General features: G+C 71.7%; 42 protein-coding genes, 1 tRNA gene and 1 pseudogene (1 of these 44 running past the window's edge). 19 read left to right on the top strand and 25 right to left on the bottom strand.

Annotated features, from left to right (window positions below):
- Positions 1-1,416 carry a chromosomal replication initiator protein DnaA gene (dnaA, locus tag WMF29_RS00005; protein WP_012232635.1) on the top strand — a complete coding sequence of 472 codons (1,416 nt, stop codon included), beginning with the start codon at positions 1-3 and terminating at the stop codon, positions 1,414-1,416.
- Positions 1,417-1,543: 127 nt separating this feature from the next.
- Here dnaA and WMF29_RS00010 read toward each other — a convergent pair whose 3' ends face one another.
- The 3 genes from WMF29_RS00010 to grpE all read right to left on the bottom strand — a co-directional run bounded on the left by WMF29_RS00010 (position 1,544) and on the right by grpE (position 8,216).
- Positions 1,544-5,461, bottom strand: a complete 3,918-nt coding sequence (locus WMF29_RS00010; RefSeq protein ID WP_437326865.1) for a serine/threonine-protein kinase — start codon at positions 5,459-5,461, stop codon at positions 1,544-1,546.
- A 120-nt stretch (positions 5,462-5,581) separates the two neighbouring features.
- Positions 5,582-7,444, bottom strand: a complete 1,863-nt coding sequence (gene dnaK, locus WMF29_RS00015; RefSeq protein WP_437326866.1) for a molecular chaperone DnaK — start codon at positions 7,442-7,444, stop codon at positions 5,582-5,584.
- A 187-nt stretch (positions 7,445-7,631) separates the two neighbouring features.
- Positions 7,632-8,216, bottom strand: a complete 585-nt coding sequence (gene grpE, locus WMF29_RS00020; RefSeq protein ID WP_437326867.1) for a nucleotide exchange factor GrpE — start codon at positions 8,214-8,216, stop codon at positions 7,632-7,634.
- A 260-nt stretch (positions 8,217-8,476) separates the two neighbouring features.
- Here grpE and WMF29_RS00025 point away from each other — a divergent pair, with 260 nt between their 5' ends.
- Entirely contained in the window at positions 8,477-9,739 is a 1,263-nt protein-coding gene (locus WMF29_RS00025) for an aspartate aminotransferase family protein (RefSeq protein WP_437326868.1), read from the top strand.
- Between the two features lies 1 nt (position 9,740).
- On the top strand, positions 9,741-12,179 hold the full coding sequence (locus WMF29_RS00030; protein WP_437326869.1) for an HAD family hydrolase: 2,439 nt from the start codon (positions 9,741-9,743) through the stop codon (positions 12,177-12,179).
- Between the two features lie 49 nt (positions 12,180-12,228).
- Here the strand turns inward: WMF29_RS00030 and WMF29_RS00035 are convergent, their stop codons facing one another.
- The 3 genes from WMF29_RS00035 to WMF29_RS00045 form a co-directional block, all read right to left on the bottom strand.
- The gene (locus WMF29_RS00035; protein ID WP_437326870.1) at positions 12,229-12,741 is read right to left on the bottom strand and encodes a Fur family transcriptional regulator; all 513 of its coding nucleotides are present in this window, start codon (positions 12,739-12,741) and stop codon (positions 12,229-12,231) included.
- A 98-nt stretch (positions 12,742-12,839) separates the two neighbouring features.
- A complete protein-coding gene (locus tag WMF29_RS00040; RefSeq protein WP_437326871.1) occupies positions 12,840-13,901 on the bottom strand; it encodes a hypothetical protein in 1,062 nt (353 codons plus the stop codon).
- A 77-nt stretch (positions 13,902-13,978) separates the two neighbouring features.
- Entirely contained in the window at positions 13,979-14,773 is a 795-nt protein-coding gene (locus WMF29_RS00045) for a hypothetical protein (RefSeq protein ID WP_437326872.1), read from the bottom strand.
- A gap of 332 nt (positions 14,774-15,105) precedes the next feature.
- Between WMF29_RS00045 and hrcA the strand changes: the two genes are divergently transcribed.
- Positions 15,106-16,149 (top strand): heat-inducible transcriptional repressor HrcA, encoded by a 1,044-nt coding sequence (hrcA, locus tag WMF29_RS00050; RefSeq protein ID WP_272097054.1) that lies wholly within the window; start codon positions 15,106-15,108, stop codon positions 16,147-16,149.
- Here the strand turns inward: hrcA and WMF29_RS00055 are convergent.
- Positions 16,142-17,101, bottom strand: a complete 960-nt coding sequence (locus WMF29_RS00055) for an RluA family pseudouridine synthase (protein ID WP_437326873.1) — start codon at positions 17,099-17,101, stop codon at positions 16,142-16,144. The two genes, hrcA and WMF29_RS00055, sit on opposite strands and share 8 nt — an antisense overlap.
- A gap of 42 nt (positions 17,102-17,143) precedes the next feature.
- On the opposite strand from WMF29_RS00055, the gene WMF29_RS00060 reads away from it, so the two are divergent.
- Both WMF29_RS00060 and WMF29_RS00065 read left to right on the top strand, forming a co-directional pair.
- Entirely contained in the window at positions 17,144-18,280 is a 1,137-nt protein-coding gene (locus tag WMF29_RS00060) for a response regulator transcription factor (protein ID WP_437326874.1), read from the top strand.
- 260 nt (positions 18,281-18,540) lie between these two features.
- Positions 18,541-21,363: an ArnT family glycosyltransferase gene (locus WMF29_RS00065; RefSeq protein WP_437326875.1), complete on the top strand. Its 2,823-nt coding sequence runs from the start codon at positions 18,541-18,543 to the stop codon at positions 21,361-21,363.
- Positions 21,364-21,694: 331 nt separating this feature from the next.
- Here the strand turns inward: WMF29_RS00065 and cobA are convergent, their stop codons facing one another.
- Positions 21,695-23,359, bottom strand: coding sequence for a uroporphyrinogen-III C-methyltransferase (gene cobA / locus WMF29_RS00070; protein WP_437326876.1), 1,665 nt, complete (start codon positions 23,357-23,359; stop codon positions 21,695-21,697).
- Positions 23,360-23,502: 143 nt separating this feature from the next.
- Between cobA and WMF29_RS00075 the strand changes: the two genes are divergently transcribed.
- The 3 genes from WMF29_RS00075 to WMF29_RS00085 all read left to right on the top strand — a co-directional run bounded on the left by WMF29_RS00075 (position 23,503) and on the right by WMF29_RS00085 (position 25,659).
- Entirely contained in the window at positions 23,503-23,880 is a 378-nt protein-coding gene (locus tag WMF29_RS00075; RefSeq protein ID WP_437326877.1) for a DUF4339 domain-containing protein, read from the top strand.
- Between the two features lie 216 nt (positions 23,881-24,096).
- Complete coding sequence (hemB, locus tag WMF29_RS00080; RefSeq protein ID WP_437326878.1) at positions 24,097-25,080, top strand: porphobilinogen synthase; 984 nt, start codon at positions 24,097-24,099, stop codon at positions 25,078-25,080.
- Positions 25,081-25,083: 3 nt separating this feature from the next.
- The gene (locus WMF29_RS00085; protein ID WP_437326879.1) at positions 25,084-25,659 is read left to right on the top strand and encodes a hypothetical protein; all 576 of its coding nucleotides are present in this window, start codon (positions 25,084-25,086) and stop codon (positions 25,657-25,659) included.
- Between the two features lie 11 nt (positions 25,660-25,670).
- On the opposite strand, the gene WMF29_RS00090 is transcribed toward WMF29_RS00085, so the two are convergent.
- The 3 genes from WMF29_RS00090 to WMF29_RS00100 are packed head-to-tail and all read right to left on the bottom strand — an operon-like array spanning position 25,671 to position 30,871.
- Positions 25,671-27,596, bottom strand: a complete 1,926-nt coding sequence (locus tag WMF29_RS00090) for an ABC transporter ATP-binding protein (RefSeq protein ID WP_437326880.1) — start codon at positions 27,594-27,596, stop codon at positions 25,671-25,673.
- A gap of 29 nt (positions 27,597-27,625) precedes the next feature.
- On the bottom strand, positions 27,626-29,422 hold the full coding sequence (locus WMF29_RS00095; RefSeq protein ID WP_437326881.1) for an ABC transporter ATP-binding protein: 1,797 nt from the start codon (positions 29,420-29,422) through the stop codon (positions 27,626-27,628).
- Between the two features lie 27 nt (positions 29,423-29,449).
- The gene (locus WMF29_RS00100; RefSeq protein ID WP_437326882.1) at positions 29,450-30,871 is read right to left on the bottom strand and encodes a hypothetical protein; all 1,422 of its coding nucleotides are present in this window, start codon (positions 30,869-30,871) and stop codon (positions 29,450-29,452) included.
- 367 nt (positions 30,872-31,238) lie between these two features.
- Between WMF29_RS00100 and WMF29_RS00105 the strand changes: the two are divergent.
- Positions 31,239-31,379, top strand: a pseudogene (locus WMF29_RS00105) (zinc-ribbon domain containing protein); the annotation flags it as partial.
- 138 nt (positions 31,380-31,517) lie between these two features.
- Positions 31,518-31,841: a CxxC-x17-CxxC domain-containing protein gene (locus WMF29_RS00110; protein ID WP_272097947.1), complete on the top strand. Its 324-nt coding sequence runs from the start codon at positions 31,518-31,520 to the stop codon at positions 31,839-31,841.
- A 245-nt stretch (positions 31,842-32,086) separates the two neighbouring features.
- On the opposite strand, the gene WMF29_RS00115 is transcribed toward WMF29_RS00110, so the two are convergent.
- The 3 genes from WMF29_RS00115 to WMF29_RS00125 form a co-directional block, all read right to left on the bottom strand.
- Positions 32,087-33,973, bottom strand: a complete 1,887-nt coding sequence (locus tag WMF29_RS00115) for a serine/threonine-protein kinase (RefSeq protein ID WP_437326883.1) — start codon at positions 33,971-33,973, stop codon at positions 32,087-32,089.
- 182 nt (positions 33,974-34,155) lie between these two features.
- Complete coding sequence (locus WMF29_RS00120; RefSeq protein ID WP_437326884.1) at positions 34,156-35,010, bottom strand: HAD family hydrolase; 855 nt, start codon at positions 35,008-35,010, stop codon at positions 34,156-34,158.
- 10 nt (positions 35,011-35,020) lie between these two features.
- Positions 35,021-36,220: a class I SAM-dependent rRNA methyltransferase gene (locus tag WMF29_RS00125; RefSeq protein ID WP_272097067.1), complete on the bottom strand. Its 1,200-nt coding sequence runs from the start codon at positions 36,218-36,220 to the stop codon at positions 35,021-35,023.
- 236 nt (positions 36,221-36,456) lie between these two features.
- On the opposite strand from WMF29_RS00125, the gene WMF29_RS00130 reads away from it, so the two are divergent.
- Positions 36,457-37,368: an outer membrane beta-barrel protein gene (locus WMF29_RS00130; RefSeq protein ID WP_437326885.1), complete on the top strand. Its 912-nt coding sequence runs from the start codon at positions 36,457-36,459 to the stop codon at positions 37,366-37,368.
- Between the two features lie 120 nt (positions 37,369-37,488).
- Entirely contained in the window at positions 37,489-39,264 is a 1,776-nt protein-coding gene (gene lnt / locus WMF29_RS00135) for an apolipoprotein N-acyltransferase (protein WP_437326886.1), read from the top strand.
- Here lnt and WMF29_RS00140 read toward each other — a convergent pair.
- The 5 genes from WMF29_RS00140 to WMF29_RS00160 all read right to left on the bottom strand — a co-directional run bounded on the left by WMF29_RS00140 (position 39,251) and on the right by WMF29_RS00160 (position 44,492).
- Entirely contained in the window at positions 39,251-39,559 is a 309-nt protein-coding gene (locus WMF29_RS00140) for an HU family DNA-binding protein (RefSeq protein WP_272097071.1), read from the bottom strand. The genes lnt and WMF29_RS00140 overlap by 14 nt on opposite strands.
- A 64-nt stretch (positions 39,560-39,623) precedes the next feature.
- Entirely contained in the window at positions 39,624-40,280 is a 657-nt protein-coding gene (gene ybeY / locus WMF29_RS00145) for an rRNA maturation RNase YbeY (protein ID WP_437326887.1), read from the bottom strand.
- The gene (fsa, locus tag WMF29_RS00150; RefSeq protein WP_437326888.1) at positions 40,252-40,902 is read right to left on the bottom strand and encodes a fructose-6-phosphate aldolase; all 651 of its coding nucleotides are present in this window, start codon (positions 40,900-40,902) and stop codon (positions 40,252-40,254) included. The genes ybeY and fsa overlap by 29 nt, the downstream gene beginning before the upstream one ends.
- A 137-nt stretch (positions 40,903-41,039) precedes the next feature.
- Positions 41,040-44,075 carry a preprotein translocase subunit SecA gene (gene secA, locus WMF29_RS00155; RefSeq protein ID WP_437326889.1) on the bottom strand — a complete coding sequence of 1,012 codons (3,036 nt, stop codon included), beginning with the start codon at positions 44,073-44,075 and terminating at the stop codon, positions 41,040-41,042.
- Positions 44,076-44,410: 335 nt separating this feature from the next.
- Positions 44,411-44,492 (bottom strand) — tRNA-Leu (locus WMF29_RS00160).
- A 457-nt stretch (positions 44,493-44,949) separates the two neighbouring features.
- On the opposite strand from WMF29_RS00160, the gene WMF29_RS00165 reads away from it, so the two are divergent.
- Positions 44,950-45,657 (top strand): response regulator, encoded by a 708-nt coding sequence (locus WMF29_RS00165; RefSeq protein ID WP_437326890.1) that lies wholly within the window; start codon positions 44,950-44,952, stop codon positions 45,655-45,657.
- Here WMF29_RS00165 and WMF29_RS00170 read toward each other — a convergent pair.
- A complete protein-coding gene (locus WMF29_RS00170) occupies positions 45,611-46,369 on the bottom strand; it encodes a Crp/Fnr family transcriptional regulator (protein ID WP_437326891.1) in 759 nt (252 codons plus the stop codon). The genes WMF29_RS00165 and WMF29_RS00170 overlap by 47 nt on opposite strands.
- A 343-nt stretch (positions 46,370-46,712) precedes the next feature.
- On the opposite strand from WMF29_RS00170, the gene rpoN reads away from it, so the two are divergent.
- From rpoN to WMF29_RS00185, 3 genes are all read left to right on the top strand, one after another.
- Positions 46,713-48,233 carry an RNA polymerase factor sigma-54 gene (rpoN, locus tag WMF29_RS00175; RefSeq protein WP_437326892.1) on the top strand — a complete coding sequence of 507 codons (1,521 nt, stop codon included), beginning with the start codon at positions 46,713-46,715 and terminating at the stop codon, positions 48,231-48,233.
- A 61-nt stretch (positions 48,234-48,294) separates the two neighbouring features.
- The gene (locus tag WMF29_RS00180; protein ID WP_437326893.1) at positions 48,295-49,269 is read left to right on the top strand and encodes a hypothetical protein; all 975 of its coding nucleotides are present in this window, start codon (positions 48,295-48,297) and stop codon (positions 49,267-49,269) included.
- Between the two features lie 40 nt (positions 49,270-49,309).
- The gene (locus WMF29_RS00185; protein ID WP_437326894.1) at positions 49,310-50,308 is read left to right on the top strand and encodes a hypothetical protein; all 999 of its coding nucleotides are present in this window, start codon (positions 49,310-49,312) and stop codon (positions 50,306-50,308) included.
- Positions 50,309-50,366: 58 nt separating this feature from the next.
- Here WMF29_RS00185 and WMF29_RS00190 read toward each other — a convergent pair whose 3' ends face one another.
- On the bottom strand, positions 50,367-51,629 hold the full coding sequence (locus WMF29_RS00190; protein WP_272097082.1) for a bifunctional nucleoside/nucleotide kinase/histidine phosphatase family protein: 1,263 nt from the start codon (positions 51,627-51,629) through the stop codon (positions 50,367-50,369).
- Between the two features lie 9 nt (positions 51,630-51,638).
- Positions 51,639-52,451 carry a peptidoglycan editing factor PgeF gene (gene pgeF, locus WMF29_RS00195; protein WP_437326895.1) on the bottom strand — a complete coding sequence of 271 codons (813 nt, stop codon included), beginning with the start codon at positions 52,449-52,451 and terminating at the stop codon, positions 51,639-51,641.
- 86 nt (positions 52,452-52,537) lie between these two features.
- On the opposite strand from pgeF, the gene WMF29_RS00200 reads away from it, so the two are divergent.
- Positions 52,538-53,740, top strand: a complete 1,203-nt coding sequence (locus WMF29_RS00200; RefSeq protein ID WP_437326896.1) for a serine/threonine-protein kinase — start codon at positions 52,538-52,540, stop codon at positions 53,738-53,740.
- A gap of 169 nt (positions 53,741-53,909) precedes the next feature.
- Here the strand turns inward: WMF29_RS00200 and WMF29_RS00205 are convergent, their stop codons facing one another.
- Complete coding sequence (locus tag WMF29_RS00205; RefSeq protein WP_437326897.1) at positions 53,910-54,149, bottom strand: hypothetical protein; 240 nt, start codon at positions 54,147-54,149, stop codon at positions 53,910-53,912.
- 23 nt (positions 54,150-54,172) lie between these two features.
- Between WMF29_RS00205 and WMF29_RS00210 the strand changes: the two genes are divergently transcribed.
- Positions 54,173-56,830: a PBP1A family penicillin-binding protein gene (locus tag WMF29_RS00210; RefSeq protein ID WP_437326898.1), complete on the top strand. Its 2,658-nt coding sequence runs from the start codon at positions 54,173-54,175 to the stop codon at positions 56,828-56,830.
- Between the two features lie 64 nt (positions 56,831-56,894).
- Here WMF29_RS00210 and WMF29_RS00215 read toward each other — a convergent pair whose 3' ends face one another.
- On the bottom strand, positions 56,895-57,182 hold the full coding sequence (locus WMF29_RS00215; protein ID WP_437326899.1) for an alkaline phosphatase PhoX: 288 nt from the start codon (positions 57,180-57,182) through the stop codon (positions 56,895-56,897).
- Positions 57,183-57,197: 15 nt separating this feature from the next.
- On the bottom strand, positions 57,198-57,671 hold the 3' portion of the coding sequence (locus tag WMF29_RS00220) for a hypothetical protein (protein ID WP_437326900.1). The gene runs 234 nt beyond the window's last position; only the last 474 of its 708 coding nucleotides appear in the window; its start codon lies beyond the right edge, outside the window; it ends in the stop codon at positions 57,198-57,200.

A 57,671-nucleotide genomic window follows, 5' to 3' on the forward strand; every position in this document is an offset into this window, starting at 1 on the left:
ATGACGATTCCGAAACACGAGCCGCGCGAGGTCTTCGATCGGGCGATCGAGCATACGCGGGCGCTTTCCCCGGCCACTTTCGATCAGTGGTTCGGGGGAGTTCAGTTCGATGATCTGACCGACGGCGTGCTGACGCTGCGTGTCCAGAACGAGTTCGTCCTCGAGTGGGTCAGGGACAATTTCCTGCCGGCGCTCACGGACAAGATCCGAGAGCTCACCGGCTGGTCGGTCCAGGTCGCGTGGACGGTGGATCAGAACCTCGACGCGCCCATTGCGCAGCGCGTGGAGCTCACCCCGGTGCGTCCGCGGGCGCTCGTGGTGCGGCCGACCAGCGCGGCGCCGGCGCCGGCGCCCCGCCCCGAGCCGGCGCTCCGGCGCGTCCCGTCGATGCCGGACGACCTCAACCCGAAGCACACCTTCGCGAGCTTCGTCGTGGGCCCCTCGAACCAGCTGGCGCACGCGGCCGCGATCGCGGCCGCGGGCGGCGGGGGACGCCGCTACAACCCGCTCTTCATCTGCGGCGGCACGGGGCTCGGCAAGACCCACCTCATGCACGCGATCGCGCACCGCGTCTTCGAGGGCAGGCCGGACGCGCGGATCATCTACGTCTCGGCCGAGAAGTTCACGAACGACTTCATCACGGCCATCCAGCACCACCGGATGGACGAGTTCCGCACGCGGTACAGGTCGAGCTGCGACGTGCTGCTCGTCGACGACATCCAGTTCCTGGCCGGACGCGAGCAGACGCAGGAGGAGTTCTTCCACACCTTCAACGCGCTCCACACGCTCGACCGGCAGATCGTCGTGACGAGCGACAAGTACCCCCAGAACCTCGAGCGCATGGAAGAGCGGCTCGTCTCGCGGTTCTCCTGGGGGCTCGTCGCCGACATCCAGGTGCCGGAGCTCGAGACGCGCGTCGCGATCGTGCGGAACAAGGCGGCGCTCGAGGGCATCGCGCTCACGGACGACGTGGCGCTCTACCTCGCGCAGATGGTCCGCTCCAACGTCCGCGAGCTCGAGGGGACGCTGATCCGGCTGGCGGCCAAGAGCTCGCTCACGGGGCGCCCCGTCGACCTCCCGTTCGCGCGCGCCGAGATCACGGCCACGTCGCCGCCGCGCGCGCAGATGATGAGCGTCGAGGACATCCAGCGCGCGGTGTGCCACCACTTCCACCTGCGCTCGATCGACCTCACCTCGAAGGACCGCCACAAGAGCGTGGCCTTCGCGCGCCACGTCGCGATGTACCTCTGCAAGCAGCGGCTGAAGTGCAGCTTCCCGGAGATCGGGCGGGCCTTCGGCAACCGCGATCACACGACGGTGATGAGCGCCGTGCGCAAGATCGAGGCGCAGCGGGACTCGGATCCGCAGGTCCGCGCCCACCTCGAGGCGCTCGAGAAGAAGCTCGCCGACGAGTGACCCCCCGCGCGCGCGACGCGGAAGGCGCGCGCGGCACGAGAGCGACCTGCCGGCTGACGGGCCCTCTGTCCGCCGGCGGGCCGCTCGTCGCGTGGATCGCCGCGCGACGAGCGACGAGCGCGAGGGATCAGAGCTCGGACAGCGCCGAGCGCGCGTCGTCCGCGACGAGCTTGTTGCCGTACGCGGACGCGAGATCGAGCACCTCGGCGAGCTCGCGCCGCGCCTCCTTGACCAGGCCCCGCTGCTTCAGGAGCGCGCCGAGCAGGTACCGGCTCTCGAGGGCGTCGGTGCGGTAGGAGCGCGCGTCGGCGTAGCGCGCGAGCTCGCGCAGGAGCTCGCCGGCGCCGGCCGCGCCGCTCAGCCCGTCCAGGTAGGCGAGGTGCGCGCGGTTGATGGAGGCGAGGCGCTCGTGGCCGCTCTCCTCGGCGAGCTCCTTCGACTCGGTGAGCGACGCGTAGGCGCGCGGCAGATCGCCGAGCCGCCGGCTCGCGTCGCCGAGGTTGTGCAGCGCGGCGGCGGTCTCGAAGCGCAGGCCCGCGGACCGGGCGAGGTCGACGGCGCGGGCGGAGCTCTTCACCGCCGCGTCGAAGTCGCGCAGGAACACGTGCACGAGGACGCGCTGCTTCTCGCGCTCGCTCGCCGCCGCGAGGTCGCCCGGATCGCCGAGCGCCTCCGCCCGATCGAGGGCGCGGAGCGCCGCCGCGATGTCGCCCGTCGCCGCGCGCGTCTGGGAGATCGCGAGCAAGAGCCTCGGATCGTCGATCGCGCCCGTCGCCTCGAGCTGCTCGACGGCGCGCTCCGCGCGCGCGAAGTCGCCCGTCCGGACGCCGATCTCCGTCTCGCACGCGAGCGCCTTGCGGCGGAGGTCCTCCCGATCGCCGGCCAGGGCGTAGGCCTCCTCGAGCCTCGCGTACGCGTCCGCGAAGAGGTCCACCGCGCCGAGGGCGCGCGCCAGGTCGACGCGGGCCGAGAGCTTCTGCTCCGGCGTGCCGGCCTCGTCGATGCGCCTCAGCGCGCGGGCGGCGACGTCGGCGAGATCGGGCGCGGAGCGCACGCGCACGACGACGTCCGCGAGCGCGCCGAGCCACGCGGCGAGCTCCGCCGGCGAGCGGTGGGCGTGGTCGCCGAGATCGAGCGCCTGGAAGATGAGCCGGAGCGCCGGATCGAGCTGGCTCGCGCGGATCTTGTGGAGCGCCGCCCGCGCGTAGAACGTGGCGGCGCGGTCGCGATCGCCGGCCTGGTAGAAGTGCTGCCCGATGCGCTCGGCGTGCTCGGCGCCGTCCTCGCCGACGACCGCGACGTACGCCGCCGCGGCCGCGGCGTGCAGCTCCCGGCGGAGCTCCGGCGGGATCGCGTCGAGGACGATCTCCCCGTGCATGGGCGACGCGAAGCTCGCCTGCGCGGGGCCCTTGAGCCGCAGCAGATCGCGGGTCGCGAGCCCGGAGATCGCGCGGTTCACCACCGGGAGCTTCTGCTGGAGGAGCGCCGCGAGGACCTCGGTCGGCACCGGATCGCCGAGGATGGCCGCCGCCTGGAGCACGGCGCGGTCGCTCGGGTCGAGCCGCCGCACCCGGGTCGCGATGAGCGTGCGCAGCGAGCGGGGCACCGCCGACGCGCCGTCGAGCCGCGCCTTCACGACGCCGCTGGCGACGCTGAGCGCGCCGGAGTCGCTCAGCTCCTTGATGAGCTCCTCGAGGAAGAGCGGGTGGCCGCCGGCGCGCTCGCGGCAGAAGGCGACGACGTCGGGCGGCAGGAAGGTCGCGCCGATGCGCGCCGACATGAGGCGCGCGCTGTCGCTGTCCGAGAGCTCCCCGACCTTGAGCCGGTAGAAGTGGGGGTGCGCCTCGAGCAGCGACGGCGGGTCGCTGCGCGTCGCCAGCATCAGCACGGCGCGGAGCCCGCCGGCGCGGCCCGCGGTGGCGAGCAGGGTCTCGGCGGTGAGCTGGTCCATCGCCTGCGCGTCGTCCCACGCGAAGCAGTGGAGGCGATCCTCGCAGAGGCTCTGCACCATGCGCGGGAACGCCGTGCGCAGGATCGCGGTCGTCCCCTGCGGCGCCCGCCTCTCGGCGAGCGCCGCGCCGAGCTGACCGAGCACGGCCGCGGACTCGTCCTCGCGCAGGCCGAGCGCCCGCAGCCGCGGCAGCACCGCGCGGATGCGCTCCTCGTCGTCGCCCTCCTGGATGCCGCAGAGCACCTGGAGCATCGCGGTGAGGCCGCTCCACGGGACGTCGGCGCCGTTGTGCGGGCACGAGGCGACGTAGACACCGACGTTGTAGTCGCCCTTGGAGAGCCGCCGCTCCATCTCGGCGAGCAGCCGCGTCTTGCCGATGCCGCGCTCGCCCTGGATGACGACGATCTGCGCGCGCTTCCTCGTGGCGGCGGCCAGGATGTCGCCGAGCTGCTTGAGCTCGTCGCGGCGGCCGATGAAGCGGCCGTACGCGCCGTCCGGGGGCTGCGCGGAGGTGACGACGCGCCCCCCCTCGGGCGCTGTCCGGCCCGCGCCGGGCAGCTCCTCGGTCGTGAACGCGTTGCGGAGGACGCGCCCGGTGAGGTTCGACACGGCGACCTGGGACTCGGTCGCGCGGGCGAGCGCCTGGGCGGAGGCGATGAGCGAGGTGAGCCGCTCGTCGCGGATCGGGGCGCCGGCGCTGTCGACGAGGATGCGGGCGAGGTGGATGCCGGCGGAGACGGCGGCGCCCCCGCCGCGCGAGCGCAGGATCACGAGAGCGGCGCGCACCGCGGCCTCCGTGTCGCGGCCGTCGGCGTCGCCGAGCCCGAAGACGGCGACGAGCTGCGACGCCTCCTGCTCGAGCAGCAGCGCACCGTAGCGCGCCAGCACATCGCGGGCCCGCGCCATGCGCCTCGCCGCGTCGTCCTCGGATCCCGTGAAGATGAGCACGAGCGCCGTGACCTCGCGCCGCTCGCCGAGCCCGCGCGCGGCCGGGCCGCTGTCGGCCTTCTCGAGCAGCTGGAGGAGCCCCGACGCCGAGCGGCTGCGCGTGCTCGTCGTGTGCGGCACCTCGACGGGCGTGCGCTCGTTGGCCCCGTTCGGCTCCTCCTGGAGCACGGCGCCCGCCTGGATCTCGGCGCTCTTCTCCTCGTGGAACGGCTCCAGGAACTCGGCCAGGTCGTTCGCTCCGAACCGCTCGGCCGTCGCGTAGAAGAAGCCGAGGAGCGCCTCGTGCAGGCGCCCGGCGTCGGGGAACCGATCCTCGGGGTTCTTCGCGAGCATCGTGCTCACGACGTCGACGAGCGACCGGGGCACGTCGGGGCGCACGAGCGCGAGCGGCGGGTACTCGCTCGCCTGCAGCCGCCGCATGATCTCGAACGCCGTCGGCGCCGCGAACGGGTTCGACCCGGCGAGCATCTCGTAGAGCACCGTGCCGAGCGAGAAGAGATCGCTCCTGCCGTCGATCGCGCCGGCGCGCGACTGCTCCGGGCTCATGTAGGCGAGCTTCCCGCGGATCCTCCCTGCGCGGTTCTCGCCGACCTCCTCGTCGGTCATCGATTGCGTCGCCTTCGCGATGCCGAAGTCGGTGACCTTCACCTCGCCTTCCCAGGAGAGCAGGATGTTCTGCGGAGAGATGTCGCGGTGGACGATGCCGAGGGGGCGCGACTGCTCGTCGCGCCGCCGGTGCGCGTGATCGAGCGCCTTCGCGATCTCGGCCGTCATGAAGACGGCCATGGCGAGGGGGATCGGCCTCTTCGCCCTCCGGCAGCGGGCCAGGAGCGTCGCCAGGTCGAGCCCTGGGACGTACTCCATCGCGATGAAGTAGCTGGTCGGATCGCCGTTCGGATGGTCGACGCGGCCGAGGTCGAACACCTGCACGATGTTCGCGTGCGAGAGGCGCACGGCGAGCTTGGCCTCGTGCACGAACATGTCCACGAAGCGCCCCTGCTCGGCCAGCTTGGGGAGGATGCGCTTGATGACGAGGACCTTCTCGAACCCCTCGACGCCGAAGCTCTTCGCCTTGAAGACCTCGGCCATGCCGCCTTCGCCGAGGCGCTCGAGCAAGCGATACCGCCCGAAGGTCTCGCTCAGCATCGGCCTGCCTGCGCGCCACGCACCCTTGCGCCTGGAGCGCGCGCGGCGCTCCGGAGGGGACGGCCCGCGATCGGCGCGCGAGCCGGCGCCGCCGCCCCGGCCGCGTCGCCTAGCCGCGCGTCATGTCTCGACGGCCTTGTTCGCGCCGGCGTCATCGTCCCCTCCATACATCGACTCCGCGATCCGGAACGCCGCCCCCTCGAGGCGCGCGTACGCGTCCCGGAGCGCGTCGAGGTCGCCGCCGGCTTCGAGCAGCTTCCGCAGCGCAGCGCACTCGGCGTGGACCTCGCCGAGGAGCTCGGCGTCGAGCAGATCGCCGTAGCCTTCGAGGGCTTGCTCGGTCGTGTAGACGAGGGTCTCGGCCTGGTTGCGGAGCTCGGCGAGATCGCGCCGGAGCGCGTCGGTCTCCTTGAACCGCTCGCCCTCCGAGACGAGCCGATCGACCTCGTCCGGCGTGAGGCCGCTCGTGGGGGTCACCCGGATCTCCTGCACCCGCCCCGTCCCGAGATCCCGCGCCTCGACGCGGACGATCCCGTTCTCGTCGATGCGGAAGGTGACCTGGATCTTGGGCAGCCCGCGCGGGGCGGGAGGGATGCCGGTGAGCTCGAACCGGGCGAGGCTCCGGCAGTCCGCGGCCATCTCGCGCTCGCCTTGGAGCACGTGCACGGGGACGAAGCTCTGGTTGTCGACGCTCGTCGTGAAGATCTCGCTCCGCTCGGTGGGGATGGTCGTGTTCCGCGGGATGAGCTTGAAGCTCACGCCGCCGCCGGTCTCGACGCCGAGCGACAGCGGCGTCACGTCGAGGAGCAGCACCTCGTCCACCTGTCCGGACAGCGCGGCGCCCTGCAGCGCGGCCCCGACCGCGACGACCTCGTCGGGGTTCACGCCCTTGTTCGGCTCCCGGCCGAAGAACTCGCGCACCGCCGCCTGCACGGCGGGCATCCGGGTCATGCCGCCGACGAGGACCACCGTGTTGACGGCGGAGACGGGGAGCTTGGCGTCCCCGAGCGTCGCGCGACAGACGTCGATGGTCCGCTGGATGAGGCCCTCGCAGAGCATCTCGAGCTCGTTGCGCCGCATCGTCCGCTCGAGGTGGAGCGGCCCGCCGCCCGGGCCGACGGCGATGAAGGGGATGTTGATCTCGGTCTCGAGCGACGACGAGAGCTCGTGCTTCGCCTTCTCGGCCGCCTCCTTGAGCCGCTGCAGCGCCATGCGGTCCCGGCGCAGATCGATGCGGCTCTTCCCCTCGAACTCGTCGGCGAGCAGGTCGATGATCCGCTGGTCGAAGTCCTCGCCGCCGAGGTGCGTGTCGCCGCCGGTCGCCTTGACGCTGAAGACCCCGCTCGCGATCTCGAGGATCGAGATATCGAACGTGCCTCCGCCGAGGTCGTAGACCGCGATCGTCTCGGCCTTCACCTTGTCGAGGCCGTAGGCGAGCGCCGCGGCGGTCGGCTCGTTGATGATCCGGCGCACGTCCAGCCCGGCGATCCGCCCTGCGTCCTTCGTCGCCTGCCGCTGCGCGTCGTCGAAGTAGGCGGGGACGGTGACCACCGCCTCCGTCACGGGCTCGCCGAGGAACCGCTCGGCGACCTGCTTCATCTGGCCGAGGATCACGGCGGAGATCTCGGGCGGCGAGTAGTTGCGCCCCTTGACCTCGACCCACGCGTCGCTGTTCGGCGCCTCGACGATCTTGTAGGGCGCGAGGCTGATCTGCTTGCTGACCTCGGGCGCGGTGAACTTGCGGCCCATCAGCCGCTTCACCGCGTAGATGGTGTTCTGCGGGTTCGTGACCGCCTGGCGGCGCGCGACCTGTCCGACCAGGCGCTCGCCGCTCGCGGGGAAGCCGACCACGGAAGGCGTGGTGCGCGCGCCCTCGGCGTTCGGGATCACCCGAACATCGTTCGCCGAGGCGACGCCTGCCCCTTCGACGACAGCCACGCACGAGTTCGTCGTCCCGAGATCGATGCCGATCACCTTCCCCATATGCGGCGAAAGATACTACAGGCCTGGATGCTCGCCGGGTGGGGAGACGACCTGGGCGCCCGTGATATTTGGGGAGATCGTGCGGCGAGGTAGCGGGGCACGGCAGATCCCGGACAGGACCACCGCCAGGATGCGCACCGTGCCGGAGGTGTACGCCGAGGGAGCCGGCGCGACGCCGCGCGGAGGCTCAGTTCGCTGTGGGCGCCGGCTCGACGGGCGAGCCCTTCGAGACGACGACCATGGCCGCGCGGATCAGGTAATCGCCCAGCATGTATCCCGGCTGGACCTCCGCGATCACGACGCCGGCGGGGTGCTCGGTCGAGTCGAGCTGCTGGATGGCCTCGTGCACGCTGGGATCGAAGGGCTTGCCGACCGCGGCGATGCGCTTGATGCCCATGCGCTCCAGCGTGTCGACGAACTGCTTCGTCACGATCCGGACGCCCTCGGCGACCGACTTCACGTCCGGCGCGCTCTCGGCGTGGCTGGCCGCGCGCTCGAGGTTGTCGAAGACCGGGAGCAGATCCTTCAGGATCGCCTCGCGGCCGCGGCGCTGCGCCTCTTCGACCTCGCGCCGGGAGCGCTTACGGAAGTTGTCGAAATCCGCGGCGGTGCGCAGCAGCTGCTCGCGCATCCGCGCGGCCTCGGCCTGCGCCTCGCCTAGTTTGTCTTCGGGGGCGGGGGCCTGCTGCTCCGCAGGCTCTGCGCGCTCAGCCTGCGCCTCCGCCGTCTCCCCCGTGTTCTGGTTCGACCCATTTCTTTCCGAATCGCTCATAGGACGGCGGCACTATAACCAGCCGCGATCCGCTGGCAATCGCCACGCCCATGGTCGGCAGGAGGCGAGCGCCGGCGTCCGAGCGCGCCGGCGCGTGCCGCCGCCCCGGCCCAGGACGCCCGCGTGGGTCGGCGCCCGGGCGCTCCGGACGCGCTCCGGAGGCGCTCCGGTGGCACGGTTTGCCCGGGTCTCCACGATCCGCTGCGGGCGCCGCATCGACCGTTTGCTCCGAGGCCCCGCCCGGCGTTAGATCGCCCCCCATGAGCATCGCCACAAGCCGCGCCGCCGAACCCCCTCCGGCGAACGCCTCGACGCCCGCCAGCGCGCCGCTCCTCGCGGCGCAGAAGCACCTCCTCGGCAACTACCGCCAGCCGCCGTTCGTCCTCGACCGCGGCAGGGGTTGCGAGCTCTTCGACACGGAGGGGCGCCGGTACCTTGACATGTGCGCCGGGGTGGCTGTGGCTTCGCTCGGGCACGCTCACCCGCGGCTCGTGGCGACCATCTCGGAGCAGGCGGGCCGCCTGATGCACGTCTCCAACTATTTCTTCAACGCGGAGAACCTCCGCCTCGCCGAGGAGCTCTGCGAGAAGACGGGCTTCGACCGCGCCTTCTTCTGCAACTCGGGCGCGGAGGCCAACGAGGCGATGCTCAAGCTCGCGCGCCGCCATTTCTTCAACCGGGGCGAGGAGGGGCGCTACCGGATCATCGCGTTCGACAACGCGTTTCACGGCCGCACCCTCGGCGCGGTCGCCCTGACCGGGACGCCGAAGTACCGCGAGGGCTTCGGCCCCTCGCTCGACGGCGTCACGCACGTGCCTTACGGGGATGTAGCGGCGGTGCGCGCCGCCATGGGCCCGGACGTCGCGGGGATCCTCGTGGAGCCGGTGCAAGGGGAGGGCGGCGTGCTGCCGGCTCCGGCGGGGTTCCTCGCCGAGCTGCGGCGCATCGCCGACGAGCACGGCGCGCTGCTGCTCGTCGACGAGGTGCAGACCGGCATCGGGCGCACGGGGCACTGGCTCGGCGCGGCGTACGACGGCGTCCAGGGCGACGCCGCGGCGCTCGCGAAGGGGCTCGGCGGCGGGTTCCCGGTCGGCGCGCTGGTGCTGCGGGAGCGGCTCAACGGCGCGCTGCCCCCGGGCTCGCACGGCTCGACCTACGGCGGCAACGCGCTCGCCTCCGCCACGGCGCGCACGGTGCTCGCGGTCATCGAGGAAGAGAAGCTGTGCGAGGCCGCCGTGAAGCGCGGCGAGCGGCTCGGCCGCGGCCTCGCCGCGATCGCCGCGCGGCTGCCGGGCGTGTGCCTCGGCGAGCGCGGGCGCGGGTTGCTCCGCGGGCTCATCCTCGCGCCGACCGTCGACGCGCGCGCCGCGCTCGGTCGCGTGCGCGATCGGGGCGTGCTGCTCACGATCGCGGGCAACAGCGTGCTCCGGTTCACGCCGCCCCTGATCGTGAGCGAGGCGCAGATCGACGAGGCGCTGGCCGAGGTCGAGGCCGCGCTCGCCGAGACGCCGGCTGCGGGTTGAGGTGGTCGCCTCGCGCGCCGCGGGTCCCGCCGCCGCCCCCGTCCCGTGCTCGGGCTGCAGCAAGCTGATCGATCCGCTGCGCGCGGGGCAGGTGGCGATCTTCGATCAGCGCTTCCACTACTTCTGCAACGCGCGGTGCCGCCACGCCTTCCTCGGTGAAGCGGCGCCTGCGCCGGGCGACGGCCGGCCTGCTGGCCTCGCGGCGTCGGGCGCGCCCTTCGCCGGCCCTCCTCCCCGGGGGCTCCCGTCAGGCGCGCCGCCCGGCGCCGGCGGGCACCACGCCTCCGCGGCGCGCGCCGAGCCCGCGCGGGCGAGCGCCGACGAGGGCGCGGCGCGCGTCGCGGACCTCGACGCGCCGATCGTCGACGCGTTCCCGCCCGTGTCGCTCGACGAGAAGCTCCCGGACCTGCCCGTCCTCGACGACGATCGCGCGCTGCTCGAGCCCATCGGGAACACCATCCTGAGCGAGGAGCCGCAGCGCTACGATGCGGTCGAGGCGCGGGACATCGGCGCGCTCCTGCTCGTGCTCGCGATCATCGCGGGGACGCTGGCCGTCGCGCTCACCCTCGCCGGGGACGCGAAGCTCGTCATCGGCGCGCGCATCGTGCTCGCCACGGTGAGCGCCGGGATGCTCCTCGGCCGCGCCGCCACGACCGCGCGCGACGCCACCGATCCGCACCCGGCGCCGATGCTCGCGCCCGTCCTGGGTGGGCTCGTCGCCGCGGTCTGGGCCCTCTTCGGTCAGGACCGCGCCCTCGCGGCCGAGGCCGCGTCGCTCGCCGGCGTGATCGCCACCGCCAGCGCGATCAGCGCGTGGCTCATCGAGAGCGCCCGACATCGCGTGTTCGCGGAGCGGGCGTGGATCGGATCCGTGCTCTCGGCGCCCGCGCGCCGGCCGCCTGGCGCGTGGGCGCAGGGCCAGGCGCCTGCCGACCGCGCCCCTCAGCGCGGCAGCGACGGCGGCTCTCTCGAGGGCGCCGGGGATGAGCTCTACGAGCTGCGACCGGGCGAGGGCGTCCAGGTCGACGCGGGGGAGGTCGTCCCCGTCGACCTCGTCGTCACGGGCGGCGATGTCGAGGTGCTCCCCTGGATCGGCGCGACCACGCCGACCCGCCGCCGCGACGGCGACCCGGTCGTCGCCGGGGCCACCGTGGTCCGGGGCCGCCTCGTCGGCGCGTGCACCTTCTCCGGCGGCGATCGCGCGGTCGCGCGCGTCCTGCTCGACGCCCGCCGGCGCGCGGACGCCCTCGCGCCCATCGCGCAGGCCTCCCGCGCCCTGACCGAGCGCTGGGCGATCGGCGCCGCGGCGATCGGCGCGCTCTCCGCGTTCGTCGCCGGGCGCGCTCCGGTCGAGATCGCGATGACCGCGGCCGCCGTGCTCGCCGCGCTGTCCACGGCGATCACGGCGTCCATCGCGTCGGTGCACGTCGCGCGGGGCATCTTGCTCGGGCTCCGCCGGGGCATCGTCTACAAGAGCGCCGACGCCTGGGATCGCGCAGGGAAGACCTCGGTCGCCGTGTTCTGCGCCCGCGGCACGCTGCTGCTCGGCGAGCCCGAGCTCGCGGAGCTGGAGGCGACCGGGCAGAAGCTCAAGCCGAGCGACGTGCTGGCGCTCGCGGCCGGGGCGGAGCGCACCGAGGAGCACCCCGTCGCGACGGCGATCGTCCGCGCCGCGCGCGCCCGCGGCTTGCGGCCCGACGGCGTGCGCAACCCCAACTTCCACCCCGGCCTCGGCGTGACGGCCGTCACCTCGTCCGGCGAGGACCTCTGCGTCGGCAACCGCGCGCTCATGCTCGAGCAGCGGATCTCGATCGCCGCGGCCGAGAGCCGCGTCGCCGAGCTCGAGGCGCTGGGGCGCACGGTGGTCCTCGTCGCGGTCGGCGCTCGCCTCGTCGGCATCATCGGCCTGCAGGACGGGCTGCGCCCCGGGGCGCGGGCCGCCATCCAGCACCTGCTCGACGCGCAGATCGAGCCCGTGCTGATGTCGGGCGACGCGCGCGAGACGTGCGAGGCGATCGGCCGCTCGCTCGACATCGATCATATCCGCCCCGAGATCCTCCCCGCGGATCGCGGCACAGAGGTGCGTCGCCTGATCGACGCGGGCACGAGCGTCGCCGTCCTCGGCCACGCGGGCGTCGACGACGCCGCGCTCGGCGCCGCCGACGTCTCCGTGGCGCTCGGCGCCGCCGGCTCGGCGCCCGCCGACTTCTCCACGGTCCTCGCGTCGGACGACGTCCGCGACGCCGCGCTCTCCCTCGCGCTCGCGCACCGCACGCGCCTCGAGGCGCGCGTCGGGCTCGCGCTCAGCGTCGCCCCGGCGCTCGTCGGCGCCGCGGTGATCGCCGCGTTCGTGCTCCCGCCGGCCTACGCGCCCATCGCCTCGCTGCTCGGCGGCGTCATGGCCGTCGTCCACGCCCGCGCGCTCGACGCGAAGAGCTGAGCGCCGGGCGCGGTCGCCGGCGCGGGGCCGCTCGCCGCGCCGCGGCGGGCTACGAGACGTCGGGCGTGGTGTCCTTGACGTCGCGGCAGTCCGCGCAGACGCCGTACATCTCGTGCTTGTGCCAGGTCACCTCGAAGCCGTACTTCGCGGCGATCTCTTCCTGGAGCGCCTCGATCCGCGGCTCCTCGAACTCGATGATCTTCCCGCAGTTGACGCAGATCAGGTGGTCGTGGTGCGCGCTGGCGTCGTCCGCCAGCTCGTAGCGGCTAAGGCCATCGCCGAACCGGCGCTCGGAGGCCACGCCGCACTCCGCGAGCAGCTTGAGCGTGCGGTACACCGTCGCGTACCCGATGCCTCGATCGTGCGCGCGCACCTCCGCGAGCAGGTCCTCGATGGTCATGTGCGGGGCGCCGGAGAAGAACGTGTCGACGATCAGCCGGCGCTGCGCCGTCGATCTCAGCCCCTTCTTGGCCATGTACGCCTGGAGGCGAGCGCGTAGCCGGTCGAGGGCAACTTGGTCGACGTGGCTGGCGCTGCTCCCCTCTCTCTCCATGACGGCCATGGCAAGTTTATCCCGTTCGCGGCGAACCGCGTCAAGGCCGGCGACCGGGCCCGCGTGGCGTGATCTCGCCGACGCTGTCCGTGCCCCGCTCGCCGGCGCTACTCGCCGACCTGCGCCATGTAGCTGACCTGAGCGGCCGGACCCCCGAGGGGGCTGAGCAGCGTGATGGGAGGAGCGACCAGCCCGGCCGCCGCCGTGTTGTCGACGACGACGTAGTAGAGGCCCGGGCGCAGCGCGTAGCGGCGCGTCTCGATGATCCCGGGCTGGAGAGGGCCGCCTGCCTGCACCGGGCCTGGCGGGGGGCCGAGCGGCTTGCCGGTCTGGTACGCCTCGCGCCACGCGTCGCCGGTGGGCTTGTCGACGATCATGAGGTCCACGGGCGCGCCCTGCGCGCTGACCTTGAGGTAGAGCGCCTGGTCCGCGTCGGCGATCTCGAACGGCCCGAGGTAGTCGCGCTGGTGCGCGTGCACCTCGATGGTCTCGTTCGCGAAGGTGTACCGCTCCTCGTCCTCGGCCTCGAACGGGTGGTGCGGTCGCTGGGGCGGCATGAGGATCCCCAGCGTGAAGTCCTTCCCGGTCTCCTCGTTGTAGAGGACGGTGAACCCGCGGGTCAGCTCGCCCGCGACGATCTGGTTGCCGAGCAGGTTGGCGAGCCCCCCGAACGGCGGGACGTTGGCCATCACGTCGATGACGGGGTTCTCGACGTAGCCCAGCTGGAAGCTCGGGCCTTGCACGATCCGGTTCAGCCGTCCCCACACGTAGACGTTGTCGTCAGCGAGCTGGAAGTCGGGTCGGTACTCGACGGACGTCGTGAGCGAGAAGCCCACCCGCTTGGCCGGCTGCATGTAGCCGTACCCCGTGCCGGCGATGTGGACGGTGATCGTCTGGGCCGCGTCGTTGACGTCGTACGAGCACTGCATCGGGAAGAACCGCCCGATGGACGCCGATCTGTCCTGCAGGCGCAGCGAGACCCCGCTCTTCAGCATCTCGGGGCAGATCTTGCTGGCCCCGAAGTTCGAGAACAGAAACCAGCGGAGGCCAGGGCTCGCGTTCACGGGGCCGCTGACGCAGGGGCAGCCGACGAACGTGAACGACAGCGCGACAGCGGCGAGCGCCAGCGCGGCGGACGCGCGGGAGAGCGGGGGTCTTCGTGCGGGCACGCGGGCTAACATAGCGGGTCGACCTCGGAAGGAGAGCGGGTTTGCGCGCGGGAGGACGGACGACGTCCCGTCCCGGATCAGCGCACGAGATGCCATTGGACGCCGGGGGTCACCTCGAGATGCAGGTGATTTTTGTGCGCCCGATCGTAGTTGGGCGTGAGGATCGACGTGAAGATGTGCTGATCCACGGCCTCGCACACGATGGATCGCAGCTCTCGCGCCGCCGCGTCCGCTGGAGGGCCGCTACCCGCCCCCTTGCCGGCCCCGCGGGGCCTCCCGGTCGGGCCTGCGCTCTCGCCGCAGACAGGCGCGCCGCGCCTGCCGACGAAGTCGCGCTCCACGTCGAGCCAATCCTCCGCGAACCCGCCGCCGACGGGCTCCTTGATGAGCCTGTAGAGGTCGATCGCGAGCGCGCCGGGGTGCCGCGTGGCGAGCCTGCCCTCGGGCCACATCCTGGACGGAGGCCGCCAGGCCGAGAACATCAGCGCCTCGTCGATGTCGTGCGCGCGGAGGATCCGGCTGAAGTCCGAGAGCGCGAGCGCGAGGCGGCAGTCGAAGACGTCGTACGGGTTGTCCGCGCGTCGATGCGCCGGCAGCGCCGTCCGGTAGAGGACCCCGCCGACCCGCTGCATCAGCCGCACCGGAGCGAGCACGCCCGGCGCGCGCGGCACCGGCTCGAACGCGATCTTCCGCTGCGTGAGCGCCGCGCGGCACTGCGCCGCGCTCAGGGCCGCATAGCGCGCCGACGGGTGCTTCGCCCAGTCCTGGTGGTACCTGACCTTCGGCTTGCCCTGCGCGCTCGGCGCGGCGGCGAGGGGGCCGAGCGCGAGGGCGAGCGCGCAGGCAGCGGCGGCATGGCGTGCGGGCGGCATCGTTGCGGTACATCCCTCGTGCGAAGCAAGGCAAGCCGGCCCTCTCGGGGCCTCTCGGTGGGCCGAGCGACCACGTGCCACGTGGCCGATCGCGCCGCCATCCGGCGGAGCGGGGCCCCGTGCGCGGGGTGGCTACTACCCGATCCTACCGCGACATTTGACCGGGCCGCGCGATCGCCTCAAAATGGGTCGCATGCGCGTCCGTGGGTCGAGCGCCCGCACGCGCAGCTTGACGTACGGGAGCGAAGGTCCGGCCCGCATGGCTTCCCGGTCCGGGCGGTCCCTGGTCCTGGTAGCCACGGCGGCGCGCTTGCGCGCTGCATGCAGCTGACATGAGTGATCTTTCCAATCGATCTCGGAAGATCCTTTTCGCCGCGGTCACCGAGTTCATCGCAACGGGCGACCCAGTTGGCAGCAGGACGCTCGCCCGGAAGTACGGGCTGGATCTCTCGGCTGCTTCGATCCGCAATGTGCTCGCTGACCTCGAGGAGGCCGGGTACCTCCACCAGCCGCACACCTCTGCCGGGCGGATCCCGACCGATCGCGCGCTCCGGCTGTTCATCGACGCGCTCGTCGAGCTCCGGTCGCTGTCTCCCGAGCAGCAGGCCGAGCTGAGCGCCAGGTTCACCGAGATCTACGCGGGGGCGAGCGATCCGCTCCGCGAGACCGGGCGCTACCTCTCGGAGCTGTCCGGCGCCGCGGCGGTCGTGGCGGCGCCGCGGGCGGAGCTCCGCGCCCTCGCCCAGCTGCGCTTCATCCCGACCAAGCCCGGGCAGCTGCTCGCGGTGCTCGTCTTCGCCGACGGCTCGGTCGCGAACCGCTTCATCTCGGCCGACGAGGCGATCAACGAGGGCGAGCTCACCCGGATCCACAACCTGCTCGCCGACGTCATCGAGGGGCGCACGCTGGGCGAGATCCGGGACCTGTTCGCCCGCCGCCTCGCGGACGAGCGCCTCCAGATCGACGCGCTGAGGCGCCGCGCCTTCGAGCTCGGCAGCAAGGCGACGGCCGACGTGACCCGGCGGAGCGAGGTCGTCATCGAGGGGCAGAACCGCCTGATCGATCTGCCCGAGTACGCCGATGTCGACCGGCTCAAGAAGCTGATGAAGGCGCTCGAGGAGCGCGAGGAGCTCGTCGATCTGCTCGACCGGACGCTCGCCGCCGGCGCGGGTGAGGTCACCGTGTTCGTCGGCAGCGAGGCGGGCGATCTTGGCGGAGGCCAGCTCAGCCTCGTCGCCGCGCCGTACATGGAGAACGGCCGCGTCGCCGGGACCGTCGGCGTGCTCGGCCCGACGCGGATGGACTACGCGAAGGTCATGCCGCTGGTCGACGCCACGGCCGCGGCGATGACCGAGGTCCGCGGCAAGGTCAAGTAGCGCCCTTCCGCTGCGGCTCGCGGAGCCGATCGAGCACGTCGTCGAAATCCGGGGGCGGCGGCGCCTGGAAGCGCATCGGCCGGTCGTCGGCCGGGTGGTTGAAGCCGAGCTCGGCCGCGTGGAGCATCAGCCGCGCGGCCGGGATCCTCGCCCCGCGGTAGTCCCGCACGTAGACCGTCTCGCCGACGAGCGGGTGCCCGGCCTCCGCGAGGTGGATGCGGATCTGGTGCGTCCGTCCCGTCTCGAGCCGGCACGCGACGAGCGTCACGCCCCCGGCGCCGGCCCCTTCCTGCGGCCCTCGGAGCACCTCGATCGGCTCCACGTGCGTCACCGCGAGCTGCCCCTCGCGCCGCCCCTCTCGCGCCGAGCCGCGCAGCCCGTCGCCCCGATCCTCGACGAGGTAGCTGCGGTAGGTGCCGCGCGGGACGGCGCCGTGCGCGAGCGCCAGGTACTGCCGGTGCATCGCGCGGACGCGGAGCTGCTGCGCGAGGTGCTTCTTCGCGGCGAGCGTCCGCGCGAAGACCAGCAGCCCGCTCGTCCCCTTGTCGAGGCGCTGCACCACGCCGAGCGGCGCGCGCCCGCGCAGGCGGTCGCGCCTGGCCAGCACCTCGCGCACCAGCGCGTCGAGGGTCGCGGCCTGCTCCGCGGGATCCTCGTCGCCGTACGGGATGGTGCTCACCCCGGCGGGCTTGTTCACCACGACGACGCTCGCGTCCGCGTAGACCACGAGCTCGCCCTCGAGCTTGCGCCGCCGCACGGTCTCGGGCCTCGGCGCGTGCAAGCGGACCTCGATCTGCTCCCCGCTGAGCACCCGCCGGCGGGCGCTCGTCGCCACCGCGCTCCCGACCAGCACCTTGCCGGTCTCGATCAAGCGGCGCGCGTCGGACCACGAGACAGCGGCCAGCGCACGGACGGCCCCGTCCAGCGGGCGCCGATCCAGCTCGGCTGGCACCGTCCAGCGGCCATCCTGCGGAGGTCGCACCTGGGCGGCGGGGTGGACGCCGGTCGTTTCGGCGGCTTTGTCTTCCTGGCTCGGCGGAGTGGCGGGTCGGAGCGGACGCATGTACAAGCTCACCGGGGGCGCCTCGGCTCCGCCCACCAGCGTGGGACCGGGCTCTACCGGCGCGAAAAACGCACATCCGCGGGGCCCGCGGGGGCGAAATACACCGCGAATGTTGACACATCGCGCGACCGGAGCCGAAGATATCCAGAGCCGTCATCGCTTTCTCGCCATCTGAGAGGAGACCCGTTCGTGGCCAGCACCCTTCTCGCCGTAGACGACAGCGTGACCATGCGCAAAGTGCTCGAAATCACCTTTGCGGGTCAGGATTTCCGCGTCGTGACGGCGAGCAGCGCCGACGCTGCGCTGCAGAAGCTCAAGAGCGATAAACCCGACCTGGTGATCGCCGACGTCACGCTCGAGCCGAAGAACGGCTACGAGCTGTGCAAGGCGATCAAGCAGGCCTCACCGGCGACGCCCGTCCTGATCCTGTCGTCCAAGCAGAACCCGTTCGACCCCGCGAAGGGATCGGGCGCGCAAGCGGACGATCACATGGACAAGCCGTTCGACACGCAGCAGATGATCGACAAGGTCAAGAAGCTGCTGGCGTCGCGCGGCGAAGCGAAGCCCGCCGCCGCAGCGGCCCCCGCTGCCGCGGCGCCCGCGCCCGCGCGCTCTCCTGCGGCGCAGCCCGCCGCCGCGCCGCCCGCGGCCGCCGCGCAGCCGGCAGCCGCCGCGCAGCCGGCGGCAGCGAGCCCGCTCCAGCGCGCGAAGACCCTCATCTACACGCCCAACGCGCCGGCCACGAGCGCTGCGCCGGCCCAGGCCTCCGTCAAGACGGCGCCCGGTGGCCCGGCGAACGTGCCGGTCACGACGACGATGGCCTTCTCGCCGACGCCGGTGTCCGGCCTGCCGAAGACCGCGACGGGGCCCGCCGCCGTCGCCGCGACCGCCTCCGCGCAGGTCAACGGCCAGATGGCGAGCAAGCTCGAGGGCCTCGGCCTCACCTCCGAGCAGGTGGAGGCCGTGATGGCGCTGTCCCGCGACGTCGTGGAGCGCGTCGTGTGGGAGGTCGTGCCGGTGCTCGCCGAGACGATCATCAAGGAAGAGATCGCGCGCCTGACGAAGTAGGCGGCGGCCGCGGCCTGGCCGTGGCCGTCGACCCGCCCCTGTTCCTGTCGCGCCTGCGAGACGCACGAACGGGGCGGGGCGCCTTCGTGGGCGCGTGAGGCCCACCGATCCAAGTACGTAGGGGCGCTCCTTGCGCCGCGGCGGCGCTCGCGGAGCGCGCGCGTTCGGGAACGCAGCGCAGGCGCATGCGACCGCTGCTTTGCCCGGCGACCTGGAGTTGCTACGCCAGGGCCGCGCCTCGTTCCGCGGTTGGCGCAGCCATGAACGACACACACGACAAACGCAGCGGTGCGCCCGCGGACGCCCGCGACGGGACGGCCGCGGGCGATCTGGAGAGCCCCAGCGCACCTGAGCCGCGCGCGCCTTCCCCTGGCGACGGGACAGCGGGGAGCGACGGCACGGTCGGGATGGACGGCGCCGCGGCCGACGCCGAGGAGGTTCGCCTCGTGCCGCAGGGCAATCCGCTCCGCTGGCGTAGCGCTGCCGTGTCCGCCGCGGGCGCCCTCCTCACGTTCGTCGTGATGGCGCTCGCGCCCCAGCTGCGCTGGGGTGTCCCGATCGGCGCGCTCGGCGTCGTCATCGCGGCGATCGGTCTGCTCGATCTGCTCGGCACGTTCGACGATCGGCCCGAGCGCGTCGCCACGCGCGTCGGGATCCGCGACCTCCTCGGCCCGCTCGCGCTGCTCGGGGGCGGGCTCGTCGCGCTCTTCGCCCTGATCACGCTGAGCGTCGCGGGCTTCTTCTCGCCGAGCCCTCTCTCGTCGGACGGCGCGCCGACGCTGCTCTCGCTGGCGGTGCCCGCCGTCGCCGTCCCTGTCGCGTTTCTCGCGGCGGTCATCGGCGCGTTCCGGTTCGGCGAGCGCCTCGGTCCCTGCCGCGTCGACGAGGCGGGGGCTCCGCGCCCTCTCGGAAGGCGGCACGGCTTCTGGCTCGTCGCCCTCGTCACGCTGCTCTACCTGCCCATGCTCGGGAGCCACTCGCTCACCGATCCCTGGGAGACGCACTACGGCGAGGTCGCGCGCGAGATCCTCGCCAGGAACGACTGGATCTCCCTCTGGTGGGCGCAGGACGGCTGGTTCTGGTCGAAGCCGGTGCTCGACTTCTGGATGCAGGCGCTCGCGATGGCCGCGTTCGGCGTCCGCTACCGGTCGGGCGAGATGCTCTCGGCGGTCGCCGAGGGGCGCACCCCGTGGCCCGAGTGGGCCGTCAGGCTCCCCGTCTTCGCGCTGACGCTCATCGCCGTTTATCTGCTCTACAAGGCCGTCTCGCGCATCTTCAGCCGCCGCGCGGGGCTGCTCGCGGGGCTCGTCCTCGCCACGATGCCGCAGTGGTTCCTGGTCTCCCACCAGACCATGACCGACATGCCCTTCGTCGCGACGATGGCCGCGGCGATGGCGCTCCTCCTGCTCGGCATCCACACCGACGACGCCGAGGAGGCGCGCGTCTACGAGGTGGCTCTCGGCCCGCTCAAGGTGGGCCTCTCGGCCTATCACCTCGTGCTGGGGGCGATCCTCGCCTGCGCGCTGCCGCAGATCCTCTACCTGCTCTCGCGTCACGTCGAGATCGGCCTTTCGCCCTTCAGCCTCGACTTCCGCGGCGACGTCTTCAGCTCGGGCTCACCGGGCAACTGCGGTCTCCCCGGCAACGAGGCCTGCCGGTCGGTGCTGCCCGTGCTCCCTGGCCTTCAGCCTGCGCTCCAGGCGCTCGTCTGGGCGCAGACGCTCGCGATCGTCCTGTATGCCAGCTGGGGCGAGCGGCGCGTCCAGCGGCTCCTCTTCCTCGCGGCGTGGTTCTTCGCTGCCCTGTCCACGATGGCCAAGGGGCCGGCGGGCTTCGGGCTCCCGGTGCTCTGCGCGCTCGGCTACGTCGTCGTCTCCCGCCGGTACCGCGACCTGCTCAAGATGGAGATCCCCGTCGGGCTGCTCGTGCTCGCGTGCATCGCGCTGCCGTGGTTCGTGGCGATGTACGCGCGGCACGGCCAGCCGTTCACCGACAGGCTCCTGTTCCACGACATGTTCAAGCGCGCCTTCACCCACGTCCACGACACGAACGAGGGCGACGACGTGAGCTTCCGCTATTACGTGTGGCAGCTCGGCTACGCGATGTTCCCGTGGACCGGGCTCGTGCCCGCGTCGCTCGTGTGGTGGCTCAGGCGGCGCGAGGGGGCGGCGCCGGGGGAGCGCGGCTCGGCCGACGTCCGCCAGGGCGACGCCTCGGTGTTCCTGGCGATATGGTTCCTCTTCGGCTTCGCGCTGTTCTCCCTGATGCTGACGAAGTTCCATCACTACATCCTGCCGGCCGTCCCGCCGGCGGCGATGCTCACGGGGATCCTGCTCGACGACATGCTGCGCCTCGATGGCCGCGTGGGAGGGCTCGCGCGCCGCTCGAGCGGCGCCTCCTCGCCGGCGCAATCGGCGCGCTCCGCCGCGGTGGTCAGCTACGAGCGCGCGATGCTCGGCGCCATCGCGCTCGGCGCTGCGCTCCTCGTGTTCCTCGTCGGGCGCGATCTCGCGATGGTGCGCGAGGGACAGCCGAGCCAGGCCAGGCTGCTGCACCTGTTCACGTACAATTACAAGCGCCCCTGGCCGCAGTCGCTCGACTTCTCGGCGGCCCTGTGGGCCTTCACCGCCGCCGCGGCTGCCCTGTGCTTGCTGCTGATGGTCGCGCGCTGGCGGCGCCAGGTCGTCTACGCGCTCCTGGCGCTCGCCGTCGTGTTCACGGCGTGGGGCATCGACGTGTACTTCGTGCGGACGTCGCCTCACTGGGGGCAACGCGAGACGCTGCTCGCCTACGTGCGCGCGAATCAGCAGATCCCAGGGCCGCTCGTCGCTTACCAGCTGAACTGGAAGGGCGAGAACTTCTATGCCGGCAACCGGCTGGCGGCCTTCGTGTCGAGCGGAAAGAAGTTCCAGGATTACATCAATGAGCAGAAGAAGAAGGGCGTGAAGACCTTCTACTTCGTCACCGAACACGGGCGCACGGGCTCCTTGTCGAACGAGCTCGGCAGCCCTCGCATCTTCGAGAAGCTCACTTCCATCGAGCTCAACAACAAGTTCGTCGTGGTGCGAGCGACGTTCGAGTGAGCCGAACGGCACCGGAATGCGCTCATCTCACCAGCGCTGTCCGGCTGTGACGCTGTACGCCTGCTCCGGCCCCGGGGAATGCCGCTGTCGATGTTCGACGGTAATGCCCAATCAGGAGCGTCCTTGCATCTCTGTCGTCGTGGCCGCGCAGCAGCGCAAGGAGGCTCCTGCCAGGACGTCCTAAGTGCCTGGATCGACTTGAAGAAGTCGTGGGCACGCGCCCTGCTCTCACGTGGGATCGAGCGTCGCGGCGGAGACCTTCCCCCCCCAGGTCCGCTGCGACGCTCTCTTTATTTCCGCAGCTGCGCCGGCTGCACATCGTGCGACCGGCTCATCCGCTCCTGGCGCTCCCAGGGGCAGCTTGCAATGCAGTGAAATGTCGTTCCAGCGCGTCCAGGAGACCTGCTGTGGTGCTCACCTCGGCGGTCACGCCGACCCGGAGCCCCCGCTTCTCGGCGGTCGCGGTCGTGATCGGCCCGATGCTCGCGAGGAGAACGCGGTCGAGGCGCGCTGCGGCGCCCTCGCCGAGGAGATCGCAGAGGCTGTCGACGGTGCTGCTCGAGGTGAGCAGCACGACGTCGATCTCGCCCGCCGAGAGCGCCCGGAGCAGCTCTTCGCGGCGACCGGCCGACGCAGGGCGGGTCTCGTAGACAGGCACGACATCGACCTCGCAACCGGCGGCGCGGAGGCGCTCGGGGAGCACCTCGCGGGCGACCAGCGCGCGCGCGAGGAGCACGCGGACTCGAGGGGACGCCGCCCGGCGTTCGGCCAGCGCGGGGTCGGCGAGGATGGCCTCCGCGAGCTCCTCGCCGCGGAATTCCCGCGGGACGATGTCGGCGCGGACGCCGCGCGCGGCGAGCGCGGCGGCGGTCCCGACGCCGATCGCGGCGAGGCGCGCAGGGCCGAAGGCGCGCGCGTCCAGGCCGAGCCGCTCCATCTCCTTGAAGAAGCAGGCCACCCCGTTCTCGCTCGTGAAGACGACGGCGTGGTAACCGGAGAGGCCGCGCACAGCCTCGGTGACCCGCGCGGGGTCGGGGGGCGGGTGGATCTCGATGGTCGGCAGCTCCACCGCCTCGCCGCCGCGGAGGCGTACCAGCCTCGACGTCGAGCGCGCCTGGTGACGCGGCCGGGTCACGAGCACCCGCTTGCCGAAGAGCGGCTTCCGATCGAACCAGCGGAGCGTGTCGCGCAGGCCCGTGACGGCGCCGACGACGATGACCGCGGGGCTCTCGATCCCTGCCTCCTTTACGCGGCGAGGCAGCTCGTCGAGGCGGCTCGAGACGACGCGCTGGTCGGCCCGCGTGCCCCACTGGATCGCCGCCGCCGGCGTCGCGGGATCGCGGCGCCCCGGCCCCATCAGCCCCACGACCACCGCGTCGAGGGCCTGCATGCCCATCAGGACGCAGATGGTCCCGCGGACCGAGGCGAGCTCGCTCCAGTCGAAGGATCTGCCAGCCCGGGTGACGCCGCTGACGATCATCACGCTGGAGGCGATGTGCCTGTGCGTCAGCGAGATGCCGGCGTAGGCCGTCGCGCCGAGCGGAGAGCAGACGCCCGGAACCACCTCGAACGGCACCCCGGCCCGCGCGAGCGCCTCCGCCTCCTCCGAGCCGCGCCCGAAGAGGAACGGATCGCCGCCCTTCAAGCGAACGACGCTGCGGCCCGCGAGGCCGAGCGCGACGAGCTCTGCGTCGATCTCCGCCTGCTTCGCGTCCTTCACCACCCGATCGCCGCCGCGCTTGCCCACCGAGCGCACGTCGGCGCCCTCCCGCACGCGGTCGAGCAGCGCGGGGTGGACGAGCTCGTCGTGCAGCACGACGTCGGCCGTGGCGAGGAGCTCCGCGCCGCGCAGCGTGAGGAGCCCCGGATCCCCCGGGCCGGCGCCGACCAGGTACACGACGCCTGGTCTGGCCGCGCCCGGCGCGCCGTCGTTCATCGCCCCCGCGGCCGCCGCGCCGGGGCTCTCCTCGGAAGGATCGTTACGCCTCGGAAACACAGTCAAACTCCCGTCATTCTCTCGTTGATGCATGGCAGACGTTGATTGTCATAGCGATTCAGCAGTGATGTTGACCCGGTGCGTTATGCGATTAGAATCGCACCCGGTCGATTCAACGTCCGGCGGTTTCTGGAGTCCATTCGATGAGATCTGTGAAACTGGTCGAGGAGCTGCTGAGCTCGGAGCGCGGCTTTCCGGACCGATGGTACGTCACCAACGGGGAACGCTCGGTCGGGCCGGTCAAGCTCGACCAGCTCGCGCGCGGAATCGAGAGCGGAGTGGTCCCCCTCGATAGCTTTGTCCGCAATGAGGCATGGACCGTGTGGTGCCCGCTGTCCGACATTGCAACGGTCACGGTCGCCGCCACGGCGACGCCTGCGGAACAGCCGGAAGAGGGCTCGGCAGCGGATGAGGACGACGACACGCTGCCACTTTCGTCCCAGCAGACTCCCCAGCCGATGACGCCGCGTCCCGGCCCGGCGGCGCGCTCGGCCGCGCGCTCTGGAGCGGCCCACCGCTGAGCGACGGCCGCGCGCGCGGACCGCGCCCGGCGCGAGCGCCGCGCGCGGCGGGGCGAGCGCGGCCGGAAAACGGGAACGGGAAGTGGAGGGCCGTTCTCATGCTGGCGGTTTCGGGCGAACACTAACCGATTCGCAGCTCCCACGCGATCCACGGATCGCGCGCTCCTCTGGACCGGAGCGGCTCACGCGGGCGCAGGGCTGCTATGCTCCGCCGCCGTGTTCCCCACGAAGAGACCGCGCCGGCTCCGTCGCTCGCCCGCCCTCCGCGCCCTGGTGCGCGAGACGACCCTCCATCCGGGAGATTTCATCCTCCCCCTCTTCTTCAACGAGGCGCTCGACGCGCCTCGGCCGGTCGGGACGATGCCGGGCGTCTCGCAGCTTCCCGTGAGCGCCGCGGCAGCGCAGGCGCGGCTCTGCAAGGAGCTCGGCATCGGCGGGACGATCCTGTTCGGGCTCCCGCGCACCAAGGATGCGTCGGGCACGAGCGCTTACGATCCGGACGGGCCCGTGCCGCGCGCCGTGAAGGCGATGAAGGAGGCCGTGCCGGAGCTGCTCGTGATCACCGACGTGTGCGTGGACGAGTACACCGATCACGGCCACTGCGGCCTGCTCCGGGAGGACGCGTCCGGGGCGGTGGACGTCGACAACGACGCGACGCTGGAGGTGCTCGCGCGGGCGGCGGTGGTCCACGCCAAGGCGGGGGCCGACGTTGTCGCGCCGAGCGACATGATGGACGGCCGGGTCGCCGCGATCCGGCGCGCGCTCGACGCCGAGTCGCTGACGGGGACGGCGATCCTCTCCTACGCCGTGAAGTACGCGTCCGGCTTTTACGGGCCGTTCCGCGAGGCGGCCGACTGTGCGCCCAAGTTCGGCGACCGGGCGGGCTACCAGATGGACCCCGGGAACGCCCGCGAAGGCCTGCGCGAGGCGGCGCTCGACGAGGAAGAGGGGGCCGACATGCTCATGGTCAAGCCGGCGCTCGCGTACCTCGACGTCATCGCGCGCGTGCGCGAGGTGACGACGCTCCCGCTCGGCGCGTACAACGTCAGCGGCGAGTACGCGATGATCAAGGCGGCCGCGGAGCGCGGCATGATCGACGAGAAGCGCGCCGTGATCGAGCTGCTGACGTCGATCCGGCGCGCCGGGGCGGACTTCATCCTCACCTACCACGCGCTCGACGCCGCGCGCTGGCTCGGCTGAGCGATGCGGAGCCAGGGCGCAGGCGGGAACGCCGCGCAGCGCTTGAGGTGGGCCGCCGCTTGGGCGGTGGGCGCGTCGGCGGCGTTCGCGGCGGGGTGCGCGCCGAACAGGTGCGACAGGTCCGAGGAATCGAACCCGCCGATCGAGTTCGTCGAAGCCACACCGGAGGGGGGTATCTACGAGACCTCGGCGCCGGACGGCGATCTCCTCTACTTCCCGGGCGGCATGCGGTACGCGCTCAAGCATCACCTCGGCGCGCGCCCGCGGTGGTGGCAGGTGTACCTGTCGTTCGAGCGCGACGGTACGAAGAGCGGCGGGACGCTGGCGCAGGCGGCCGGCAACCAGGCCGAGGTGACCTGCGTGGACGACCAGCACCTGATCATCGTCAACGGCAGCTGCTCCGAGTACTGGCTGCGGGTGGTCGCAGGGGGCGCGATCGGCGCCGAGGACGGCGCGACCGGAGCCGCAGGAGGCGCGGCCGGCGCCGACGGCGATGGGATGGGAGCCGCCGGGGGCACCGGCGTCAGCAGGTGCTACGGCGCCGACGCCGATCCCGGCGGAGGGAGCGCGGAGCCCTAGGACCCGCGCTTCTAGGCGTTCGCCGCGGCCTGCCGGGCGAACTGCAGCCGGTACAGCTTGCTGTAGACGCCGCCCGCGGCGAGCAGGTCCTCGTGCGTGCCCTGCTCGACGACGCAGCCCTTGTGGAAGACGACGATGCGATCGACGGCGCGGATCGTCGAGAGGCGGTGCGCGATGATCAACGCGGTGCGCCCCTCCATGGCTCCCTCGAGGGCGCGCTGGAGGCGCGCCTCGGTGTCGCTGTCGACGTTGGCCGTGGCCTCGTCCAGGATGAGGAGCGGCGGGTCGCGGTAGAGCGCCCGGGCGAAGGCGATCAGCTGGCGCTCGCCAGCGCTGAAATTGCTGCCGCGCTCGAGCACGGGGGCGTCGAGCCCGCCCTCGCGTCGCTCGAAGAGGTCGAGGGCGCCGATGCGGTTCAGCGCGTTCACCACCTTGGCCCGATCGGGGATCGCGTCGCCGGCCGCGACGTTGGTGAGCACCGTGCCCGGGAACAGGAACACGTCCTGGGGGACGACGGCGAACTGGCGGCGCAGCTCGTCACGAGCGTACGCGCTGACGTCGCGGCCGAAGACCCGCACGACGCCCTCATCGACGTCGTAGAGGCGGAGCAGCAGCGACGCCACGGTGCTCTTGCCGGCGCCGGTCGCGCCGACCAGCGCGACCTTCTCGCCGCGCCTCGCCGCGATCGACACGTGCCGCAGCACGGGCACGCCTGGCTTGTAGCCGAAGCCGACGTTGTCGAGCTCGAACGCGACGCCCTCGTCCGCTGGCCTCGTCGCGCCGCCGCCGCTCGTCGCCGCCGCCGCCGTCGCGTCCTCGTCCTTGTTGTCCAGCAGCTCGAAGACGCGCTCCGCGCCGGCCATCGCGGACTGCAGCAGCGTGTACCGAGCCGAGAGATCGCGGATCGGGACGAAGAACATGTCGATGTAGGCGACGAAGGCGAACAAGGTCCCGAACGAGATCTCGTCCTTCAGGCTGTTCACGCCGGCGTACCAGAGCACCGCTGCGATGCAGACGCTCGAGACCATCTCGATGGCGGCGTCGAGCGTCGCGTCGAGCACGATCGAGCGGTTGTTCGCGTTGCGGTACGCCGCGTTGATCTCGTCGAACTCCTCGGCCGAGCGCTCCTCCCTGGCGTAGGCCTGCACGACGGCCATCCCGGACACCTGCTCGTTGAGGTACGCGTTCATCCTGGCCGTCTTCGACCGCACCTCCCGGAACGCGTCGCGCATCCGCCGCCGCGTCCAGTTGACGCCGAGGGCGACCGGGGGGACCGCCGCGAAGGCGAGCAACGACATGCGCCAGTCGAGCGACACCATCACCGCGACGATGACGAAGAGCCGGAGGAGATCGCCGAACGCGTTGAGCGCGCCGGACGCGAACATCTCGCCGATCGCGTCCACGTCGTTCGTCACGCGCGTGACGAGCCGGCCGACCGGCGTGCGATCGAAGAACCCGAGGCGGCGGGTGTGCAGGAAGCCGAAGACGCGCACGCGCAGGTCGGCCATCGCGCGCGCGCCGGCGAGCTGCATCAGGTAGAGCTGCGGGAAGGCGAGCGACTGCTCCAGGAGCATGATGCCCGTGAGCAACAGGCCGCTGCGCGTGAGGTGATCGAGCCCGCCGGGCGTGTCGAACGCGTCGAGCGCGTCGCGCATGATGAGCGGGCGCAGGAGCGCCAGCAGCGCCGTGACGACGAGCAGCGCCAGCGACACCGCGAGGTGCTTGCCCTGCGGGCGCACGAACGGCCACAGCCTCAGCAGCATGCGCGCGTCGTACGCCTCGCCGAGCCGTGTCTCCTCGTGGAACCGGCTCAGCACGTCCTCGGTGCGGCTCGCCTTCGTCGCCCCGCGGCCCTTGGCCGTCGCCGCCTGCGCCGGCCGCCGCGGGCCCGCGCCCGCCTCGCCCGCGGCCGAGACGCTGCCAGATTTCGACCGCATCGTCGGGCTGTCTCCGTGTGCCGGTTGCGTCACGAGAGCCCCACCGGCTGTGAGGGCGTCGACGCATCGAAGGTCGCGAGATCCTCTTCGAGCTGCTGCTCCTCGGCGAACGACGCGTAGATCCCGCCCGCGCGGACGAGCTCGTCGTGCGTGCCGCGCTCGACGACCCGACCCTGCTCCAGCACGACGATCGCGTCACACCGCCGCGCGGCCGCGACCCTGTGGGTGATCAGGATGACGGTCCGTCGCGCGGCCTGCCGCTCGATCGCAGCGAGGATGGCCTGCTCGGTCTTCGCGTCGACGGCGGAGAGCGGATCGTCGAGGACGAGGACGTTCGGCTCGCGCACGAGCGCGCGGGCGAGCGCGACGCGCTGGCGCTGTCCGCCGGACAGCTGCACGCCGCGCTCCCCGACCACGGTGTCGAAGCCGTCAGGCAGCGAGAGCACCTCGTTCAGCACCTCGGCCTCGGCGGCGGCCGCGCGGATCGTCTCGAACGCGGCGGGCGAGTCCGGATCGTCGAGGGAGTAGCCGATGTTGCGGGCCACGGTCGTCGAGAAGAGGAACGCATCCTGCTGCGCGTAGCCGATGCTCGCGCGCACGGTGTCGAGCGGCAGATCGCAGATGTCGACGCCGTCCAGGAGCACGGCGCCGCGCGGCGTGGGCATGAGCCTGGCGAGCAGCGTGGCGATGGTGCTCTTGCCCGAGCCGGTGCGCCCGACGATGGCGAGCGATCTGCCCGCTTCGACCTCGAAGCTCACGCCGTCGACCACCTTCCTCGCGCCGTGGGAGAACGTCAGGTCCTTGACGGAGATGGCGCCGCGGACGACATCGGGTGAGGGCATCGGGCCGCTCACGACCTCGGGGATGGCCTCGAAGATCGCCTTGAGCCGGACGTAGCCGGCGCGACCGCGCTGGACGATGGCGGCGACGAAGCCGAGGGCGAGCATCGGCCAGGTGAGCCGCAAGAGCGCCAGCCAGAAGGAGACGAAGTCCCCCCTCGTCATCTGCTGCTCCAGCACGAGCCGCCCGCCGTACCAGAAGACGATGAGCACGCCGACCGAGCTGATGGCCCCCATGAGCGGCCCCATGGAGCCGCGCAGCCTGGCGAGCGCGAGGCTCTTCTCGAGGTAGCCCTGGTTCGTGCTCGTGAACGCGGCCATCTCGGACGCCTCGAGCGCGAACGAGCGGACGACCCTGACCCCTGCGAGGCTCGCGAGGACGCGGTCGCTCATGGCGCCGATCGCCTCCTGGTTGTCGCGGGTGCGGGCGAAGAGCTTGCTCGAGAACGACCGGGTGACGAGCATCAGCGCGGGCATCGTCAGGAGCGCCGCGAGCGTGAGCCTCTTCGAGATGTGGAGCATCACGTACAGGGCGCTCGTGAACGCGAAGATCGAGCCGACGACGTTCAGCAGGCCGAAGCCGAGGAGGAGGCGAACCTGCGTCAGATCGTTCGTCGCCCGGCTCATGATGTCGCCGGTCGCCATCTTGCGGAAGAAGGACGGCCCGAGCTTGTGCAGGCGCGCGAGCAGGATCGCCCGGAGCTCGTACTCGACGTTGCGGCCCGCCGTGAAGATGGTGACCCGCGAGAACACGCGCATGATCGCGGCGCCCACGCTGACCGCGAGCATGACGAGCGCCGCCTGCGCGGCCTCGCTCGACTGCGCCTTCACGGCGGCGTCGACGGCGTCCTTGACCAGGAAATCTCGCCTGGCCATGAGGAACTGCTGCGCAGCGAGCAGCGCCGCGCCCGTCAGGTAGAGCGGAAGCTTGTTGCGGAACTGTGCGCCGAGGCCGACAGGGTAGGTTGATGGATCGCGCTTGACCATTGCGTGGGGGGGGCTGCGCGGCGGCGCTCAGCGCGCCTTGCGCGGCGTCGGTGCGAGCGGCTTGCGGTGCGACGTCGAGAGCGCGGGCCGATCTCTTCCATCGACCACGAGCTCGAGATCGTCGAGCTCGAGCCTCGTCGAGAGCAGGCCGAGCAGGACGCGCGCGCCTCCGCGCCCGTCGAGCTCGCTCACCACGCCGATCTTGTCGCCGAACGGGCCTCGTCGCACGCGGACCCGGCTGCCCTTCTCCAGCACGCCGCCCTTCGCGGGATCCGGGCCGACCTTCGCTGCAGCGTCTGGCTCGCCGGACGGACCCCGCTGCGCTCGCGGCGCGTGATCGGCCGAGGGCTTCTGCGGAGCCTCGACCTTCGCTTGCTGCTCCGCTTCGCCCTGCGGCGCTCGCCGGGCGGGGGTGACGCCCTCGCCGACGCGCTTCAGCGAGGGCCGCGGCTCTCCGCCGCGGCCAGCGCCAGCGCCAGCGTTGTTCGGCGACTTGAACAGCGTCGCCAGGGTCGGTCGGCGGGCGGGCAGGGCGGCCTCGACGCGCTCGTCGCCGCGCGCTCGCGCCTGCTCCATCGAGCGCTCTCGCGCTCTGGCCTGCTCGGAGCGCCATCGCTCGTTCTCGGCCTCGATCTCGGCGTGGGCGCGCGCCCGCTCCTGCTCGATGCCCTCGAGCTTGCGGTCGAGCGCGATGCGGTCGTTCTCGCGCGACCACGCGACGAGCCGGTAGATCGGGGCGAGCGCGACGAGCGCGTCCTCGAGCTGCTCGTCGAGGATGTCGGCGTGCTCGACCGCCGTCTCGCGCGGGACCGCCCAGCCGATCCAGAGCGGCACCTGGCCGTCGGCGGCGCGGCGGAGCATCTCGGCGATCGCGTCCGGGGTGGCCGCGCTGCAGGCCACGCGATCGCCGCCGGCGGCGCCGAACGAGAACTGCTCCGGGAGCGCGTGGAGCGCGCTCGTGAGCTCCGCGGAGAGCGGCGAGGCCGGCGCGCCCGTCGCCTCCTCGGTCGCCGAGAGGCGAGCCCGGAGGTTGTCGACGTCCACCTTCGCGTCCGGGTGGACCGCGAAGCACACCTGCACCTCGCTCTCCGAGATGCGCAGCGCGAGGAACGCGTGCCGCGTGAAGGGGCTCGGATCGTCGATCGCGTCGGAGATCGAGCGGCCGCGGTCGAGGAGGCGATCGAGCTCGTCGCGCGCCGCCTGATCGCGCCAGAAGAAGACCCACTGGCAGTCGGCCCGGTGCTTGTTGCGGATCGAGGGGTGCTCGTCCGAGCCATGGACGTCGACCGAGATGCCGAGCTCGGCGAGCCGGGCGACGACGCCGCGCGCCCAGGCGAGCGCGCGCTGCTTCACCTCGAGGCGGGGGCGTGAGTAGGCCTTCGAGGTCGCTTTTTCGGCGGCGTACGCGTCGAAGTCACGAGCGGTGAGGTGCAGGGAGGGATGGCTCATTGCTTCGACTGGTTGCGATGCGCGGCGTGGGCAGATGCGGCTCGTGGTCCGTCACGGGAGGAGCTGCGCTCCTCGTGAAAGTCGCGCGGATGGTATCGTGAGGAGCTTCGAAATCAAAGCTCCGCGCCGCGCGATCGATCCTGGCGTTGCGTGGAGGCGGCACGCTTGACCGCCCTGACAAGCATGTCACCGTAGGCACTCCCGTGCCCCATCAAGAGGGCGATCCCACCGATATCACGTAAAACCCCGCGTAAATCGCGCTTCTCCAGCGCAGCGGGGCAGCTCCGGGCGCTCCAGTCACCCGAGTCATCCGAGTCACCCGAGCCCGTGAGCCTGCGAGGCCCGTCGGCCTGACGAAAGAGGAATCATGGAACAGCATCGAGACGAGCACATTGTCTGCGCGAGCTGCGGCACGTCGTTCCTATTCTCGGCTGCGGAAGCTGCCGTCTACGCCGAACGGAAGCTCGCGGCTCCGCCCAAGCGGTGTCGGACTTGCCGCCGTGCGCGCAAGGACAATCGAGGGGAGAGCGGATCGCCGGCTCGCGCAGCGGAGCGCCAGCGCCCTGGTCCGGCCCGTGGCGCCGGGGGGCATCGCGGCCTGGCGCGCGGCGACGGCCAGCCTCGGAAGCCCCGCTACACGGGCGACGTGAACGAGTACCGCAGCCCGATGCAGGACGCGTACTCGGGGCTGACGCCCACCTGGGCGGTGCCGAGCCACTACCCGAATCGGCCGCGCGGCGGCGCGCCCTTCCGAGATGATGGCAACTACCGCGCCCCCTCGTTCGCCGGTGAGCGCCGCGCTGCTGCGCCGAGCCGCGGCCCGGCGCAGCAGCCTCGCGCGCCGCGCACTCGTCCGACGTTCTCGATCACCTGCAAGTCGTGCGGCTCCGAGGGCGAGGTCCCGTTCAAGCCGGTCGAGGGCCGCGACGTGTTCTGTCAGGCGTGCTACCGCGCGCGCAAGCCTTCCTGAGAGACGCCTCCAGCGACGCGCAGCCATCGCGCTGCGGCACATCCCCGCGCGCCGGCCGCTCCTCGTGCGGCCGGCGCGGCGCGGCCGCTCCTCGTGCGGCCGGCGCGGCGCGGCCGCGAAGCGGACGCCGGGGTGCGGAGCGGGGCGGAGCCCCGAGGAAACGAGGCCAGGGCCGCCAGCGCGAGGTCGCCGCGGAGCGGCGCCGAAGTCCGGCCATCTCTGGCCGGACTCCGGGCGGGCGGAGCCTAGAGGCTGATCTCGCAGGCGAGCTCGGAGGTGAAGCCCAGCTCTCCGAGCGTGATCGTGACCTTCACGCCGCCGCCGGACGCGCGTCGCGCTGTCTCCTCGACCATCCCCACGACCCACAGCCGGAGCGGCAGCGAAGCAGGGTCGAAGTCGCCGATGTGGAGCGTGACCCGCCCGGTCGGGCCAGTCGCCACGCGCCACGAGCCGAACGTGAAGAGCCGCGACCAGATCGAGGTCCCGCGGCGCATGAGCGACGCGATGTCGGTCAGCGGGCGGGCGAACAGCGTGCGCACGAGGCTGTGCAGCTCGCCGCCGACGCCGAGCCTGCCGATGTCGCGCCAGCGCTCGAGATCGCGCAGGACCAGCGATGTCGCGAGCTCCATGTAGGCGTCGAGCGCCTCGAGCTCGTACCCGACGAGCGCGTTGATCGAGTCGTGCTTGAAGTCGTCGGCGTAGCGAAGCGGCATCTGCGAGACGACCTCGTCGCGCGCGCTCCTCCCGTACTCGTCGACGATGGTGCGATCCACGCTCCGCAGCACCGGGCCGCGCACCTGGTACTGCCCAGCGAAGCGCGCCGGCAGCGGTCGGACCGGGGTGACGTTGGGCCGCCGCGTGTCGCGTGTCCGGTTCATCAGGGAGCCGAAGTCCGCGCTGCGGACGGTCGGCTCGGCCCGGAGGCCGAGATCGGCGCTGCGCACCGTGGGCAGCGACTCGCCGCGCTGCGAGAGCATCGTGGGCTCCGAGCCGCGGCTCCGCAGCGCGTTCGAGAGCGTCACGCCGGGCGCGGGCTTCGCTGGCTCGGAGGACGGCCGCATCCCGGGCGGCGCCTCGGTGACGCGCCCGCCCGGCACGATCGACGGCGAGATGCGCATCGGCGGCGGGGGGTTCACGTCGAACCCCGGGCGCGATCGATCGCGCGAGGACGAGAGGCGATCGCGCTCGTTCTCCGGGGCGTTCCCCAGGCTCAGGGCCATCCGCCGCTGCACGTTGATCAGCCTGCCGAGCGCCGTCGTCCTTCGGGGCGGATCAGGCGCGACGCGCTCGAGCTCGCGGACGACGTCGCCGGCCGTCTGGAACCGCTTCGCGGGATCCTTTTGCAAGAGCCGCTGCACGATCGCCTCGAGCCGCGGGTCGACGGTCACGCCCGCCGAGGCGAGCGTGGGCACCTCGGCGTGCACGACGCGGAACGCCGTCGCCACGGCGGTCGGCGCGCGGAACGGCCGCGTGCCCGTGAGCACCTCGTAGAGCAGCACGCCCACCGAGAAGAGATCGCTCCGACCGTCGAGCGGCGACTCGCCCGTGGCCTGCTCGGGCGAGAGATAGTCGGGCGTCCCGAACACGACGCCCGTGCGCGTCCGCGGCGAGGGACCGTCGGAGTCGAGCACCTTGGCGATGCCGAAGTCGAGCAGGCGGACGACGGCCGAGCCGCGGCTCGGATCGAAGGCGATGAAGATGTTCTCGGGCTTGAGATCGCGGTGGATGATCCCCGCGCGGTGCGCGGCGTCGAGCGCCTCGAGCACCGGGATCGCGACGCCGACGGCGGCCTCCATGTCGAGGCGACCGAAGCGCGCGAGCGCCATGCCGAGCGACTCGCCGTCGAGGTGCTCCATCACGATGTACGGACCGAGCTCGCCGACGCCGGCGTCGATCACGTCGACGATGTTCGGGTGGCGGATCCGATTGACCGCCTGCGCTTCCTGGAAGAACCGGTGGGAGAGCTCCGAGTTGTCCGCCAGCTCGGGGTGGAGGAATTTGATCGCAACGGCGCGACCTGCGAGCACGTGCTCCGCCCGGAACACGTCCCCCATGCCGCCCCCGCCGATGCGCTCCGCGAGGCGGTACTTGTTGTCGACGAGGAGGCCGGGGGTCGGGGGTCGAAACGCCATCTGCTGCCGCTGGCGGGCGAGGGACCAACGTCATGGTCCCCGAGAACACGCGTCCCTGTAAAGGGTTGGGAGGCACGCCCCTCCCGAAAGCCGATCCTATTCCGTCGGTGCGTGCTGCGGCTAGGTTACCTGCGTCAGGTGTGGGGCGGATCGCAGCGCGAAGGGACTTGCGCGCGGCAAGATCACGGTTCGGGTGCATTCTTCCGCAGTTCGGCGATCTTCTGGGCGATCTCCCCGAACCCGCGGCCCATGGGAAGGGACGCCACGAACTGCGGGGGCACGGACAGCTTGCCGAGGTGGGCGCGCACGTTGGCCACCCCGAAGGTCAGCACGAATGCGGCGAAGGCGACGCCGTCGTTGCCGCTGTCGCCGACGAACGCGTAGCGGTGCCGCGCCCGGGTGGGGTCCTCACCGAACCGAGCGGCGAGCAGGCGCACAATCCCCGTGGCCTTGTCGGACGGGTCGCGCGTGAGGTGGAGGTGGACGCTCGAGAGCAGCGTCCTCACCCCCCGCTCGCGCAGCTCGGCGCGCATCTTCTGCACGTCCTCGGGCGGGACATGCCGATGCTCCCCGATGTCGATGGTAACGTCGGTCACCCTCTGGTCGTTGTCGTCCGCGAGCGCCGCCGCCGGAAAACGACGCACGATGTCATTGGCGAGCCCGACGAGCTCGGCCCGACGGGCTCTCCGCGCTTCGCGGTCCAGGTCGTCGAGCGTGACGACGCGGCTTGCGCCGGCGCGCTGGGCGTGCCCTTCCCGATGGCCGGAGACCTCGCTTTCCTGCTCACGGACCAGCGCGACGGCTCCGTTTTCGACGATCGTCGCGTCGATCGGCCACTGCCGCTGGAGCACCTCGCCCCAGCCGGCGGGCCTGCCGGTGCAGGCGATCAGCGCGAGCCCCGTCTCGCGTAGACGGAAGAGCGCTGCGTACGCCGCCTCGGTGAGGGCGCCGTGATCCAGCACGGTGTCGTCGAGATCGAAGATCACCCCGGCGAGGGCGCGCGCGGCGTCGGGAGGCACAAGGGAGAGCGGCTTCATCGGGCGAGCGTCAGAGGGCGTCGATGCGCGCGATGAGGCTCTTCAGGTAGAGCCCCTCGGGGAAGGCGGCGGGGACGGGGTGATCCCCTCCCTGGAAGTGCCGGTCGAACACCGCGGCCTGCATGCGCGCGTCGCGCGCGCCGAGCGCGAGCACCCGGGTCAGATCGTCGAGGCTCACGGCGCTGGAGCAGGAGCAGAGCACGAGGACGCCGCCCGGGCGCGTGGCGCGGCACGCCCCGGCCGCGAGGCGCCGGTACGCCGTGAGCGCCGTGTCCTTGGAGGCGCGCGTGCCTGCGAGCTTCGGGGGGTCGCAGATGACGAGATCGTAGCCCTCCTGCCTCGACGCGTTCTGCAGCGCCTTGCGGGCGTCGTCGCGCGTGAACTTGATCCGGTCGAGCAGCCCGTTCTCCCGCGCGCACTCCGCGCCGACCTCGATCGCCGTCGCGCTCTCGTCGATCGCGAGGACCTCGCTCGCCCCGCCGCGGGCCGCCGCCATGGCGAACGTGCCGACGAAGCAGAACGCGTCGAGCACGCGCCGGTTGTGGGCGAGCTGCTCGACGCGGGTCCGCAGCGTCCGCTGGTCCAGGTAGAACCCGGTCTTGTGGCCGAGCGCGAGCGGGATCGTGTACCGCAGCCCTCGCTCGACGAACCGGAGCTGATCGAGCCCGGGATCGCCGCGCACCACGCCCGCGTCGGCGGTGAACCCCTCGAGCTTCGCGAGGGATTCCGGGGTCCTGTCCACGATCGCGCGGGGCGAGAGCGCCGCCTGGAGTGCGTCGAAGATCACCCCTTCGCGGCGCTTGATCCCGATCGTCCCGAGCTGCACGACCACCACGTCGCCGAACAGATCGACGATGAGCCCGGGCAGGCCGTCCCCCTCGGCGTGGATCAGCCGGAAGGCGTCGGTCTCGTGGCCAGGCGCCCGCGCGGGCAGGCCGAGCTCGCGGCGGTGCGCGATGGCGCGCTCGATCCGGTGCCGGAACAGGGCCGCGTCGATCGGCCTGTCCTCGCGCGTGTACATGCGCACCGGGATGGCCGAGCGCGGGGTGTAGAGCCCGCGCCCGAGCACGCTGCCGTAGGGGTCGGTGACGACGACCTCGTCCCCGGCCACCGCGCCGCCCTCGATGCGCGCGACCGCCTGAGCGAACACCCAGGGATGCCCCGACCACACCGGCCGAACATGACCCTGCTTCAACGTAACCGTAGGCATGATGGAATCCGATCGGTCTCGATGTTGGCAGGGTTCCCGACGGGGGCGACCGCGCCGTGACGTCTGCCGTGGGAGCTAGTACCCTGCGGAACGGCGCGCGTGTGAACCTTCCGCCACAGCGCGCCGTGGCGGCCGATGCACGCCGGCGTGCTGCGTGGCCATGGTGACGACGATCCCGCAAGATGGTCGATGGCATCCCGGTTGCTAACTTCCCTGCACCGAAGAGGAGTCGCCCGATGCGCCGTTGCTTGACCCATGCCCTTGTTGCGGTGGCGATGACCGCGCCGATGAGCGCGTTCGCGCAGGAGGACAGCAACTGTCCTCCCGGCGCGTGGTTCTGCGAGGACGTGGAGCCGCCTCGCGATCCCGCCGCAGAACCTCCGCCCGCCGCTCCTGCCGAGGCCGCGCCTGCCGAGGCGCCGCCGCCCCCGCCGCCGGCCAGAGGAGCCCGTCCCGCCCCGCCGGTCGTCGTCTACGAGACCTCGCCGTCGGGCCCGCCTCCTCAGGTGATCGTCGTGACGCCTGGGGCGGCCCCTCCGCCGCGCGTGATCGTGCGCCGCGTGGCGCCCCCGGCGCCACCTCCGCCGGTGAAGCGGCGCTGGCGGCGCCACTGGGGGATCAACCTCCGCATGGAGGGTGTCATGCTGGGGCGCGAGCACGGCGGCGCGGAGGACGCTGGCATGGGAGGCGTCGGGATCAGCCTTCGCTACCGGCCCGTCCCGGCGTTTGCGATCGATGCAGGCGCCGACTTCCTCGCGGGCACGGACTACAACGGCGACCAGCGGACCGAGGTGCCGCTCTCGCTGAGCGGGATGCTGTTCGTCAACCCGCGCAGCCGCACCCAGTTCTACTTCATGGGCGGCCTGAACATCGCGCACGCCGAGGTCGATCGCTCCTCGAGCGAGGCCGCAGCCGGCAGCACCGAGTTCGTTCCCAATACAGAGTACGACTACTTCGGTGCGCACGGCGGCATCGGCCTCGAGTTCCGGCTTTCCCCTCGCATCGCCTTGAACGTCGATGCGCTCGGCTTCGTGCGCAGCCGTACGGACGATGGGCTCGTTCCCGAGTTCACGGATCCAGACACCGGCCGCACGACCAACACATCGGGCGGCGGGCTCTTCCGCGGCGGGCTCAGCATCTACTGGTGAGCGGCTCGTCATAGCCTCCTGTCCGCCCTGACCGTGCGGTGCGCGCGTCCGTCCTGCTCTCGGCCAGGCTGTCGTCGCGGTCGCGGTCCGGACCGTCTCCACGCGGTATAACGCCGCATCGTGCCCCAGGCCTCGATCATGCGCGCGCTCCGTGGCCGCGCCCCGCTGTTCCTTTCGCTCGCTGGCGGCGCGACGTTCGCCCTCACGGCGCCGCCCACGGATCTGGTCCCCGCCGTCATCGTTGGCCTCGCCCTGCTGGCGGCCGCCGTCCACGACGCCCCGACGGTCTGGCGCGCCTTCGGGCGCGGCGCTGTGTGGGGAACGGCGGCGGGCATCGTGGGCCTGCGCTTCGTGCCAGAGGTCATCCAGCGGTTCACACCTCTAGGCGCGGCCGCCTCGTACCTCGCGCTGGTGCTGCTCGCGGCCGCCCAGTCGCTTGTCTGGGCGGTCTGCGGCGGCATCACGAGCGCGCTCATCCGGCGGCTGCGCGCTCCCCTCGAGCTCGCGTTCGCGACCGGCGTGTTCGCCGCCGTGGCCATCCCGACCGTCTTCGGCTGGACTCCTGCCGGTCTCATGAGCCCCTGGCCGGCGCTCGTGCAGCTCGCCGACCTCATCGGCGAGCGGGGCGTCTCCGTGCTGTTCGCCGTCGGGGCGGCCCTGCTCGCCCGCGCCGGTCTGGCCGCCTCGGGGAGGGCGCCGGGCGGGCGGCCGCTCGAGAGCGCGCTCGCTCAGGAATCGCGGCCCGTCCGCCTTCAGCTGCCCCGAGCGATCCTCTACCCGGCGCTCTCGAGCGTCGCGCTGTTCGGGTCGCTCGCGATCCACGGTGCGCTGCGGATGGCCGCGGTCGAGCGCGCCAGCGCCGGCCTGCCGACGGCGCGGGTCGCGCTCGTCAACCAGGCCGTCGGGCCGCATGAGCGCTGGCAGGCGAAGAACCACCCGCGGATCCTGCGGACCCTGCACGAGCTCACCCGGGAAGCCGAGGCCGGCGGCGCCGAGCTCACCCTCTGGCCCGAGGCGGCGTATCCTTATCCCCTCTCGCACAGCGCCCGGCAGGCGCCGCGCGGCGGTCGAGCGATCCTGGGGCCCGACATCCGCGGCCCCATCCTCGCGGGGCTCATCACCCAGGCGCCGCCCGTGAAGGCCGCCGACGGCGTCGAGGAACGGAACAGCTTCAACTCCGCGACCCTCGTGCTCCCTGATGGGAGCATGCAGCCGACGCAGGACAAGCTGCAGCTGCTCTGGTTCGGCGAGACGGTCCCGGGCGGCGCATACCTGCCCTGGCTGCGGCGCATCTTCCAGAAGAGCGGCGGGCTCATCCCGGGCGCGGAGCCGCGCGCCCTCACGTTGCCCCGAGAGCACGGGCCCGCGCTCCGGATCGGGGTGCTCAACTGTTACGAGGACACGCTCACCGGGGTGGGGCGGCGGATCACCGGGACGCTCGCCCCGAACCTCCTCGTCAACATCACGAACGACGCCTGGTTCACCGGGAGCGCCGAGCCCGAACTGCACGCGAGGCTCGCGGTCATGCGTGCCATCGAGCTGCGCCGCGATCTCGTGCGCGCCGTGAACCTCGGCGTCGTATCGTGGATCGACGCCCGAGGCGTGGTGCGCAGCCGCGACGAGAGCGCTGCGCCGGGGGTGACCTTTGCGACCCCCTCGATCAGGGACACGCCGCTGACGCTCTACACCCGGCTGGGCGACACCCCGATGGCGACGCTGCTCGCCCTCGCGAGCGTCGGCTGCGCGCTCCGGGCGCGACGCTCCACAGCGAAGGCCCTACGACGAGCCCGGGGCGTCAGCTCGGGGGCGCGACCGCCTGCGGGGCCCCCGGAGCTCGCGCCGCCCGATGCGGCGACGCAAGCTGCGGCCACGGACGCGCCGCTCAGCCGTCCTTGAGCGCCTTGACGGGCGCCGCGCGGAGCTTGCGGCTCGCCGGCTTGCCCTTGATGGTCATCGGCTGCTTCGTGAACGGATTGACGCCTTCCCGGTCCTGCGTGGCCGGGATCTCCTTCGCCTTGATCTTCACGAGGCCCGGAACCGTGACCTCGCCCGGCCCCTCCGGACCGAGCTCTTTCTTCACCAGCTCGCCGAGCGCATCGAGCACGCTGGCCACGGACTTCTTGTCGAGGTGGGTGGCCTCGGCAAGACCGACGATCATCTGCGCCTTGGTCAGCTTGTTCGAACCGGGCATGTCTCCTCCAAGTCGAAAGGGGGCGTCCGTTTAACAAGCGAGGTTTCGCATCGCAAGCGATAAGTCATCGCGCCCCCGTCTTCTTTGGCGTCGCGTTTGGCGTCGCGGTGCTGCGATGTGGTTTGATTACAGTGTTACTGTTGTTTCGAGACGCCGCCGCGACCTCGAGCTCCCGGGTCAAATCCGTCATTTCCCGCTCTTCTGCGTCGGTTTTGTGGTCATAGCCGAGCAGGTGGAGCAGGCCGTGCCCGAGCAGCATCGTGATCTCGTCGAGCAGCGGGCGCTCGCGCTCTGCGGCCTGCCGCGCGGCCGTGTCGATCGAGACGATCACGTCGCCGAGAAGACCGCGCCACACCGACGGATCCACGGGACCCCGCCGGCCGCGCCTGCGCGAGTTGGCTCCGTTCTGGTCGAGCAGCGGGAAGGCGAGGACGTCGGTCGGCTTGTCCTTGCGCCGGTAGCTGCGGTTGAGCTCGTGGATGGCCTCATCGTTCACCAGGGCGACGGAGAGCTCCACGCCCTGCAACGCGAGGTGGGCGAGCATCTTGCTCGCCCGCCGGCGCACGACCGCTGTCGACACCCCCTTGAAGGGCCCTCCCTGCGTCGTGACGGACACGACCGCGGGGGCCGCCGGGCGGCTCCCGCGGCGCTTCGTCCCCGAGCTCTCCTTGCGTTTCTCGGCCACGGGATCGCTATACCAGCTCGGGGATCTTCTTCGCATCTGCCAAGAACTGCGCGAGCCCGACGTCGGTGAGCGGGTGCTTGATCAGCTGCTTGATGACCTTGAGCGGCATCGTCGCGGCGTGCGAGCCGATCATGGCGGCCTGCACGAAGTGGACGGGGTGCCGTACGCTCGCGGTGAGCACCTGCGTCGAGAAGCCGTAGTTCCTGAAGATGGTCACGACCTGCAGGACGAGATCCATCCCGTCTCCCGCGGCGTCGTCGACGCGCCCGACGAACGGCGACACGAACGTGGCCCCAGCCTTGGCCGCGAGCAGCGCCTGGGCGGCCGAGAAGCAGAGGGTCACGTTCGTCTTGATGCCCTCGGAAGCGAAGATGCGGGCGGCCTTGAGCCCCTCGTCGATGAGCGGCACCTTGACCACCACGTTCCGGTGAATCTTCGCGAGCTCGCGACCCTCGCGGAGGATCGCGTCCTTCTCGACCGCCACCACCTCGGCCGAGACGGGGCCGTCGACCACCTCGCAGATCTCGGCGATCGCCCGCTTCGTCGGCTTGCCGGCCTTGGCGAGGAGCGACGGGTTGGTCGTGACGCCGTCGATGACCCCCATCGACTGCGCTTCCCTGATTTCCGCGATATCCCCTGAATCGATGAACACCTTCATGATGCTGCCTCCAGGAACCGATGGATCGGCCCTCAGGCGGTGTTCATGCGGGGGTGAGATGCCGAGGAGCAAGGGCCTGGCAGGGGCCCTCGCTGCCTCGTTCTAGCTATCAGGCGGAGCGGGCAGGTGGCGCCGGCTCAGGCCGTCGCCTCGTCCTCGACGCCATGGCACTTGTTGAACGGCTGGCCGCTGCCGCAGGGGCACTCCTGCTCCTGCATGACGGCAGGCTGCGGGAGCGCCGGGGCAGGGTTCGCGCCGATCGGGAGGGACTCGTCGTGCTGCGCGACCGCGTCGAGCAGCGCCGCGGCGTGCCGCTCGCGATCCGCAGCCTCGATCTGCGCCTCTTCCTGCTCGGCGCGCCTGACGTTCACGCTGAAGAGCTTCGTGACCACGTTCGAGGAGACGCGGGCCACCATGTTGACGAACATGTTGTAGCCCTCCTTTTTGTACTCCTGCTTCGGGTCCTTTTGCCCGTAGCCGCGCAGACCGATGCCGTCGCGGAGGTGGTCCATGTCGGTCAGGTGGTCGACCCAGGCCTTGTCGAGCTCCTCCAGGTAGAGGTGGCGGAAGATGCGCAGCGACAGCTCGACGCCGATCTCCTCCTCGCGCTTCTCGTACGCCTTCTCGGCGCGGTCGTAGAGCTCCCGCGCCAGCGTCTCCTGGTCGCCGATGTGCGCGATGTCGTCCGGCAGCTCGACGCCGAAGTGCTCGCGGAAGCCCTGGAAGATGCCGCCCCAGTCCCAGTCCTCCGGCGGCTTGCGGGCCGGGCACGACTCCTCGACCATCGCGCCGATGATCCGGTCCATCAGATCGAGCAGCCGCTCGCGCTGCTCGGTGAGCGCCAGGGGCATGAGCTCCGAGCACTCGTCGTAGATCTCGAGGACCTTGTCGGCGCGCGACTCGAGCTCGAGCTTCACGCCCCAGCGCGTGTAGATCTCGCGCTGCATGTTCTCGAGCTCGACGAACCGCTCCGTCTTCTCGAAGTCCTTTCGCACGATCTCGCGCCGGTTGCCGTCCGCGTCGAGCGGCATCACCGGGTCGTTCGCGAACATGCCGAGCAGGTAGCCGACGTCCGGCCGGACCAGCTCCACGATGGACGCGAGCGGCTTGATCGTCCGCTTCTCGCCCGTCGGCTTCCCCTCCTCGTCGATGATCTCGGGAGAGTAACGGCCGACGAGCAGCGACTGGCGCATGTCGTAGATCGTCTTGCGCTGCGCGCTCATCACGTCGTCGTACTCGAGCAGGTTCTTGCGGATGTCGAAGTTGCGCTCCTCGACCTTCTTCTGCGCGTTCTCGACGCTCTTCGTCACCCACGGGTGCTCGATGGGCTCGTCGTCGGGCATGCCCATCCGCTCCATCAGGTTCTTCACCCGATCCCCGGCGAAGATGCGCATGAGATCGTCCTCGAGGGACAGGTAGAACTTCGACGTCCCGGGGTCGCCCTGGCGGCCGGCGCGGCCGCGCAGCTGGTTGTCGATGCGGCGCGACTCGTGCCGCTCGGTGCCCAGGATGTACAGCCCGCCGATCTCGCGCACCTCGTCGCCCTCGGCGGAGCACTCCTTCTTGATCTCGTCGACCAGGGCCTCGAACGCCTCGGGCTCCGCCTCGGCCTGGCGGTTCTGCTCCTTGAACTTGAGCTTGGCGAGCATCTCCGCGTTGCCGCCCAGGATGATGTCCGTCCCGCGACCCGCCATGTTGGTCGAGACCGTGATGGCCCCTTTGCGGCCCGCCTGCGCGACCACGTAGGCCTCGTTCTCGTGGTGCTTCGCGTTCAGCACGTTGTGCTTCACGCCCCGCTTCGTCAGGATCCGGCTGATCGCGGTGCTCTTCTCGACGCTCGTCGTGCCCACCAGGATCGGCTGGCCGAGCTCGTGCTTCTCGAGGATCTCGTTGATGACCGCCGTGAACTTCTCCTTCTCGGTCTTGTAGACGAGATCCTCGTAGTCTTTGCGGACCACCGGCTTGTTCGTGGGGATGATGACGCAGTCGAGCTTGTACGTGCTGTGGAACTCCGCCGCTTCGGTGTCCGCGGTGCCGGTCATCCCGGAGAGCTTCTTGTACAGCCGGAAGAGGTTCTGGAAGGTGATCGTCGCCATCGTCCGGCTCTCCTCCTGGATCCGGACGTTCTCCTTCGCCTCGACGGCCTGATGCAGGCCGTCCGACCACCGGCGCCCCGCGAGGACGCGGCCGGTGAACTCATCGATGATGAGCACCTTGCCGTCGCGTACCATGTAGTTGACGTCGCGCTTGTAGAGCGTGTGCGCGCGCAAGCACTGGTTCAGGATGTGCAGCGTCTCGAGGTTCACCGGATCATAGAGGTTCGTGCCCTTGAGCACCTGGAGCGAGGCGAGCAGCCGCTCTGCCGTCTCCACGCCCTCGTCGGTCAGCGTCACCGAGTGCGCCTTCTCGTCGACGGCGTAATGCTCCTCGTTCCGGAGCTGCGGGATCACCTCGTTGATCGTGCGGTACTTGTCGCTCGAGCGCTCCCCCTGCCCGCTGATGATGAGCGGAGTCCTCGCCTCGTCGATGAGGATGGAGTCGACCTCGTCGACGATCGCATAGTGCAGCGGGCGCTGCGCGTACTCGAGCGCCGAGAACTTCATGTTGTCGCGCAGGTAGTCGAAGCCGAACTCGTTGTTCTGGCCGTACGTGATGTCGCAGCGGTACGCGTCGCGCTTCTCGGCGTCGCCCTGCTGGTTGACGACCACGCCCGTCGACAGGCCGAGGAAGCCGTACAGCTTGCCCATCCACTCGGCGTCGCGCCGCGCCAGGTAATCGTTCACCGTGACGACGTGGACGCCCTTGCCCTCGAGGGCGTTCAGATAGCAGGGGAGCGTCGCGACCAGCGTCTTGCCCTCGCCGGTGCGCATCTCGGCGATGCAGCCGTTGTGGAGCACCATGCCGCCGATGAGCTGCACATCGTAATGGCGCATCTTGAGCGCGCGCTTCGACGCCTCGCGACAGACCGCGAACGCCGGGACCAGGATGTCGTCCAGCGTCGCCCCGTTGGCGAGCTTCTCCTTGAACTCCGCCGTCTTTGCTCGGAGCTGGGCGTCCGAGAGCTTCTGCAGCTCCGGCTCCATCCTGCCGATCGCCTCGACCCGGGGTCGCATGCGGCGGATGGCACGCTCGTGCGAGGTGCCGAAAATCTTCTTCATCGCCCAAGTGAACATCTTTACGTGCCTTGGCTCCGCGGCGGTCAGGTGGGAGGAGAGGGTCCGGCCGAGGAACGCGAACGTAGTCGCGCCGCGGGCGTCGCGCAATTCCGGGACCGCGCGTGCGGTCGACGACGCCGCCGAGGCGATCCGTCGGAGGCCGCCCGAGGCTCCGCAGCCCGGGTCCCCGTCACGCGTTCGTCGTCGGGTCCGCGCGCGGGTCCGACGACGAACGCTCGCCCCCGCGCCGCGCGCCCAGCGGACCACGACCGTCCCGGGCCACCCGGGGGAGGCGCCCCGGGGCGGCGCGTCACGCCGCGAGGCGGCCGAGTCCTCCAGGCGTCAAGCCGCGGTGCACGAGGGGGGACTCGAACCCCCAAGCCTACCGGCGCCGGAACCTAAAACCGGTGCGTATACCAATTCCGCCACTCGTGCGCGCGGACGCTTGTGGCACCCCACGCCAGCCTCATCAAGCGGGAAAATCAGTTTGCTGCGTTGCGCCGAACGCGTCAGGGCGGGGCCGCGCGAGCGGTCCGGACATGTGGCCCGCGGTACGTCGAGCCTGGAGCAACCGGCGGATCGGCGGACCGCGCCGCCCTGGAGGGGCCGCAAACCTGGGCTGGCCCGTGCGCACGAACCGCCCACCGACGGCCAAGGACGCGGTGGGCAAGCCGACAGGGTGGGGGGGCGCTCTTCGTCGGGGCGGAGAGGCGCTGCGGAGGGAGCGCGAAATGGGCACAGCGGCGGCCCCGGGGTCGGCGGGGCAGCCTCACCGGCAGCGACGCTCGAACGACCGGGTTGCCGCCGAGAACAGGGGAAACGAGGCCCGGGCGACGGCGGCGCCTCCCCTTCGGCACGTGCGTTGCGAAGGGGGGACCGTCCGCGGACGCGGATGCTGCCGCTGAACGACGGAGGGGGCGCGCTCGTCGCCGTCCTCGTCGATGCGGGGCAATTCGACTGCAAGCCGCAGGGATACCCGATGACGTACCAACCGAACGTTCTCCTCCTCGATCAGGACCATGTCCTCCGGAAGGCTACGGCGCTCCTCCTCTGCAACCGCGGCGCGCTCGTCAGCCCGGCCGCGACCTTGGAGGAAGCGATCTCCCTCTCCCGCGAGCGCGTCTACGACGTCGCGCTGATCGATCTCGCCCCCGGAACGAAAGGCGCCCGGGAGATCCTGGGCCGCCTGCGGCGCGAGGGCACGATGCCCCGGCGGGTCATCTTCTGTGCCGACGAGCCGGTCTCGTGCGACGGCACGGACGACGTCAGCGAGGTCCTGCTCAAGCCGTACGCCTTCGGTCGGCTGCTCAGCACGATCTTCGTCGACCTCCGCGCCCGGGAATCCACGCAGTCCGGGATCTTTCCTCGCCTCCGTCTGGTCCAGGGCGAGATCGGCGAGCTGGAGGGGAGCCGCCCGAGCGCGCCTGGCGCTGCGGCGGGGGTGGAAAGCGCGGGAGGCCGCCCCACCGAGCGGCGCACCTTCATCGAGCCGAACGGCGCCGCGGTGTACCGGCTCCAGCGCAGGCCGCGCAGCGGCCCCTCCGGGCGGACGCTCAGGCCGTCGCGGCGTGCGCCTCGAGGGGCTCGCTATCCCGGATGACGATCCGCCGCCGGTCGAACGCGATCAGGCCGGCGCGCTTCAGCTTGCCCAGCAGCAGGGTGACCGTCTCGCGGGTGGACCCGATCAGCAGCGCGATGTCCGCGTGCGTGAACGGCGCCGACACCAGCTGTCCAGCGGTGTGGGGCTGCCCCCAGCGCCGCGCAGCGGCGCGGAGAAACTCGATCAGGCGCGCTTCGACCGTGCAGAGGAGCAGCGAGCCGAGGCGCGCCTCGGTCTCGAGCTTGCGCGCCACGAGCGCCGCGGCGAGCGCGCCGCGGAGCGCTGCGTCGGACGCGAGCTGCCGCTCGAGACCGGCGAGCGGCACCACGAGCGCGTCCCCCTCGTCGAGCACCGTCGCGCTCTCGGAGGAGACCGTCGCGCCCGCGAGCGCGCCCTCGCCGACGAGGTCGCCGGGCCCGCGGTGCCCGAGCGGAACCACCCGACCGTCGGCGACGCGCTCGACCTTCACGCGACCCGCCCCGATCAGGAACAGGTGCCTCGGCGGCGCACCCTGCTGGCAAACGCACTGCCTGCGCGTGAGCCGCTCGACCCTGCCGAGCTCGAACAGCGAACGCCGGCTCGGTGAGGCCAGCGACGCGAGGGGCGAGCGAGACAGGATCCGCTCCTTCTCGGCATCCGGCGACGACGCCCCGCCGCGCACGCCCTCCATCCCGTGCCCGCGCGTAGGTCCGCGCACCTTCGGCTTTCCCATCGCGCCTTCGCCCAACCTTTCGGGATTTCAAGCCTCCCGATCGGCGGCCGATAGTGCAACGATCGGCAGATGGGGGCCAATCCGAACTGGCTGCGGGCAGAGCTCCGCGCGGGGCGAAAAATCTACCGCGGCGAAGGCTGAAACCATGTTCAGCGGTGTAGGATGCAAGCCCTGCGCTATTTTTTGGTGCAGACGTGAAAGCAAGACCCGGGCCGCTGCCCCGTTCGATGCTACGTTGGGGGTGAGGCCACCAATGAGACACTCGATGGCACGAACCTCGCGCAATGCCCCGGCCCCCGTTCGGCGGGTGGCGCTGGCGGCGAACTGAGAGAAGGAGCTCCTCATGGGCATGGAGATGAAGCTCCAGTTCAAGCTGTCGCAGCAGCTTGTGATGACCCCGCAGCTGGTGCAGGCCATCCGGCTGCTGCAGCTCTCACGGCTCGAGCTGGTCGACGAGATCAGGAAGGAGCTGGACGGCAACCCTGTCCTCGCGGACGACATGACCGACCCGAAGGCGCGGGACGGCGACAAGGCGGATCAGCGGGGGAGGAACGCCGACCTGCCCACGGAGCAGCGGCTCGAGAACGGCGAGCGGTTCGACCGAGACACCGACATCGCGGCGCGCGAGACGGAGAAGCGGGTCAAGGAGGTGGACTGGGAGCAATTCCTGGAAAACAGGCAGCTCCAGCAGGCCATGCCCGCGCACCGGGGCGGCTTCGAAGAGCTGCCGCCGATCGACCAGAACCTGACGAAGCCGTCGAACCTGCGCGACCACCTGCTCTGGCAGCTCCAGATGAGCGATTTCGTCGAGAACGAGCGGCAGTTCGCGCTGCTCGTCATCGGCAACCTCGACGAGAAGGGGTACCTCGACCTCAAGGGGGGCGAACGTCCGGACGGCACGAAGGGGCCCGACATCAGCCTCGTGGACCTGGCGCGGGAGGCGGAGCTCCACCCCGAGGACGCCGAGGAGGTGCTGTCGATGATCCAGCGCTTCGATCCGGTCGGGGTCGCGGCCCGCGACCTGTCGGAGTGCCTGCGGGTGCAGGCGGAGGTGCTGGGCTTCGACGACATCGAGATGGCCATCATCAAGGACCACCTCCACAACGTGGAGCGGCGCAACTTCCCCGCGATCGCGAAGGCGCTGAAGATCCCGCTGGAGGACGTCTACGACGCGGTCCAGGAGATCCAGAAGCTGGAGAGCGTGCCGGCGCGCAACTTCGCCGAGGTCGACGAGAAGACCATCGCCATCACCCCGGACGTGTACGTCATCAAGGATGGCACCCAGTTCGTCGTCACCGACAACGACAAGGGGCTCCAGCGGCTCTACATCAACGAGAACCTCGCCCAGCGGATGCTCCGGGACCCGAAGGCGAAGGAGTTCATCAGCGAGAAGCTCCGGAGCGCGCAGTGGCTGATCCGGGCCATCGAGCAGCGGCGGCGCACGATCATCAAGGTGACCGAGTGCATCGTCGAGAAGCAGCGCGAGTTCCTCGAGCGCGGCGTGGGCTACCTGAAGCCCATGATCCTCAGGGACGTCGCCGAGTCGGTGGGCATGCACGAGTCGACCATCTCCCGCGTGACGTCGAACAAGTACGTGCACACGCCCCAGGGGCTCTTCGAGCTGAAGTACTTCTTCAACTCATCGATCCACCGGGTCGCTGACGAAGACATCGCCTCGGAGAGCGTCAAGCAGGCGATCAAGAAGATCATCCTGGCCGAGGACAAGTCGAATCCCTACAGCGACCAGGCGATCGTCAAGATCCTCGAGGAGACGGACGGCATCAAGATCGCCCGCCGCACCGTGGCCAAGTACCGCGAGATGCTCGGCATCCTGAGCTCGTCGAAGCGCAAGAAGATGTTCTGAGCCGCGGCGGCCGGCCGCGGTCGCCCGCCCCTCTCCACGCCGACCCTCACGGCCCCGAGCCATGCCCGCCGAACCGATCACGGCTGCCCAGATCTTCGAGCGCTTCTTCGCGCCGCACTACCCGCCCGACGCGCTCGCCGACCTGGCAGGCGTGCGCTCCGCGGACGCGAACCCGGCGGGAAACCCGTCGATCCTGGCCCAGATCGACCACGCAGCCGAGGTGTTCGCCCGCCTCGCGCCCGCGGCGTTCGGCGCGCCCGACCTCGGGCTCGACTTCTCCGATGCGTCGGTCCACCGGCTGGGCGCGGCGCTGACCCGCGAGCGACGCGACGCCTGGCTCGCGCCGGCAGGCGGATCCAGCGGCGCGCCGGCGGCGAGCGGGGGCGGAGATCCTCCCATGCTCGTCACCCTCGTGACGCACGGGGCGCTCTACGTCGGGGCGTGCGTCGTGAAGAACCACGGCGGGAAGTGGCAGGTCCGGAGGCCCCTGTGGGAGTCGCTGGTCCGGCTCGAGTCGAGCGCAGGGACGGGCGATCTCGCGATCTTCCAGTGGTGGCTCAAGGCGCTCAGCGACGAGGAGATCGGCCGCGGCAGGCTCGTGGATCGCTACCGCACCCACGTGGAGGTGCCGACGTTCGACGCGGAGCGCCTGCCGATCATCGCCGCGGGCGACCGGCGGATCCCGAAGCTCGCGAAGGTCCGTTACGACACGCTCTACAAGCACCTCCGCGCGCACCTGCCGGAGCTCAGGTCCGTGGGCGACGACTTCCCGTCCCCGGAGCGCTTCGAGGAGATGGGCTTCAAGGGCCTGGAGTTCGCGCTGCTCGGCGGCGGGCGGATGCTCCTCATGCACGGGGCGACAGCGGACGGGGTGCACCTGCTCTGGCTCGACGCGAACGGCTTCGTGAAGTCGCTTTACTACCCGGCGGACAGCTTCCCCGCCCACGTGGTCCAGATCGAGGGCCAGAAGATCCGGGTGATCGTGCCCGTCGGCGGCGAGACCCAGGTGCACGAGATGCTCTGGTGGGGGGCGTAGCCGGCTCGCGCACGGAGCGCGCCGGCGGTAGGCTCGCCCCGTGCTCTCGCCCGACGTCCGCTTCGAGGGGTTCACCGCGACCGACTGGGTTCGCGTGCTGTCGTTGTTCCGGCCCAGGCGCACGGGCATCGACGAGCGCGAGGTCGGCCGGCCGCGCGGCGGCGTCGTCGCGGTCCACGCGGGCGGCAAGCTCAGAAAGCTCGTGCACACGGACGCGGGCCGGCTCCGGATCGACGACGCGCAGCGCGCCGTCCCGCTCTCCGCGGAGGCGCTCGCCGCCAGCCACCACGCGAGCTGGGCCGCCGTGCTCGAGGCGGGCGTCCTCGAGGCCATCGTGGAGCGGTTCGGGGCGCGGGTGCGGCGCGGCGACGACCTCATCGCCCAGTCGCTCCTGCTGCTGCAGCTCGCCCGCGAGGAGCTCCTCGCCGGGAGGATCGATCTCTGGCCGGCGAGGCTGCGCGGCGTGCCGATGCCCTCGGCGGGCGTCGTGCGCGGCACGCTGGAGTCGCTCGCCGGGATCGGCAAGACGGTGGTGATCGGCCTGTTCGAGGGCGGGGAGCTCTGGACGAGCGTCGCGCTCCGCCGCGACGCCCGCGGGATCAACCTGATCCTCGGGCCGGACGAGGTGCGGGAGGACATGGGGCTGCTCGCGGGCGACTGGCGCCGCGACTACCGGCACCTCTCGCGCGCCATCGAGGAGCGGGCAGGGGAGCTCTCGCTCGGCTGCTTCGCGGAGGCGGAGACCATCCGGCAGCTCGAGGTCGACCCGAGCCCAGGCGCCTGGGCCAGGGCGGTGGCGGTGCGCGACGTGATCCTCGCGCCGGTGCCGGCGGCCCTCGCCATCCCGCTCGGGATCGACGCGGGGCGCGCGGCGCTCAGCGCGCTCCGCGCGCTCGTGGAGCGGATCGACCCGATGGGCATCGTGGCGCCGGCGGTGCGGGCGGTGCTCGAGCGGGCCGGGACCGACAGCGACATGGCCGCGATGCTGCCGTTCCACCCGCTGGAGCTCCTCCGCAAGCTGATCAGCCGGGATCGCTGAGCCGGCGCGGCCGCGCCGCAGCGCAGCCCGCGCCTCCAGCGCGGCCGCGCTGCCTGGCTCAGGGGTGCGCGGTGCTCGAGTCGCCGCCCTGGACGGCGGGCGCGAGCTGGAAGCGGCGCTCCTCGCAGGCATACGCCGTCGGGGTCAGCTCGATGACGGTGTGCAGCGGGATCGGCAGCGTCGGACAGGAGGGCGCGGGGCGATCCACGAGGTAGGCGTAGAGCGCGCGCAGCACCGCCTGGTGGCCGATCACGAGCACGGGAGAGCGCTGGCGCTCGAGCTGGATGATGAGCGGGTCGAGGCGCTGAATGACGTCCTCGTACGACTCGCCGCGCGGGTAGCGGTAGCGGAACTTGTCGGCCGCGCGCGCGTTGAAGACCTCGGGCATCTGCTGGCGGATCTCCTCGTACGTCATGCCCTCGCAGACGCCCGCGTCGATCTCGTCGAGGGCGCGCCAGGCGACGTGGTTCTGCGTCATCGGGCGCGCGGTCTGGATGGTGCGGCGCAGCGTGCTCGTCCAGACGTTGACGTGCTCGTCGCCGGCCCGCTCGCGGATGAACGCGGAGAGGTTCTTCGCGTACTCGTCGCCGCGCGCGCTGAGATCCGAGTCGCCGCCGAGCAGCCCCTTCTCGTTGAACACGCTCTCCCCGTGGCGCGTCAGCCAGATCGGGTGCGGCGTGAGGTGCATGTTCATCAAGAGCGGGACGAGGCGCGCCGGCAGGTAGCCGTGGATGCGGTTCAGCACGACCTGGCGGCCGACGTCGATGATCTTGATGTAGCTCCGCTCGGGCTCGCCGAGCGGCTCGTACGCGCGGGCGTAGTGCGCGATGCGCGCGCGGAAGTCGCGCAGCGCCGCCTCCGGGTCGACGCCCTGGTAGTCCGGCGAGCGGAGCTTCGTCTCGCGGACGTTGGTCTCGATGATCGACTCGTCGTTGCAGATCGACTCGATGAAGACGACCGGGAAGCCGTGCGCCTGGCAGCGCTCGGTGACGAGGTTCCGGCGAGCGCGCGTGCTGTTCGTGGCGTCGTAGATCGCCACCTCGCCGCCGGAGCTGAGCCAGCCGATGAGGTCGTCGAGGGCGGTCATCGCCATGCCGAGGAGCGCCTGGCGTCCCTCGGTGTTGTTGGGGTCGAAGAACTGGTGCGGTTGCGCGGTGCCGAGGTGCGCGCGGCGGTAGTTGCCCACGTTGAAGAGCCGCGTGGGGTGGCCGAGCCACGACAGGTACCGCGCGATCTTGCGGGCGATGGACGTCTTCCCGCGGGCGGGCAGGCCCACCATGGCGAGCACGATCGGCGAGGAGTCGCGCGCGAGCGAGACCATGGGAGCGTTCTAGCCGATGACGGTACGGCCGGCGACGATGACGGAGAGCAGGCGGCCGCTGCGCTGTCCGTCGCGCCGGTACGAGAAGAAGCGGGCGGGGTCACAGGCGGTGCAGCCAGGGACGTCCTCGACCGAGGTTGCGTCCAGGCCGACCTCGGTGAGCTGGGCCTTGAGGATGCGGCGGACGTCGACGTGCGGGCGCGCGCCGGGCGCCCCTCGGACGACGGCGGCGGCGCCCGCGCTGGAGCACGCGGCGAGATCGGCGGCGACGTCGTCGCCGACCTCGAAGCAGCAGGCCTCGATGTGCGGGCCGATGGCCGCGACGAGCTCCGCGCCGGGGCCGGCGAGCGAGCGGAGCGCGCGGGCCGCCTCGACCACGACCCGGCGGACGGTCCCACGCCAGCCGCTGTGGACCGCTGCGACGGCGCCGGTCCGGCGATCGGCGAGGAGGATCGGGGCGCAGTCGGCGCTGCGGACACCGCAGCCGACGCCGGGGACGCGGGAGAGGGTCACGTCCCCGACCTCGCGGACGACGGCGTCGCGATCTTCCTCACCGGTGAGGACCCGCGCCTCGACGCCGTGGACCTGGCTGAGGAAATAGAGCCGCGCCGCCGGGATGCCGAGGCGCCGCGCGGCGCGCTCCAGGTTCTCCCGGACGGCGGCGGGATCGTCGCCGAGGGCGATGGCGAAGCTCAGGGTGTCCCACGGGGGGGCGCTGACGCCGCCGCGCCGGGTGAAGAAGGCGTGCGAGAAGCCGGCGGCGGCGAGGAGCGGGCTCTCGAGCGCCTCGGCGGCCCCGGGGTCGTCGGTTTTTACGGTCATTTTGGCTCCACGGCGGGATCCGATGCGTCGGCTGCTTCGGTCATAGACGATACGGGTGGGTTGCGTGGTATTTTCCGGCTCCACGCATGGCTGCCGGTCCGGACCCGAATATCGGTCGAGATCTGCTCGGAGGGCAGTTCCAGATCCTTCAGAAGATCGGCTCCGGCGGCATGGGGTCGGTCTACAAGGCCGCGCAGCCGGCGATGAACCGGATGGTGGCGGTGAAGATCCTCCACCCCAAGCTCGCGAACCGGAAGGATCTCGTCTCGCGCTTCCGCCGCGAGGCGCGGGCGATGAGCCACCTCACGCACCCGAACACGGTCAAGGTGCTGCTCTACGGCGAGCTCGAGGACGGCTCGCTGTACATCGTGATGGAGTACCTGGAGGGCAAGAACCTGAACCAGGTGGTCCGCAAGGAAGGGCCGCTGCCCGTCGAGCGCGCGATCCCGGTCCTCATCCAGGTCTGCGGCGCGCTGCAGGAGGCGCACATCCAGGGGATCGTGCACCGCGATCTCAAGCCCGAGAACATCTTCCTGTCGACCAACGGCGGGCTGAAGGACTACCCGAAGGTGCTCGACTTCGGCCTCGCGAAGGTGACGGAGCGGGAGCTCAGGCCGGGGTCGGTGATGCTCACGCAGGAGGGCATGGTCTTCGGGACGCCGGAGTTCATGTCGCCCGAGCAAGCGCAGGGCAAGGTGCTCGACGCGCGCAGCGACATCTACTCGCTCGCGACCATCCTGTACGAGGTGCTCACGGGCAAGCTGCCGTTCGAGGCGCGGACGCCCATGGAGTACATCCAGCACCACGTGACGAGGAACCCGATCCCGCTCGACGACCGCGTCCCCGGGAAGCAGTTTCCGCCCGGGCTCAGCGCGGTGCTCGCCAAGGCGCTCGAGAAGCGGCCCGAGGATCGGTTCGAGTCGGCCGCGGAGTTCGCTGACGCGCTCAAGCCGTTCGCGGGCGGAGCGGGCAAGGGCTACACGGCGATGATGCCGAAGAAGGCGAACGCGGTGCTCGAGCAAGCGTCGAAGCAGCACGCCGCCGCGCTCCAGGCGAACAAGGCGCCCGCGCCGTCCGCGTTCAAGTCGCCGGCGAAGACGGTGAAGATGGTCCAGCAGCCGCCGGCGCCGTCCGCGAAGCCGGCGCCCGCGCCGGCGCCCCTCGCCAAGCAGCCCAAGGCGCCGGTCAAGGCGGAGGCGAAGCCGTTGCTCCTCGTCGGCATCGCGGCGGGCTGCCTGATCGCAGGCATCCTGATCACCATCGTGGCCATGCGGCTGTTCCAGGGCTGATCCTCCGCGAGCGCGCCCCGGATCGAGGCGAGCCTCCGCGGGCGTGCTAGCGTCGCCGCGCCGGCGCGCCGGGCGCTCTGGATGCGCATCGCCTGCGCCAGCGTTCACGGGGACGGCGTCATGGCCTCGGAGCAATCACGGAACTCAGCGGGAAACGAGGACGATCCGGTCAGGAAGACCGATGCGCCGGATCAGGCGTCGGATCCGCTGCGTCAAGCATCGGATCCGCTGCGCCGAGCGTCGGATCCGCTGCGTCAAGCATCGGATCCGCTGCGCCGAGCGTCGGATCCGCTGCGTCAGGCGTCGGATCCGCTGCGCCGAGCGTCGGATCCGCTACGTCAGGCATCGGACCCGCTGCGTCAGGCATCGGACCCGCTGCGCCGAGCGTCGGATCCGCTGCGTCAGGCATCGGATCCGCTGCGTCGGGCGTCAGTGCCACCCGCGCGGCGGTCGGGGCCGCCGGGGCGAGGGAGCGAGCCGCCTGAGCGGATCAGCGGCGCAACGCGGCCGGCGAGCGCGCCGCACCTCGAGGGCGCGCAGCGCCCGTCCAGCCAGCCGGAAGGCGCGCCCCCGCAGGAGAGAGGCCCCGGGATCGCGACGTGGGCGAAGCGCATCGGGATCGCGCTCGCGGCGCTGCTCGTGCTCGCCGCCGCCACGATCGCGCTCGTCATCCGGCACTACGAGGCCGATCTCCCCTCGACCCATGAGCTCAAGGACTACCGGCCCCCGCAGGTGACGCGCATCCTCGCGCGCGACGGGACGCGCCTCGGCGAGGTCTTCACCGAGCGGCGCACCGTGGTGCGCATCGGCGAGATCCCGAGCCAGGTGAAGCTGGCCGCGCTCGCCGCCGAGGACGCGGGCTTCTACGAGCACGCGGGGCTGAACTACCTCGGCATGCTCCGCGCCCTCGCGGTGAACCTCCGCTCGTCCCGGGCTCGCCAGGGCGCGAGCACCATCACGCAGCAGGTCGTGAAGAACGTCCTGCTCACGCCGGACCGGACCTTCAACCGCAAGGCGCGCGAGATCATCCTCGCCCGGAAGATCGAGCAGGAGCTCACCAAGGACGAGATCCTGGAGCTCTACCTCAACAAGATCTACTTCGGTCACGGCCGCTACGGGGTCGAGGAGGCGAGCCGCTACTACTTCGGGAAGAGCGTGCGCGACGTGACGCTCGCCGAGGCCGCGCTGCTCGTCGCCGTCGTGAAGGGGCCGTCGGTGTACTCGCCGCGGGTGAACCTCGAGCGCGCCGTGGCGCGGCGGGACTTCGTGCTCGATCAGATGCAGCGCAAGGCCTTCGCGGACGAGATCCAGGTGGCGCAAGCGAAGCAGGAGCCGGTCGTGCTCGCCGTCGAGACCGAATCGCTCGCCGAGCTCGCGCCCGAGGTGGTCGCCGAGGCGCAGCGCCTGCTGCGCGAGCTCGTCGGGCCCGCCGCGCAGCAGGGCGGCTACACGATCACGACCACGATCGATCCGGCGATGCAGGCGGCGGCGCGCGCGTCCGTCCGCAAGAACCTGGACGCCTACGCGAAGCGGCACAAGCTGCTCGGCCCGCTCGCGCGGAGCAAGAAAGAGCCGCCGGCCTTCGAGGGGACGCCGGCCGGACACAAGGTCTTCCGGGGGGTCGTGACGGGCGCCGACGACGCCCGAGGGACGCTCTCGGTGCGCGTGGGCACGCTGGAAGGCACGGTCACGCTCCGCGGCGCGCAGCGGTACAACCCGAACGGGCTCCCGCCGAGCAAGTTCGCCGACGTCGACAAGGTCGTGCGCGTCAGCCTGATCGGCCCCGCGCCGGAGCCGGTCGTCGAAGCGGCCGCCGCAGGCCAGGAAGAGGACGAGGACGCCGCCGGAGAGGCAGGGCGCGCCGCGCCCGCGGGCAAACCGGGGAAGCCGGCGGCCCCGGCGCCGCTGCGGCTCGAGCTCGGACCCGAGGGGGCGCTCGTCGCGATCGACGTGCGGACGCGAGAGATCGTCGCGCTCGTCGGCGGCTACGAGGCGGTGCGCGGCGGGCTCGACCGGGCGACGTTCGCGCGGCGGCAGCCCGGGTCGACGTTCAAGGCGCTCGTCTACGGCTACGGCATCCACGCGCGCACGCTGACGCCGGCGACGATCCTCGACACCGATCCGCTGGCCATCGCCGGGTACAAGCCGCAGAACTACGATGAGAGCGAGGGGGAGTCGCCGGCGCGGCTCCGGGAGGCCGTGGCGCACAGCGTAAACGTGGCCGCGGTGTCGGCGCTGTCGCGCGTCGGCGCCTCGAACGTGGTCGCCTTCGCCGGCGCGCTCGGCGTCCAGTCGAAGCTCGGCGCAGACCTGTCGCTCGCCCTCGGCGCCTACGAGGTCACGCCGCGCGAGATGGCCGCCGCGTACGCGAGCATCGCCGCGGGCGGCGTCCACGAGCAGCCGGTCCTGATCACGAAGATCGTCGGGCCCGGCGGGGTGGAGATCCCGCTGCCGCCGCGCCCTCCGGGGCACCGCGTGATGGAGGAGGCGGAGGCCTACGTGCTCACGAGCGTGCTGACGTCGGTCGTGCAGAGCGGGACCGCCAAGCAGGCGCGCTCGCTGGGGCGCCCGATCGCCGGCAAGACGGGGACGACGAACCAGGCGAAGGACACCTGGTTCGTGGGCTACTCGACCGACATCGCGTGCGCCGTGTGGACCGGCTACGACGACGCGGCGCCGCTCGGCAACGGCGAGGTGGGCGCCACGGCGGCGCTGCCGGCGTTCGTGGACTTCATGAAGCAGGCGCACGCGAAGCGCCCGGCCGCCGATTTCCCGGTGCCGAGCGGCGTCGTGCGCGTGAAGATCGATCCGCGGACGGGTCTCCTCGCGCGCGAGGGGCAGGAAGACGCCATCGAGGAGGTGTTCGTCGCCGGGACGGAGCCGACCGAGGAGGCGCAGGTCCCCGAGGCGGACGCGGGCGCGGAGCCGGCGGACGGCGGGCCGCCAGCCGAGCCGCAGGGGACCGCGCCGGCGCCAGGGGAGGGGCCGCGGCCGGTAGAGCCGGGGGTCGCGCCAGCGCCGGTCGAGTCGGAGCACGCGCCGGAGCCGGGCCCGCTGCCGGCCGGCGAGACGGCGCCGCCGCCGTTCTGAGCGGCACGAGCGCTCTGATGGGCGAGAGAGGCGGGGCGGCCGAGGTGGAGGGAGAGCCTCTCGCTCATGCTCGCGCGTTGCGCGCGAAATCGAAGATCTGCCCGTCCAGCGTCACGCCTCGAGGGTAGTTCCCTCGATAGCCATCCTCCGCCATGAAGAGCTCTCCCCAGGGGGCGATGGTGATGTTGTCCGGCGGACGCGTCGTCGCATGGGGATGATCTACGTCGGAACACCACCACGCGAAAGGCACGGGGCGATTGCCACAGGGGCGCCGCGGGGCCGATGCACGAGAGGAACGCAATGCCACACACGCCGAGAGGTCGAGTCGGCGAGCGCGCTGGTCGGGACACACTCGGCCTCTGCGGCGTCACCCCACCTGGCCGCCGTCAGCAACGTCACGGGCCAGGACCTTCGAGGACACCCGGCCGATGAGCCGCCGCAGGACCTGCTTCGCGCCGATCGCGCCGCCAGCGCCGACCGCGAAGACGAGCGGCGCCGCGGCGCCGCCGGTCACCGCGACGAGGCCCGCCGCGAGCAGCACGCCGGCGCCGGTCGCCACCGCGCCTGTCGAGGCCTCCTGCGCCGCGTGCGCGAGCGCTTCGTTCCTCGTCATCTCGCCTCGCTGGTAGGCCGTGACGCCCTCGTAGGCACCGAAGGCGCCCTCGATCACGAACCCGATACCGGCCGCCTTGCCCGCGCCCTTCAGGACCTCCCGGCCCGCGGCCTTCATCGCCTCTCGGGCCAGCCCCTTCGCGACCGCGGCCGAGACGCCGTCGGTGAGCGCCGCCTGGCCCGCATACCGCCCCGCTGCCTGCGCGACGATCGCGGCGGCCTGCGTTCC

This window comes from Sorangium sp. So ce381, from assembly GCF_051473845.1.
In the GTDB taxonomy this organism is placed as follows: domain Bacteria; phylum Myxococcota_A; class Polyangia; order Polyangiales; family Polyangiaceae; genus Sorangium; species Sorangium atrum.

What these genes read in the sequence shown, in the direction of transcription:
- WMF29_RS00165 (WP_437326890.1), top strand. Translation starts at nt 44,950, where the DNA reads ATGCTGCCGCTGAACGACGGAGGGGGCGCGCTCGTCGCCGTCCTCGTC.
- WMF29_RS00130 (WP_437326885.1), top strand. Translation starts at nt 36,457, where the DNA reads ATGCGCCGTTGCTTGACCCATGCCCTTGTTGCGGTGGCGATGACCGCG.
- WMF29_RS00035 (WP_437326870.1), bottom strand. Translation starts at nt 12,741, where the DNA reads ATGGCCGTCATGGAGAGAGAGGGGAGCAGCGCCAGCCACGTCGACCAA.
- WMF29_RS00200 (WP_437326896.1), top strand. Translation starts at nt 52,538, where the DNA reads ATGGCTGCCGGTCCGGACCCGAATATCGGTCGAGATCTGCTCGGAGGG.
- WMF29_RS00025 (WP_437326868.1), top strand. Translation starts at nt 8,477, where the DNA reads ATGAGCATCGCCACAAGCCGCGCCGCCGAACCCCCTCCGGCGAACGCC.
- secA (WP_437326889.1), bottom strand. Translation starts at nt 44,075, where the DNA reads ATGTTCACTTGGGCGATGAAGAAGATTTTCGGCACCTCGCACGAGCGT.
- WMF29_RS00205 (WP_437326897.1), bottom strand. Translation starts at nt 54,149, where the DNA reads ATGCCTGACGCAGCGGATCCGACGCTCGGCGCAGCGGGTCCGATGCCT.
- hrcA (WP_272097054.1), top strand. Translation starts at nt 15,106, where the DNA reads ATGAGTGATCTTTCCAATCGATCTCGGAAGATCCTTTTCGCCGCGGTC.
- WMF29_RS00090 (WP_437326880.1), bottom strand. Translation starts at nt 27,596, where the DNA reads ATGCGGTCGAAATCTGGCAGCGTCTCGGCCGCGGGCGAGGCGGGCGCG.
- dnaA (WP_012232635.1), top strand. Translation starts at nt 1, where the DNA reads ATGACGATTCCGAAACACGAGCCGCGCGAGGTCTTCGATCGGGCGATC.
- WMF29_RS00085 (WP_437326879.1), top strand. Translation starts at nt 25,084, where the DNA reads ATGCGGAGCCAGGGCGCAGGCGGGAACGCCGCGCAGCGCTTGAGGTGG.
- WMF29_RS00100 (WP_437326882.1), bottom strand. Translation starts at nt 30,871, where the DNA reads ATGAGCCATCCCTCCCTGCACCTCACCGCTCGTGACTTCGACGCGTAC.
- WMF29_RS00115 (WP_437326883.1), bottom strand. Translation starts at nt 33,973, where the DNA reads ATGGCGTTTCGACCCCCGACCCCCGGCCTCCTCGTCGACAACAAGTAC.
- fsa (WP_437326888.1), bottom strand. Translation starts at nt 40,902, where the DNA reads ATGAAGGTGTTCATCGATTCAGGGGATATCGCGGAAATCAGGGAAGCG.
- WMF29_RS00180 (WP_437326893.1), top strand. Translation starts at nt 48,295, where the DNA reads ATGCCCGCCGAACCGATCACGGCTGCCCAGATCTTCGAGCGCTTCTTC.
- WMF29_RS00170 (WP_437326891.1), bottom strand. Translation starts at nt 46,369, where the DNA reads ATGGGAAAGCCGAAGGTGCGCGGACCTACGCGCGGGCACGGGATGGAG.
- WMF29_RS00095 (WP_437326881.1), bottom strand. Translation starts at nt 29,422, where the DNA reads ATGGTCAAGCGCGATCCATCAACCTACCCTGTCGGCCTCGGCGCACAG.
- WMF29_RS00065 (WP_437326875.1), top strand. Translation starts at nt 18,541, where the DNA reads ATGAACGACACACACGACAAACGCAGCGGTGCGCCCGCGGACGCCCGC.
- WMF29_RS00140 (WP_272097071.1), bottom strand. Translation starts at nt 39,559, where the DNA reads ATGCCCGGTTCGAACAAGCTGACCAAGGCGCAGATGATCGTCGGTCTT.
- ybeY (WP_437326887.1), bottom strand. Translation starts at nt 40,280, where the DNA reads ATGCGAAGAAGATCCCCGAGCTGGTATAGCGATCCCGTGGCCGAGAAA.
- WMF29_RS00125 (WP_272097067.1), bottom strand. Translation starts at nt 36,220, where the DNA reads ATGCCTACGGTTACGTTGAAGCAGGGTCATGTTCGGCCGGTGTGGTCG.
- WMF29_RS00010 (WP_437326865.1), bottom strand. Translation starts at nt 5,461, where the DNA reads ATGCTGAGCGAGACCTTCGGGCGGTATCGCTTGCTCGAGCGCCTCGGC.
- grpE (WP_437326867.1), bottom strand. Translation starts at nt 8,216, where the DNA reads ATGAGCGATTCGGAAAGAAATGGGTCGAACCAGAACACGGGGGAGACG.
- pgeF (WP_437326895.1), bottom strand. Translation starts at nt 52,451, where the DNA reads ATGACCGTAAAAACCGACGACCCCGGGGCCGCCGAGGCGCTCGAGAGC.
- rpoN (WP_437326892.1), top strand. Translation starts at nt 46,713, where the DNA reads ATGGGCATGGAGATGAAGCTCCAGTTCAAGCTGTCGCAGCAGCTTGTG.
- dnaK (WP_437326866.1), bottom strand. Translation starts at nt 7,444, where the DNA reads ATGGGGAAGGTGATCGGCATCGATCTCGGGACGACGAACTCGTGCGTG.
- WMF29_RS00045 (WP_437326872.1), bottom strand. Translation starts at nt 14,773, where the DNA reads ATGCCGCCCGCACGCCATGCCGCCGCTGCCTGCGCGCTCGCCCTCGCG.
- WMF29_RS00120 (WP_437326884.1), bottom strand. Translation starts at nt 35,010, where the DNA reads ATGAAGCCGCTCTCCCTTGTGCCTCCCGACGCCGCGCGCGCCCTCGCC.
- WMF29_RS00075 (WP_437326877.1), top strand. Translation starts at nt 23,503, where the DNA reads ATGAGATCTGTGAAACTGGTCGAGGAGCTGCTGAGCTCGGAGCGCGGC.
- WMF29_RS00190 (WP_272097082.1), bottom strand. Translation starts at nt 51,629, where the DNA reads ATGGTCTCGCTCGCGCGCGACTCCTCGCCGATCGTGCTCGCCATGGTG.